Below are 57,671 nucleotides of genomic sequence, written 5' to 3' on the forward strand. Positions count from 1 at the left end.
TTTTTGTTATGGTTTGCCCGTTTTACCTGTCGTTGGCGAATATTTGATTATGGATCGCTTCCTTGCCGCAGGCTTAGCTTTTGTATTGAACTATGCGGCTTATTTCGCAGAAATTTTTCGTGGGGGTCTCCTTGCAGTGGACGGTGGGCAATATGAAGCTGCGAAAGTGTTAGGCTTAAGCAAGTTTCAAACGATGACACGCGTCATTATTCCGCAAATGTTTCGAGTAGTCATTCCTTCTGTTTCTAATGAATCTATTACGTTGATTAAGGATACTGCGTTACTATACGCGGTGTCTGTCCCAGATTTATTACATTATGCTTTAACTGCAGTAAATCGTGACTTTTCAATTGCTCCATTTTTTATAGCTGCTGTTATTTATCTATTGATGACACTAGTGTTAACGATTCTTTTTAAATGGTTGGAAAAGAAGTTTAAATTCCAGTAAGCTAACTGTAGGCAAGCAGTAGTAAGTTTTAGGTGAGCTTTAAGTAAATTGAAGATAGTAGACCGTTCCGGTTTAATTTAAATCTAGTGAATATATTGAGGGAATGAAGTGTTATGACATTAATAGACGTGAATAATTTACAGAAATCATTTGGTAAGCTTGAGGTGTTAAAAGGCATATCATTTGAGGTTCAGCCGAGTGAGGTCATTGCGATTATTGGTCCTTCTGGCTCTGGGAAAAGCACGATGCTGCGAAGCTTAGTCCACCTAGAGCAAGTAAACTGGGGAACGATCAGTATTGGTGATCAGGATTTGGTTAAGGACGGAAAATATAGTTCTAATGAAATTATAAAATCGATTACAGCTAGAATGGGTATGGTTTTTCAGCACTTTAATTTGTTTCCACATCTGACTGTACTGGGAAATCTGGAATTAGCTCCACGTATGCTAAAGCGTGCTAGTCAAGAAGAGATTCAGGCTCAAGCGATCTCAATGCTTGGTAAGGTAGGACTTTCAGATAAAAGAGATGTGTATCCTTCGAATCTATCTGGTGGACAAAAACAACGGGTAGCCATTGCAAGAGCATTAATGCTGAACCCAGAAATTTTACTGTTCGATGAGCCTACGTCAGCCCTAGATCCAGAGTTAACGGGTGAAGTGCTACAGGTGATGAAGCAGCTTGCTAGTGAAAATATGACGATGCTAATTGTGACGCATGAAATGGGATTTGCAAGAGAGGTTGCTGATCGCATTTTATTTATGGCGGATGGCGAAATTATTGAAGCGGGAACACCTGAGCAAATCTTTAATCATCCACAACATCAACGTACAAAAACTTTCTTAAATCGACTTCTGTAGTTATGTCGCAGTCGTTATAATAGTAGAGTATAAGTTAAATTTTGTTATCGCTTATCGGAAGGGGTTACAGCAATGACCAACCTTAACAATCAACCTGATTACAGCAATATGCCGATGCATCATGGCTTTACTTCTGCGATTGTAACATCCACTACTGCGAATCAGATTATGGTGTGTGATGGGCCTTTTACACATACTTATCGGACCTATGTTAAGCTCAGAGAAGAAGGAAACCTAAAGCTGAAATTTTGGCATAATAATGCCATTGATTCAACTTGGGATCAAGGACAAGTGACACGTGCAAGCGACCTAGGAGGGGAATGGACTATTATATCTGCTTATGTTGCAGATGGAGGTACAGAGCCAAATGGGGAAATTATAGCAGATTCATCAGTACAGCTTACATTTGAAGGGGAGTCCTCCAAAGAAGTGTTAGCTGGTGAGTATTTTTGTTCGGATGAAGCCTTGTTTCATTTGCCAGAGGATCATTATTTAGCCTTTACATGGACGATTTCTACTAAAAAAGCAGGCAGATCCTTTACATACAATGTGGAAGGGATGCTTGTGACTGGCTATGATGGCGAAGGTGATTTATCTTTAGTAGATTCTGCAAAGGGATTTACATTATCGGAAAACAAGCTTGTTTTTCCTAGTTTTTTGGGTTATGAAAAGCACGTGGATAAGCAGGTTGTTTTTCTAGGTGACTCCATTACTCAAGGTGTAAGAACAGAGCGCGATCAATATGAGTATTGGGTAGCTAGAATTGCCAACGCATGGGGAACTAACATTGGGGTATGGAATTTAGGATCTGGTTGGGGAAGAGCATATGATGTGGCAACAAACGGATCATGGCTGCATAAAGCGAAGCAAGGTGATGAACTGATCGTATGCCTAGGTGTGAATGATATTGACATTGGACAGCGAAGTGCAGAGCAATTACTAACAGATTTGAGTTATATCGTGTCAGAAGTTAAAACACACAATCCTGCAATCAAGGTTATTTTGTTTACCGTTCCTACCTTTAATTTTTCTGAGGAAAGAGAAGGTGTGTGGCGTCTAGTTAACAAAAAAATTTGTGAATGTCCACCTGTTGGTGTTGATGAAGTATTTGATATTGCACAAGTTTTATCACAACCTGTACCACTGGATCATTTGCAACAGCCACATTTTATGAGCTCAGAGTTTGACCCACATCCAAATGGGATAGCAGGTAAGGCAATCGCTGATGCTTTTTTGCAGTGGTATGAAAGCGAAAAATAAACAGCCAACAATCTAAAAATTATGAATTAAATCAGTAATTTTTTAAATCTATAATTTGTAACTCTGCTAAGCTATTGCGGCTAGGGCAGGGTTATTTTTATTGCGTGGGAAATTAAAATTTACAAATAGAGTCACATCAGAAAATTTATGTTGCACATTTACATATTTTATTATATATTATTTCCGAGTTAATCAATGTGTTTTATTGTATATAATTTAGGAGAAGTAAGGGGATGAGTACTAGAGATGAATAACAACTTATTAACAGCTCTACAAGATAACTGGATTACGTTGCTTATTTCTGCGGTTGTAATTGTGGGGTTAATTTACTTAGCTAAAAAGCGAGTTGGCTTTGGTACAAGAGTTATGATTGCGCTAGGAGCGGGCTTAGGTGCGGGCTTGTTGTTCAATTCCTTTGCGTGGGCGTTTGAAGGCGTAAGCACGATTGGTTCTATTTATGTAAATTTAATACGAATGATTGTTATTCCTTTAGTATTTGTTTTAGTCGTGAACAGTATTATTTCAATTACGAATATTGCGTTTCTAAGAAAGATCGGAATTAAAACGATTAGTTGGTTTCTAGCCACAACAGGGATTGCTGCTATTATTGGTTTAACTGTAGCGTTACTCATTAATCCTGCTGGCTCGTTTGAAGCGAGTACACCTCAAGGGTTTGAAGCGCGTGAAATACCAAGCTTTTTTCAGGTTATTTTAGATCAGCTTCCTAACAATCCAATTCAAGATGCAGCAAATGGCAAAGTGCTACCTATCCTCATATTTGGTTTATTTATTGCAGTTGCAATTGTAAAGGTAGGGGCGAAGAAGCCTGAGGCAGTAGAGCCTGTGAAGGCACTATTTGCTTCTCTGACAGAGGTTTTACATCAGGTGGTAAAATTCGTACTCCGCTTTACGCCATATGGTGTGTATGCTCTGATTGCGGCGATGGCAGCACGTTATGGTTGGGAGACGTTAGAGCCACTTATTTGGCTAATTATCGTTAGCTATATTGCACTCATTATCCATTTTGTATTTGTTTTTGGTGGATTAATTTCTGGCGTTGGCAAGCTAAATCCATTTCAATTTTTTAAAAAGGCTTATCCAACGATTGCCGTTGCTTTTTCTACAAGAAGCAGCTACGCTACACTTCCCGTTAATCTTGAGGTTTTAACGAAGCGAGTGGGTGTATCCTCTCGTATTGCTAGCTTTGTTGCACCACTAGGCGCAACGATGAATTTTAATGGCTGTGGAGGCATATGGCCTGCTATTGTAGCTGTATTTGTTTCCAACGTGTATGGCGTTCCGTTAAGTGTGACGGATTATGTTCTTATTGTTGTGGTAAGTGTCATTTCATCCATTGGGGTAGCTGGTGTACCTGGACCCGCTTCGATCTCTACGACCGTTGTTTTAACAGCGCTTGGTTTGCCACTTGAAGGGATTGCACTTGTTGTAGCTGTAGAGTCGTTGATTGACATGGGACGCACTGCGGTAAATGCAACGGGTACAACGGTGGTTGCGACATTGATTGCCAAGTCTGAAAATGAGTTGGATGAAGGGGTTTATCAGCGCAAGGATACAGAGCTGGAGTTAACGAGTGCGGTATAAGCAGATGGGTAAAATGAACTTTTAAATTGAAATAAAGAGTTAAATTGAAGAGTTATCTTTATGAGAATATAAAATAGAGATATTGAAAAGGTGTAATAAAGAAGAAGCTACTCCTGTTAGGGGTAGCTTCTGTAGGTTTCTAACGCTTTTTTAGAGTAGTTTAGGTTAATATACATGCTCAGTGTGTCAGTCTCATTAAACTACACTAAATTAAATTAGCTTAGATTAGATTTGGAATAGAAACCTCTGTATCCAAGTCTTCTTCGTAATCCACACCTTCCGTTTCAAAGCCAAACAATTGGAAAAATTCCTGTGTATAGCCTTTAAGGTCAGTAATGTCATAGATGTTATGTGAATTTACTTCTTCCCATAGCTTCGCGACCTCGGCTTGGACCTCGTCACGCATTTCAAGATCATCAATGCGGATTCTTCCTGCTTCATCGACTGGCGTAGTCCCTTGAGCATATAAATGCTGTGAGAATAGGCGGTACATTTGCTCTATGCAACCTTCGTGAATACCTTCTCGCTTCATCACCTTATACAATGCTGCAATGTAAAGGGGAACAACTGGAATGGCTGAGCTGGACTGAGTTACAAGAGCCTTACTGATCACAACATGTGCTCTACCGCCACCAGAGGATAATTCAGTATGGAGATGTCTAGCTGTTGCCTCTAAATGTTCCTTTGCTTGCCCAATCGTTCCTTCACGATAAATCGGTGTTGTAATTGCAGGGCCAATATAAGAAAACGCAATCGTGGTTGCATTTGCTGCTAATACGCCACCTTGCTTCAAGGCATCCATCCAAAGCTGCCAATCCTCACCGCCCATAACCGTAACGGTATCCTTTATTTCCTGCTCGGTTGCTGGCTCAAGCGTGACTTGCGACACTTCACCTGTATGGAAATTTACGGTTTTATTTTGATAGGGCTCCCCAATTGGCTTTAAGGCAGAATTAGAGGTCTCACCTGTTGCTGGATTGGTACGGCGTGCTGTAGCGACGCTATAGATGACTAGATCAATTTGCCCAAGCTCCTTCGCAATAAGCTCAACTGTTTTTTGCTTCGTCTCATCACTAAATGCATCCCCAGTTACACTGTATGATTTTAAGCCTTGTGCTTGTGCCATTTGTTCAAAGGCGGCCGAATTATACCAGCCTGCCGAAGCTGTTCTGCCAGAGGTTGGTGTACTTTGACGATATACGCCAACGGTATTTGCACCTGCACCAAAAGCAGCAACGATGCGTGAGGCAAGACCATAGCCTGCTGATGCACCGACGACAAGTACGTTTTTAGGCCCATTTACTGTAGGCTGTGACCGCACATATTTGATTTGCTCTTCTACCTGTTTGGCACAACCTTTTGGGTGTGCAGTTGTACAAATAAATCCACGTGTTCTAGGTTTAATAATCATCGTAAATTCCTTTCTATGTTACAGTGTGCTTTTTACCTTTGAGCCTTTATTTTAACGTTTTTTCTGCTCAATTAGAAGATGATGTAACTCATCATAGCTTTTCACTTCAAAATGAGGGCGGTGATTAGTCGCAGGCTGTACATTTCGATGATTAAACCATACCGATTTCCAACCTGCATCAAGAGCACCTATAACATCGTTACGCCAAGAGTCACCAATATAATAGCAATAAGCAGGTATTAGCTCTATTTTATTAGCAACATGATCAAAAATACCAATATCAGGTTTTGTATAACCAACATCCCCAGACACAAAGATTGCATCTAATGGAATAAATGCCTTGAGGTTTAGCGCCTCTATTTTTTTCATCTGATGGGACAGAGGACCATTCGTAATGATTCCAACAAAAATAGAATCGGATTGTAATGCTTCAATCAGTTCCTTAGCACCTGTAAACAGCTCAATCTCAAACTGCTTATTATAATAGGCTTGTTGCACAGCAGCAGCCTGCTCTTCCGATAAATCAAGCCCAAATTCCTTTAATGCTGATCTAAAACGCCCATGACGTAGCTGACTTAGCTCTGGTTCAGTGGTTGGTGTTCCACCAAACTGGTCAGAGAGCAGATCACTGTAATAGCGCATACGATGATAAGCTTTTTCATAGGGGAAATCTGCGGGAGTATGCAAAGTTTGCATAAGTGCCCCTTGAAACGGAGCAAGATGGTCATATAAAGTATCATCTAGATCAAAAAATACGGCTTGTATCATTTTATTTGGTTAGCACTCCTTTGGTTGAAGTCTTGAAGCCACATCTTGTCACTGTCTAGCTATTACAATAAGAGGGTATCCCCGTTTAAAAAAGAGGTAGCCCATTTATCTTTATTTCCTAAATATAATTTACCAAATTCATCAATGAGACCATGGAACTCCTGTGCCTGCTCTAATGTAAAATCTGTCTTGAGGTCAACGACAGCCTTGAGTTTTTTGTAATCGGAGCACTGCTGAATCCCCAATTGATTAAACAACTTTTGTGCATATTTATCGGCAATGAACTCCACTCTATCAAACACATATAGGAGTAGGACATCCGCTGTTTCATCCCCAATTCCGAACATCTGCAGCAGTTGTACCCGAAGCTGATCATTATAGGTATGATTAATTTTGTGCAAATCGAAATCGTATTGCTTTAACCAAGCATACATCTCAGCGATTGCTCTGCTCTTATTTTTATAAAAACCACTTGGCGTAATAGCATCTTGTAACACAGGGAATGGCAAAGTCGCGATGTGTTGTGGTGAAAACTGCGTTAATTGTTTTAAATTATGAAGTGAACGAACGACGTTGTTCCAATTCGTATTTTGAACTAAGATTGCTCCTAAAATAATTTCCCATTTACTATCCGCAGGCCACCAGCCTTGGGGCCCCATCAGGGTAAGCATTTTATCAAAAAGCTGCTTTAGCGTTAATTGCAAAGGATCACTCATTTCTTATATATCAATTTCATTTAGGTTAAGCTGAATACCGTATAAAGCATCCTCCCGAAGCTCTGGTTCTATTTTTTCAATATGCTCAGCCAAATAACTCAATGGTTTTGTAGCATACTCAGTGAGTAGCTGTAAAATATCCTCTTTTACTTCCTTACTATGACGCTCGAATAAATGTTTTTCTAAAATTAAAGTGATTTCATCATGATTAGGTAAGTGATAACCGTAATAAGGATCTAATAACTTGTCTAAGCAAAATAATATGTTACGCTTTTCGGCATTGTTTTGTGATTTCAAAAAAGAATCAATTTGATCAGTGCCAGAGGTAGCTATTTGCTGATGATGTGAAGTGTAGGTAATATAGGTTACGCCTTGATTTAAAATCAAATCAATTTGCTGTACAATTTTTTCCTCATTGGCAGGTATACTGGCGGAGGCATAAGGTGCTAGGTGGTCATGATGACCTACCATGATTGCCTGTTTTGCATGCTGAAACATTGTTATATCATTAATATCATTACCAAAAGCAATATAGCTTTGTTCAAGGATACCTATTTTTTGTAATGCATACCACTTATTTATCCCTGAAGGACTAATATCAATCAGATTTTCATCAGTATACGTATGAACCATAATATCATGCTCTGCTAACTTTTGTTTGAGAGCCTCACTATCATTTGCACTTAAAATAAGTATTTTTACAATATTTTTTAATTGTTGGAGCTCTCTTTTTTTTGCTAATTTATGTGTGTCCAAATTATTCAGAATGGGGTGATTTAACGGACCAGTGTATGCGTAATCCCAGTCTGAATCAATTAAATATGTTGCTTGATGTTCAGCTAGTAATTGCTCTAAAAAGTGACGTAATTCAGGTTGAAATGTCCCAGCATGTAGCGTTGCTCCTTTTTTAAATATCAGAGCCCCATTTCCTCCAATAAGAGTGTGCTGGTGAAATCTAGAATGAAGGACAGGCAACATATCACGCACAGGTCTTGCAGAAGCGAATATAACCTCATGCCCATGCTCCTTTAATTGCTCAAGCTTAGTTAGAATCAACTCGGAGACTGGCTGTCCTTTAAAGCAAATGGTCCCGTCTAAATCAAACACAAAAATCATAATAAATTCCACCTCAACTCTACGATACAATAATATGTCTTAATTATGGCTCAATTTTTAAATCAGAGCTATATTTTAATATGACTAGGATTAATCATACTATTCCGATATAATATATTTATTACTTGATGTCAGGAGTGAAGTGTAATGAGCCAAGAACAACGGATACGGCTATCTCAATGGGATGCGTTATTGTTGGAATCTTTACGTGCTTTAGGATGGTCAAATGAACAATTAATAGAACAAATCACGAATGGTGATTTCCCAGAGGATCATAGTAAATATGAATTTAAATATGAACCACTACAGCAGCTTGCAGAGCAGCAACCTGAACAGTTGAGACAAGCTATTCAGCAAGGCTATCAAATTAAATTCAATACTGTAGGTGGAATTCGTTCTTGGGTGGATGTGGCTTTACATAAAACCGTAGAGCTGATTGAGGTGGATGGCTTGTTTAATATTAAAGCTTCCTTGACTTCAGAAGAGCAACAACGCTTAGCCAGTGTATTGTCTTATGGATGGGTGATTCAGCCAATAGCTGAGCGGGAAGAGATAGTAGGAGAGGAAGGAGCGGAAGAAGTATCCTCTTTATATCTAATTAAGCCACTTTCCCAAGTTAGCTAAGTCAGATATATGCTCACTTCAATCTCTAGATCATCGGAATGATCCCCATAAATTACTGTGATCTTTTAACTAATTTGCGAGTAATAATCTGATTAAGCACTTCAGATAAAATTAAACCAATCGCAATCGAACCAGACATCAAAAAAGCGCCAGCAGCTAATTGAACTGCTTCGTTATAGTTATTTTCCACAAATCTGCGCATGGCATCGTAAGCAAGCCCGCCTGGAACAAGGGGGATAATCCCTGCTACACTAAAAATAATGACGGGTTTTTTCTGATAACGTGCACAGATTTGACCTACAATACCAACAATAAAGGAGGATGCCACAATGGAAAACATGGCATCCATTTCTGTTTTTAATAAAATATAGGCAGCCCAGCTTAACATACCCGATAAGCCACATAATAAAAGGCTTTTTTTAGGTGCATTAAACAAAACCGCAAATGCGGCTGAGGCGATAAAGCTGGTGATCAACTGTACAATAAATGTCATTTCTTAATCGTAACCTCTCTATTTAAAAAATAGTAAAGCCCACGGCGATGCCAGCTCCGATCGCAAAAGCAGTCAAAAATGCCTCTGCCCCACGAGATAAACCTGATACAAGATGTCCTGCCATTAAGTCTCTTACTGCATTCGTAATTAATAAGCCAGGAACTAAAGGCATGACTGAGCCGATAATAATTTTATCCAGTTCTTTGCCGATTCCAATGTGAACAAGTAGCATAGCTAACAAGCCTAGCAGAAAAGAAGCAGTAAATTCAGCAAAAAACTTCACCTTAACGAGTTTGTGAAAAGCAATAAACGTTGCAAAAGCCAATCCTCCACTTAATACACTAGGTAAGAAGTCGATATACCCACCTTGAAACATAAGCGTGAAGCAACCGCTTGAAATGGCTGCACCAGCGACTTGGATAGAAACGGGATAAGCATGCTTGGCTGCTTCAATTTCCATTAGCATATGGTGAGCTGTAAGCGATGACACGACCCCACTACTTAATTTGCGGGAAACGTCATTGACGGCTGCTACCTTTTGTAGATCTGTTGTGCGTTCTGCAATGCGAATAAGCTTTGCTACGCCAGTTTCTTCTAATTGAAACATAATTCCTGTTGGTGTAACGTAGGTTTGGCAATTGGCAATGCCCATTGCATTAGCCATACGTGCCATTGTATCTTCAACCCTGTAGGTTTCAGCTCCACTTTGTAGCATAATTTTACCCGCAAGCAGACATAACTGTGCGGGATCCTCGATTGTGGAAGCGTGAGCCGTATCCTGACTCATGATTCTCATCCTTTACAATAATTAATTTTCAAAACACATTATAACATGATCCATGACGATCTTATACATAATAAGCACTCACGATCTTATTTGCTTTTTTGATTTTTCTATAATTATTTACTCTAATATATCTTTTTTGTGATATGCTAAAAAAAATTGCACAATGTGAGGGACATAAATGTTTCAAAGCTTTATAAACAACTTTACGATGTTAACTGCATTTTTATTTTTTGGAAACTTAATTCGTACGAAATATTTGGTCTCACAACATAGGTCCAAGAAAATGAGTCGATATGTGATTGGTGTTTTTTTAGGTTTTCTTGGCGTTATCCTCATGCATTTTTCCTTCCCGATTCATGATAGGTGGATCACCGATTTTAGGCAACTTCCGATTTTGGTTTCAGCATGTTTAACTGGGTTTCCAGGTGCAATCGTTACATCAATCATTATTTTTGTTTACCGCCTATTTTTTTTCACAAATGGATTACTCGTTTCCCTTGCAGCCTTCATTAATATTATGGTTGCTTTAGTTGTTGGAGTTCTGATGCTTCATCGCTCACGCTTCGAATTGTGGAGATGGCTCGCTGCATTATCTGCTTCTGTGCTGTCTACAAGTATTGTGTTTTCATTGATTTCTAAGGATTTCACCATAGAAATTATCATCATTTATGAAAGTGTATTTTCGCTTTCTGGCTTATTTACGCGTTCTATGTTGCAATATTTAAAACGTTCTGATGATCATTTATGGTTAATGCAAGAGCATGCGGAACGAGACTTTTTGACGGGATTGTACAATTCAAGAGCGTTTGATGGTCAGATGCAAAAAACGATTACAAACGCAATTGAAGAGAAAAGTTACTTTAGTGTGCTGTTACTGGATATTGATCATTTCAAACGTGTTAACGATACGTATGGACATCCAGCAGGGGATAAAGTGCTTACGTCATTAGCTAACATTTTAAAGAAGCAGTTTAACATTGATCATCTCATCGCTCGTAAGGGTGGAGAAGAATTTGTAGTGATTGTGAATCGCTATACAAGTACAGAAGCGAATGACATTGGGGAGCAGTTACGACAGGCAGTGGAAAACTATAATTTTGTTTTATCTGATGGACAACTGATTCATATTACCATTTCTATTGGGATTGCTTGTTATCCACAAATTAGTTCCGATAAACTGATAGATATGGCGGATCAAGCATTATATTTAGCAAAACAATCAGGCAGAAATTGTGTTCGGATGTTTTCAGACTTATATGTAAGGGAGAAGGTGATGCTGTGACTTTACAACAATTAAAGTATGCTATTGAAATTGCAAATTGTGGTTCAATGAACGAGGCAGCCAAACGTTTGTTTATTTCGCAGCCTAGTCTTTCCAACGCAATTAAAGAATTAGAAAACGAGCTAGGTATCGTTATTTTTGAACGTAGCAATCGAGGAATTATTACATCTGAGGCAGGGATTGAATTTCTTGGTTATGCAAGACAAGTGATTGAACAGATGGAATTTATGGAAAGCCGATATAAAGGGGAGCAATTTAGAGGGGTTCAGTTCTCTATGTCCACACAACATTACCCATTTGTCGTTGATGCTTATGTGCGTTTGCTCCAAAGCTATGACGCAGAGGAATACAACCTCGTTTTGCGGGAAACACGTACCCTTGATATCATCGAGGATGTACGTTCCTTACGTAGTGATATTGGTGTGTTGTATATTAATGAACAAAATGCCAAAGTGATGAACAAGCTTTTTAGTGACCATCACCTGAAATTTACACCATTATTAAATGCAAGTCCTCATATTTATGTATGCTCACAACATCCTTTGGCTGATAAGGAAGAACTAACGATGGAGGATGTCGCTCCTTATCCGTATTTGTCTTTTGAGCAAGGAGAGCAACATTCCCTTAATTTTATTGAGGAAATTGTACGTACGGTTCAACCCGCTAGAAGTATAAAGGTGAGTGATCGTGCGACATTACGGGATATTTTACTTGGTACACAAGGATATACGATTGGGACAGGCCTGCTAACGTCGGATTTAACGGGTTCAGAGTTGAGATCGATCCCACTTTTAATTGAACAAGCTGCAACGATTGGCTGGATTGCCCACAAAGATATTCAACTTGGTGACATTGCCAAGCGTTATATTGATATTTTGAATGATATTGTAACAGAAGTACAATTTAATTATAATTATTGGTTGCTGTAATAATGGGAGGTAATTATGAACGACTTTAGTCAAGCGAAGCCTAGAAGTATCCCGCCCTTTAGATATGATATTGTAGGTAGCTTTTTGCGACCGATCGAGCTTAAGCATGCACGCAGGTTATTTGAAGAAGGACAGCTAAGTGAAGCTCAGTTAACAGAAGTAGAAGATGAACACATCTCAGCCTTAATTAAGAAGCAAAAGGAAATGGGACTGTTGGCAGTTACTGATGGTGAATTTCGCCGATCGTGGTGGCATCTCGATTTCTTCTGGGGAATTGGAGGAACACAAAAGGTAGAAATGAAGCAAACGGTTAGTGTAGCAGGGATGCAAACAAAACCTCAAAGCTTTGAAATTGTAGACAAATTGACCTATAAGACACATCCGATGGTGGCTCATTTTAAACAGCTACGCCAGCTTGCAGGAGACTATCCTGTAAAATTTGCGATACCTTCCCCAAGCCTTTTTCATTTTGTTAGCTTACAGCATGGCAATAAGGTTTATGATAGCGCCGAGCAATTTAAAGCCGATATTGTTGCAGTATATCAAGCTGCCATCCAGGATTTTTACGATGCAGGGTGTAGATATTTACAATTAGATGATACAGCATGGGGGAATTTGTGTAGCAGCAGACATCGGATCCACTTAAAGGCTCAGGGCTATGATCCAGATCAATTAGTGAAGGATTATGTTCAAATGTTAAATGAGAGCATTGCTAATCGTCCTGACGATATGGTCATTACGCTTCACGTCTGTCGTGGTAATTTGCATTCAACTTGGTTTGCTTCTGGTGGTTATGAGCCTGTCGCAGAACAGTTATTTGGACAAGTTAAGGTCGATGGCTTTTTCCTTGAATATGATAACGAACGTTCGGGTGGCTTTGAGCCGCTAAAATATATTAAAGACCAACAGGTCGTCTTAGGGCTTGTTACAACTAAGCATGGTGGCTTGGAAAGTAAAGAAATGTTAAAGGCGCGTATCGCAGAAGCAGCTAACTACGTAGATATTAATCAGCTTTGTCTAAGCCCACAATGTGGTTTTGCTTCGTCAGAAGAAGGAAATATTTTAACAGAGGAAGAGCAATGGGACAAAATTAAGTTAGTGGTAGAGACGGCAAAAGAGGTGTGGGGGGAATAATCAACTCGCCTCATTAAATTACAACTAAATCCAATACAAATTTAATATAGGCTGTTGTTGCGATATGTAGCGACGGCCTATTTGTTTATATTTTGTCTCATTTCTAATGATTTTCAGTACAAAAATAAATAATTTTGTTGTCGCACCTGCCTTTCGCGTTTATGCTAGTATAGTAACCTATTCGTATATTTCCAACATTACATATTCTTTCTAGCAAAATTAATCAATAAATCACGTTAACATAATATATAGCAGGCATACACTGCATCTAAGGTTTGAAATTAATTAAAGGTGATTTGGACAGTGATATTGAAGTTTACACGATCCTAATATTTTATTGGCAGGGGTGCTGAAGTAATGAAAGCTTTTTATAAAGCTTCGATTGTGATTGTGGTTGTATTAACCATTATTTTTTATTGGGACTTATTAAAGAATACAAGTTCTGCTCCAGTAGAACATCATGTTATAGATCAAATAGAAATGACTTGGGTAGATAAATTTGATGTAAACATTAGCAAGGCACAACTAGAGGGTTTACCTGATTGGGAGCAATATAGTACAAAAAAGGCTCAGTTCAACAAACCTTATGGAGATTCCTCACAATGGATTCGCATTAAAATCCCAGATATTGATGTCAACTCTATGGCTATACTTTTTGAGAAAATATACGGCTATCATGTTGTAATAAAATACGAAGATAAAATACTATACGAGGCAAATAGAGATTTCAATTATGAAATTGTTAAAGTGTTAGTGCCGCTGGCCAACAATGGGAATGATGACTATTTTTATTTAGGATTACAGTCCAAAAATAGAATTGGAATCCAAGATCAGATCATCGTGGGTGACTACTTTCAATTGGAACATGTGTATATTAATAGTAGCAATGCAGATTATATTTTAGGTTCAGCACTTATCTTTATTTCTATTATTATGTTGTGTTGTTCATTTTTCTTGAATACGGTTCATAAAAAGAGCTGGATTTCATTATGTGCACTAATATTTTGTAGTGGTATTATTATGATCACATATAATCCTTTTCTGTACACAATGTATGAGAAATATGGCAAGCTATATGTTGCATTATTTGATATGTCATTATATATTTTATTACCTGCGTTTACTATTTTCTTTGAAAGCACATTTGGACAAGGTTATAAATCAATTACAAAAAAATTGCGACAATTTCAAGTTTTTTATTTTACGCTTTGTATATTTTTAATGATAATAAATGAACTGTCTAATTATAAAATATATCCAATTTACAGAATCATATCAGCAAATTTAGTTGGTTATATTATGATTGTTCAATTTATTATTTTAATAAGCTCAGTTGTTGTGTATGTATTACAAAGAAATAAAGATGCGATTATATTTGCGATAGGATTTATGATTCTTGCTATTTTAGGTGTAGGAGAATTAATATGGTTTTATTTTAGATCAGGGTATTATGATTTATTTTTATGGAAGTGGGGAGTATTAAGCTTTTTGACCTCACTGATCATTATTTTGGGAAGACAGTTTGCTGAAAACCATCGTCGAGTTGTTGAATATTCTAGACAACTTGAACTGTTTAATAATGAACTACAGCGTTCAGAGAAGATGGAGATCATTAGTGAGTTAGCAGCATCTGTTGCACACGAAGTACGTAATCCTTTACAGGTTACAAGAGGGTTTCTTCAATTGGTTGCTGAGAAGCAAGAGAATTCCGATAAAGTGTATTTAAATATGGCTTTAGATGAATTGGATCGTGCATCTGGGATTATTACAGATTTCCTTACCTTTGCAAAACCAGAGGTTGGGAAAAATACGACCTTAAATATTTTAGATGAATTTATTCATATTGAAGGGATTCTCATTCCAATGGCGAATCTGCAAGGCGGTAATATTACAGTAAACATTCCGAGGAATTTATACATTATTGGTAATTCCTCTAAATTCAAACAAGCGTTTGTGAATATAATAAAAAATAGTATTGAATCATTACATGATGAAGGCGATATTCAGCTTTGGGCGTACGAAAATAAAAATCGTATTTTTATTCATATCAAAGATAATGGAGAAGGTATGAGTGAGGATGTATTAGCTAGATTGGGAGAGCCCTATTTCTCAAACAAAACAAAAGGGACCGGATTAGGATTAATGGTCACGATGCGGATTATTGAAGTGATGAGTGGAACTATTCAGTTCAAAAGTAAATTGGGGGTAGGTACTGAAGTAATTATCAGTTTCCCCTCTACAGTACCTACCTAAATATTTAACCTAAACGCCCCATACTGCTTGGGGCTTTACTTCTGATTTCATAACCTCAGAGGGATTTTGGGGTAAAACAAAATATACTTCATCTGAATTTTCTTCAACGGCTTTCACAGTGATGTGGTCTGGTAAAATAACACCTAAAACTTCCTGTAAAACTTTTTTTGGATTTTCTAATAGCCTTGCTTTGAAACTCGGATCTTGCCATGCCCTTTGAATAACTTCGTTGTGTAGTAGGGTACCTGTTGTCATAAAAATCACCCTTTCTATAACTTATAAGTTAATATTGACAAGGAAAGTATATCACATTTTGTAGCACGTTTCTAGCAATTTTATCTATTTTTAGCAATCAAATATGATAAACCACCACTTTGTAACAATAAACGATCTTTTGCGATTTGTGATCCTGCTTCAGTAAGGTTTTCAAATAAAAACTTATGAAATAAAATGAGATCTGGTGCATATTGCTGAATGGTTATGATCTGTTTATGATGGCTAACCGCAATCTCTGCATATTTCACAAGAATGTCTTGGACAAATAACGCTTGTTTAATTTCTTCTACATTAGGTCTCCGACTTTGAGGGATATTAAGCTCTGCTTGTATCATCGAAAGCAAGCAATTGTAACTACCCTCTTTCAAATCTTTTTCCCAATCCTCATAATCATCTAGCATTTGTAGTGTTAGCAATACCAAATCAACTGCGTCTTCGATCTGCACAATCAATGTGCTATTTGTACAGTGCGTTACAAACATTGAGCCTACAATCGCTACTTTTACAGGGGATGCCTTGTGAGCAAGTAGAATCGGATCGGTCTGGAAATAATCATGCTCGCTTTCCTCTGTAACTGCTTCGGCCCATTCGACTATGTATTGTTTGTAGTAAGACCAAAATGGCGAATCATAGGGGAAATACTTACTATAAATTGTGTGAAACTCCAAGTAAATTAAATCGGCTAACGGTAATTGGTATTTAGAAGGCTTTATAGGCTGGTCCATAATTTCGTCAATTAAATGGTAATACATCATGCCAAAAATGTTAGCCACTGCAAAGTCACGTGTAGCTGTCATATTCACATTAAAATAATTTTGTAGCCAATAAGGAAGTAAGTAACAAATGTAATTTTTTGAACGTTTGTGTTTAAGTGCATGGAATTTATCCAAGTATTCTAAGGCCTGTTTGTTAAAGCTTGGTGGTAGGGTACTCAAGATTTGTGCTGCTTGGTTGAAGGCGAGATCTAGTTCTTTTTCATAATTGGACAACCAAATCATAGTAAAAATCTCCTGCTTTCGTTTGGTTTTAGTCCGACTTTGTACGTAGATATATCTAGGAGTAACGAATTATTTTATCGGCTAATTTTATTATAGATGATTTAAACATGAAAAAAAGTAATAAAATAGGAACAATATTAAAATTTTCAAAACATTTAGTGATGCTGGGTAGGAGGCCATGTAGTTATAATTCCATTTAGGCAAAGTACAATTTCTAGGTTATAGCCGCCCACCACAGTTGCATAATGCTAAAACATTTGATTAATGCCGATTAAAACTAATAATAAACCAGAGATTACAGTTGCTACGTTGCCAAAACGCTCTGCGATATATTTTGCACCTAATGCTGCACATGCCCACAGCAAAACATAACTAATGACGCCAACCGCTAGTGAGGTACACCAAATGTTTAACGAGGTGATTCCTGCATTAAAGCCACCAGCTAACGCATTCATCGCAAGTGCTGTTCCTAACAAGATGGACTCAGGTAAGCTAATCGATTGAGATTGATCCTTATCTGCTTTTTCTGGGTTACTGATAAAATGAGTAAAATTGTTGGTGTTGTTATGACGTGATCGGATTTGATTTGCAAGTGGTTGTAATAAAACCCACACCCCAACGGAAACAATAACAACAGTTCCAATAAGGTGGCTAATCCAGACTGGAATATGAGTGGAAATCCAATTTCCAAATAATCCTGAAACGAGCGTAGCTAAAAAAGAAATGAAGGAAATAGTGAGGTTAGAATACCAAGGAATACGAATATTCCGAACGCCGTAGGCAATGCCTACACCTGCATTATCAAGATTTGATGCAAGCCCAATCACGATAATAATCCATAGATTGTAAGAATCCATGCCATTCGCTCCTTTATTGCTTGATGACATAGCATATGCCTAGATCATGGTTTTGGTTTCAACTTCTGATGTGGGATCGAAAAAGCTCAAATATTGTGGTAGAGTATATAAAGCAACATAGGTGATTTTCAAGATAGTACGGAGGGATATTTATGCAGGATGATTATTCGCGTAAATTAGAGGATCAAAAAAGTTTATTTAAACAACTTGGTATTAAAATGGATGCACTTAGCATTCATGAAAAAGATTTTGACGTAAAGATGCGTGGGTATGAAAAGGAGGAAGTGGATCGTTTTCTCGATGATATTATCGTTGATTATGAGCGCTTCTACGATATAATTACGGATTTATTAGACAAATATAAAGAAATCCAGCGTCGTCAAGCTTATGCAGAGGAAGAAAAGAAGGCATATCAACGCCAGCCAAAATATGAAGCGGTACAAGAAGGCGTAGATCGAAAAATTGTAGAAGATGGCTTGCGTCAACTGGAGCGGAGTTTAGAGCAATTTAAACTACAAATTCGTAAAGATTGATCGATTGATCTCATTAGAATTGATTTCATCAGATTTATGACGAATTTATAAAGGTTGATTCAATCACTGAAAAATTGGATAAGTTATAACTACAACAGAAGAACTGGCGCTTACGCTGGTTCTTTTTTTCAAATGGAGGATAATGCCACGCTTGCTTACCTTGCATACAAATTAGCAAAGATGCACAAACTTGCTGTAGCGTTAAGATGTTGTTATAAATGAATTCATGACAATTTCATCTAATATTCATTGCATGGTAGGGCAGAAAGTGGTATTATAAGTTTAACAAATTTAGATTTAGTCTAAATTTAAAGAGAGTAATCTAAAATTATAATATGAACTGGAGGATTTTAAAATGGCAAATCATATTGCAACACCAACTGAGCAGGCGCTTCATACCAAATTAAACTTGCAGGTAGCTAACTGGACAGTTCTATATACTAAACTTCATCATTATCATTGGTATGTGAAAGGGACAGGCTTCTTTACCCTTCATGAGAAATTTGAGCAATTATATAACGAAGCTACAGCATACTTGGATGAAATTGCAGAACGTCTATTGTCAATCGGCGGCTCTCCTGTATCTACTTTGAAGGAATCCTTAGACCTTGCAACGATTAAAGAAGCTAAAGGCGGAGAAAGTGCAGAAGAAATGGTAGCAAGTGTTGTTGCTGATTTCGAGAGCATTACAGATGAACTAAAACAAGGTATGGAAGCTGCGACGCAAGCAGATGATGAAGCAACAGCTGACTTGTTGTTAGGCATCGTGTCCGCACTAGACAAGCACAGATGGATGTTAAATGCTTATTTAGCTAAATAATTGGAATAGGTTTGATTAACTAAGTTAAATTTTTGAGATAGAAGGTTGGCGTCAATGAACATTGGCGTCAGCCTTTTTTTGATAAGGTAAGGTGTTCTAAGAGGGTTATACAGAATGCTAAGTGAAGTATTATAATAAAGGAATGAATGGAGAAATCTGAGGTAGATTGGAGCATTCAGACGAATATGAATAACTAGATAAGATCTTTCATAAAAAAATTTGATTATTTTTTCAACCAAAAAGAAATCTTAAATATTATTTATTTACATGATGTGTTTGATAAGGAGAGACTAGACATGTTCACTTTTTAGAAAAAAAGGATGGTAAGGTTATAGGCTTGTATATAAGAGGGATGAATCAGTTAATTTCGCAAAATAAAATTTATGATCTGGATGATTTTAACTTGCTAGATAGTTATGATAGCTCAAAATAAATGAACTATTAGGTTGTTTTTGCAGTAAGTGAGAGATTAGTAAGATACTTAAAGATAAGTATTGTAATGATTGTTATATAACTTATTAAAAAAGGAATGAGAGTAACTGGGAACAAATAAAAAAGGAACTTTAACAATAGGGGGGCGAAAATAATACATAAGATTAAAAATTATATTGGATTCGCTTTTGATTTAACAATAAGTCTATGTCTTTATATTTTGGGCTTAATTATTTTGTGGACATTAGATTTGAAGTATTACCCTTTGGTTGGTGTCAACCCTCAGGGATATGTATTTAGCTTTTTCATTAAGGATAGTCTTCTCTTGTTTTTAATACATTCTGCATGGTATCGCTATCGGGGTTGGTATCAGCCCAAAAGACTTATTTTAGAAGTAAAAACAAAAAGAAATTTAATTCTATTAACGGCGATAGTCGCTTTGTTACCGATAATAATGGGCTAGTTAATTATAAATCAATAAAATTAAAAAATAGCGCAACTCTCAGCTATAAAACCAGTCCTAATAGCTGAAGAATATGCGCTATTTTATATATTTACTTAATTAGATTGATAAGCCTCTAAACTCGAAACTCCTTCACTAACAAACGAAGCTTGTCCGCTAAGCCTGACAAGAAGTTGGCGGAAGCCTCGACCTCTTGGGTCGCGGCAAGCTGCTCCTCAGATGCGGCGGACATGCTATGTGTACCGTCTGAAGCATGATTAGCAAGGAGCACAATTTCATCAATGGCTTGGACAAGGGAGGTAGCATTCGTATGCACCTTAGTTACAGTTGATGTTAATTCCTCCATCGCGGTTGCTGTAGTTTTTGACGAATGCTCGATGCTTTGCAGAGAACCGCCTACATCACGTACAAGCTGTGTGCCGTGTGCAACCTCTTTGGCTGTCCATTCCATCGTTTCTCCGGTTTCTTCCATTTTACTTAAAATAAATTCAATTAAATGACGGATTTGGTTTGCTGATTCTTTAGAACGATCTGCCAGCTTACGTACAGAGGCAGCAACAACGGAGAAACCTCCACCATGCTCACCAGCTTGAGCGGCTTCAATTGCTGCATTAATCGCGAGCAACTGTGTTTCCGCAGCAATATCTGTAATCACATTTACTATATTATGAATTTCTTGGGAGTGACTGCTTAGCTCAACAATATTATGAGAAAGTGTCACTATTTTTTGCTCCATAATGTTCATTTGATCAATGCTTTGTTGCAGTGATGCAGAGCCTTCTTGCGCTGTGGTAGAAGCATATTGCGCACTTTCAGTAACATGTCTAGCATTCTCTACCATCGTATCTATATGCTGTGTCGTTTCATTTAAAGTATCCGTTCCATGCTGTAAATTCATGAGCTGTTTTTCTGCACCTGCGGCTAATTCTTCAGTTACCTGTACGGTTTGGTGAGCCGCTTTTCCTGTTTGTTCTGTCGTTGTGGACAACAAATGAGCAGAAGAGGATACTTGTTCTGATGTTTCACTAATTTTAAGTATGAGTTGTCTTAAGTTTTCGGTCATTACGCCAAAGTCTTTAGATAGTTGACCCACCTCATCATTACGGTTCAAACGTAAAGGCGTGATCGTTAAATCACCATGAGAAATTTGCTTAACTTGCTTGGATAGCTTCTCGATCGGTGAAGCCATATGATGAATAAAGAAATACAATGCAATTGCAGCTAGCAAAAATACAGCGGCACCTATAATGAAAGGTAAAGTAATGATTTCCCAAGTACGATCCCAAATAATAGAGGCATCAAAGTTAATTGCCATAAGCCCAACAATTTCTTGGCTAGAATCATTGTTTTTAAAAATTGGGGCATACCCTGTCAACAGCTTCACATTATCATAAGTGTATGTAGAGGTGTAATCAGGATGCTTCATATCCATAATCATTTTTTTTGCTTTTGAATCAAAATAAAAGTCATCCCCTGCTTTGTAACCACGTAGTTTGATATTCTTATCCGCAGCGACAATTTTACCGTCAAGCGATAAAATAAAAACCTCTTTGAATAAGGACTTATGAGCAACCGTCCAGTTTAATTGTTCTTCAACCTGCTTTAATTTATCTGTTTTACCACTAGCAAGCTCTTCAATATCTTTTGGATCCACTAATCCAGTTGTAATGTTCGCACAGCCTACCGTTTCGATCCCAACAGATTTTTCTACCTGCCGATACGCTGTTGAATAGCTGAATACACCAATTAAGCCCCCCACGAGTACTAGGATGCTAATTACTGTGATTGTAATTTTTTTTGCAAACCCCATATATTTATGCCCCCAAGTTTATAATCAAAAATAAGTTCCTTGTCCATTATAATTGAGTACTGTTTTAAGAGATTGAGATATTTGTCACAGTTTATTAAAGGAATGAAGTATTTTAACGATTTATTACGCATTTTCTTTCAAAATGTAACTTTTGTACGATTGACTTGAACTGTAATCTGTTTTAGCTTATGCTTAGTTAGAAAATATTTTTCCTTAATTTTATTGATAATTATAAAATAATTTTCATATATCTAAGCCGAGGTGCTAACTATGCTCCCAATCTTGAGTACATTACAGTCTAAAAAGTCGAGCCTTTCCTCCACTGAACAAAAAATAGCCCAATATATTTTAGAGTCACCTACTGAAATTGTCTTAATGGGAATCACTAGGCTCTCTGAGCTTTGTGGGGTAAGTCCGGCAACGATCACGCGTTTTTGCAAAGAGCTTCACTTTAAGGGTTTTCCTGATTTTAAGGTGAAGTTAGCAGCCGAGATTGCCAGCGGAGAACTGGAGAGCATGTCAGGTACTCCTGCTTATCAGGACATTATTGCGGGTAATAAAATTTCTACCATTGTAGAGGCGATGCAAAGTAATCATATTGCCTCCATTCGAGATACAACCTCATTACTTAATATTGAACGGTTAGAAGCCACAGTATCATTGTTGTGTGAAGCAAAACGGGTAGATCTCTATGGGATGGGCACCTCAGCGATTGTTGCTCAAGATTTTTATCAGAAACTCATTCGGATTGGGGTAAATTGTACTGCTTTTTCAGATTCACATATGCAAATTACTTCGGCATCCTCATTAGGAAAGGGAGATGTTGCCTTCGCTATTTCATATTCTGGAGAAACGCCAGAAACGATTGATGCTCTTCGTTGTGCCGCAGCAAGTGGCGCTAATACAGTGGCAATTATGTCTTATGGAAGTAGCACGCTAGCCTCGCTTGCGGATATTCCTTTGTTTTCTTCTTCATTAGAGCAAGGGATGCGCCGAGGGGATATGGCCTCTCGAATTGCGCAGCTACATATTATTGATATTTTGTTTACGGGGATGGTAAGCATGAGATTTAAGGATTACATTCCTAAATTAGAGCAATCCTATGTTAACGTACAGCACTATCGTCATAAAAAAGGAGGTTCCTCTAAATGAACATTATGAAATTTGAAAATGACCATGATTTTGCTAGGACGGGTTCTGGACTGATTGTGAGTTTATTGCAAAGTAAACCTAAAGCCGTTTTAGGCTTGGCTACAGGCAGTTCACCTTTAGGTGTATACGCTGAGCTAATTGAGATGTACCGTAAAAAATTAGTGAACTTTGCTAAAGCCACGACCTTTAATTTAGATGAATATGTAGGTCTGCCATCTGGTCATTCCCAGAGCTATCGTAGCTTTATGAACCAACATCTATTTGATCATATAAATATTGATATTAATAATACCTATGTACCTAATGGCAATGCGGAGAATCTACAGCAAGAGTGTGAAAGCTATGAGAAGCTGCTTGAGGATCTGGGTCCCGTTGATTTACAACTGCTTGGGATTGGCAGTAACGGACATATTGGCTTTAACGAGCCAGATATAAGCTTAACGAGCAAGACACATGTGGTAGATTTGCTTGAAGAGACTAGACAGGCTAATGCTCGTTTTTTTAACAGTATAGATGAAGTACCGAAGCAAGCAATCACCATGGGAATTGGAAGCATCATGAAGGCAAAACAAATTGTTTTACTCGTACGAGGAGAGGAAAAGGCGGAGGCGATCTATCGCGCTGTGGAGGGGCCAATTACAACTGAATGCCCCGCATCATTGCTACAAAGTCATCACAATGTGATGGTTTTGGTGGATAAAGGAGCAGGAAAATGGCTGAAATGATAAGTAAATTACTATTAGGTCAAGTATTGACACCACAAGGACTGATTTCCGAAGGGGTCATTGCATTTTCAGGGGAACATATTGCTTATGTAGGGGAATATAAAAACCTCCCAGCCCAATATCATAAATGGACAATTGAGGATCAACAAGATAATTTGCTCATTCCAGGTTTTGTTGACGTGCATGTTCATGGTGGTGCAGGATACGATTTTATGAATAGTAATAAAACGGCATTAGATGCTATTACAAAATTCCATAGTAAGCATGGCACAACCACGATGTTAGCAACAACCATGACTGCGCCCAAAAAAGCAATTGATTCCGTTTTAGCCCAAGTGAATAACTATATCCATGAGGGAATGAGTTATGCCCAAATTGCAGGTGTTCATTTAGAGGGACCATTTATTAGTCCAAAGTGGTGTGGCGCACAAAATCCACAGCATATCGTACCTCCAACAGTGACTTGGCTACAGGAATGGGAAGCTCGGTACCCTAATTTAATCAGACAAGTGACATTAGCACCTGAACGTGAAGGAGCAAAGGAAGCGATCCAGTGGTTACGCCACCATCATATTACAGCAGCACTTGGACATACAGATGCAACCTATGAGGAAGTCACTGCAGCTATAGATGTAGGTTTAAACCATGCCGTGCATACGTTTAATGCGATGACCCCGTTACACCATCGTCAACCAGGGGCAGTAGGTGCAATTTTAACCGATAAACGTATTTCTGCAGAAATTATTGCGGATGGAATTCATGTGCACCCAGCTATGGTCTCGTTACTTGCAGGCATTAAAAATGAAGCTAACCTGCTATTAATTACCGATGCCATGTCTGCAACAGGTTTAAGTGATGGAACATATATGCTTGGAGACCTTCCTGTTACAGTATTAGAGGGGAAAGCGACCCTTACCGATAATCCAAGCACATTAGCTGGCAGTACATTAACGATGATCGAAGGTTTTCGTTTCCTTGTGAAGCAAGCTAATCTATCCATCGAAGAAGCATCAAAAGTAGCAAGCCTAACGCCAGCCAGATCACTTGGATTAGATCACCTAATCGGATCGATAGAGGCAGGGAAAAGGGCGGATATTTTAATGCTGGATGATGAGCTAAATCTCTTAAACGTATGGGTTAAAGGTAGAGATTTAAAGGTTCAATCTTGAAATCAGTGCTTGACTGCTAACCCAAACTAGCGAAGAGACAGAGAGATTCTTAAGGTTGTCTCTTAAAATCATCTTCTATCTAAAAATATACTTCAATACAAGGAAGATGATTTTAACAACAATCGCAAGAACTCTCTGGAGCGTAGCTACCAGCCTCCAGTCGTTGTTAAGTAATAATTTCTAAATAGAGCCGATTTAAATAAACTAAATCTTTAATTCTTCAACTTTATCTTTAATTTATCTTCTATTTGAAAGCACAGATATACGATAGATTGGTTTTGATCGAAAATAAGTAAAGTAAAGGAGGGAGAAGTTAGCGAAACGGCGTTATACCTATTTATGAATGCGTTTACAATCACGAAGAGGAGAGTGGACAACATTTATAAGAAACAAAAGTCGCATAGAAAAGTGAGGGTTAAGCCTAAATATGTAACTAAATATGCAACCATTACAGTTGTAGTTACTATGCTAACAGCTCTTTTGGCGCCGACAGCCCTTGCTGGGGATACGTGGCCATTTAAAGGAGAAAGCGCTCATGGTGTGAACCAACCTAGTGTCCATGGCTATACTAGTAATCATATTGCAAATTGGAGCCCTCAAACTGATCCTGATGCAGAACTATTACGATCAAGAGTACCGTTACAGCAACGAATTTCGCCTTTTGCTGCAACACAAGCGAATCCATCCTTAACGCCATCCACGCAAATGATGATGGTTGCAGGAGATTACGGGAATGCATTTATTGAAAATGCACCGTATACGAATAAATTTGCCCAATACCATTTTAACTTCTGGCAATATATCGACTATTATTCTTATTGGCATGGTACAGCAACCGCGTATACCCCTCCACAATATTATGATGATGTAGCGCAAAAGGATTGGCAGCAAAAGTGGTTTGAGTTTGGGATGTTAAACATTCCTAACCCAACGTATACAGATGCGGCGCACAAAAATGGAGTGAAATCGCTAGCTGGCATTTTTTTCTCCAACAATGATCGAGGACAGCAGACTTATAAGCAGATGCTTGTAAAGGACGATCAAGGGAATTTCCCTGTGGCAGAGAAGTTGATCGAAATGGCAAACTACTTTGGATTTGACGGCTATTTTGTAAATCAAGAGGAAATGAATCCTAATGTCGCTGTTGCTGACATTCCTGATTACATCGCCTTTATGAAGACCTTGCAGCAAGGTGGCTTATATGTACAGTGGTATGATTCATTAACGACAAACAATGGCGCGAATACTTTTACTAGAACGTTTACTGATAACAACATCTCCTTTTTGGTAGATAAGCAAACAAAAGAAAAGGTGTCTAACTCGTACTTTTTTGATTACGGCGTAGGCAATAGTCATATTAATAGTGCAACCTCATATTTAAATCAGTTAAATGCACAATTAGGTACAAATTATAACCTGTATGATGTTGGTTTTGCAGGCTTAGAGGCGGGACGTGACCGTTTCTCAAGTGTAAATGGCACTGCGCTTAGCAATAAATTAAAAAATGGCATTCCACAGCTCAGCTTAAGTACACTTGGCGCTGATTTTGTTCATGCTGGACTCGATGAGGATATGAATCTACCGTGGCCAAGCTCACGCCGTACAGATAATGCTTATCAATGGATGACACATCTTAGAGAGCAATTATGGTGGTCAGGGCCAAATGTGAATCCTAAAAACACAACTAAGCCGTCTGTCAATTCGGTCCAAGATGTGTATGCAGATAACCGTTATTGGCCTGGTATGGCTTCTGTCATAACAGAGCGCTCCGTCATTGGTAATCGCAATTTCTATACCCATTTTAATACGGGACATGGTCTGTCCTTCTACAAAAATGGGATCGTTTCTAATTCGGATGAATGGTCAAATATGAGCTTGCAGGATGTGCCTGTGACGTGGCAATGGTGGCAGGATACGACTGGAAACCGATTAACGATTGATTTTGATTATGGTCCAAAGTATAACCTATCAGGTACGAATCGTTATAACTACAAACAAATTGGTGGCTACCAAGGCGGAAGTTCATTAGTTGTACAAGGAAATTTAAATGCTGAAAACTTCCTGCGATTATATAAAACAGAGCTTGATCTCAATCATAACTCAAAATTATCCATTGCCTTTAACAAGACTTCTGCTACAGATGGATCAGAAATGGCAGTTGGGCTTGTGTTTGCAGATCAACCTAATTCAGTGATCAAAGTGCCTGTCCCTAATAGTGGAGAACAAAGTAATGACTGGGTCACTAAGGAGCTAGATTTAAGTGCTTATGCGGGTAAAAAGTTAGCTGCATTTGGCCTTGTATTTAAGCCAGATCAAGCAGGCTCGGCTAATTATCAAATCAATATAGGTGAGCTTCGGATTTATGATGGTTCTGCCATTACACCTGCCGCACCTACTGGCTTACAAATTGCACAAGCTTTTACCGATACTAATGAAATGATCCTCAAATGGAACCTTAATTCTAACTACAATCAAGTGAAGCAATACAATATTTATGTAAATGATGTCTATGTGGGTGGAAAATATGATGATGTATTTTACATTAAAAAACTACCTTCCAAATCAGGCACGATTAAAGTGGTTGCTGTTGGCGCAGATGGCGTAGAAGGCACACCTGCCACAGTTAACTATGATTTGAATACGACTGTGTCTGATATAACCACAACGATGCAGGATAATGGTGATTTCACAGTGACTTGGGCAAATCAAGGTACGGCAACAGGTGATATAACGGTAAGCTTAAAAACGGTCAACTGGACCACATCACCATCACCTATTAATCAGCAACAAACGGCTTCTTCAGCAGAAAATACTGTTACTTTTACAAATCTACCAGTGAATGGAGACGACTTTATCGTAACGATAGCGAAGGGAACAGGCACACCAGTATCAGTTAGCGGAACCTTCCTAGATAAAATTGCTGAACCGTATGCAGAAGCATGGAGCTGGGAAGGCAACAAGCTAAATTTACCGATGTCAAATGCTAAAGATTGGCGCTACATGTATGTATATGAGGATGGTGTGCGGAAGTCATTCCCAGTCACTTATTTCTCAGGAAATGCCGCGAATCGTGACAAAATTATTCGTGGACGAACAACAAAAGCAAGCTTATCCTTCACGAGCCATGCTCAGGTCATGTACGTAGTGATGGAGGATTATGCAGGCAACTTGTCAGAGCGGGTGTATTTAAGAGGAAATGAATAGAGTAGAGATGTCGATTAAAATTGTACATTTTGAGGCTATATTTAGAAATTAGTACTTGACAATGATTGGAGGCTGGTAGCTACAATCCAGAGAGTTCTTGCGATTGTTGTTAAAATCATATTCCTTTTATTGAAGTCATTGTATTGGTAGAATTTGATTTTAAGAGACAACCTTAAGAATCTCTCTGTCTTTTCGCTAGTTTGGGTTAGTGGTCAAGCACTGATTCTAAGATTGAGCCCATTTCAAACCTACAGATTTAAATTGCCACCTACGGGTGGCTTTTTAGCATAAAATCTTAAAAGCGCATTCTCTATCTCAATAATAAATATATAGATGTAAAATTATTCTTTGTAAGCGGCATCAACACATATGATAAAATTAATAAAAAAAAGAATTTTGCAACAGCCAGATATAGCATGAGGGGGGAAACCATGCTTCCAGCTAAAATATATAGAAAATATTTTAAAAATAACGTGTTTATAAAAATTATATTTTTATTTTCTGTCGTTGCGGTGGTTACGATTATTACATTTTCCTATTTAATGTTTTATATGATGTCCCAATCTATTGTGCAGCGACAGCTAGAGGTCCAAAAACGTGTGGCGGAAAATGTAAGTAACTATATCGGGCAGAAATATGAGTCGGTGCAGTCGATGCTTCGGGATGTGTATCGCGATGGTGATTTGATGGGGAATACCTCTTATTTACTGGAGCATCCTTATGAGGATTATGTGAAATATCGGTTGGATCAATACTTTTCAGCAAACAAATCACCGATGGATACTGTTCAATATTTTAGAAATAAAGTGGAGGACGATGCTGATATACGTAGCTTGTTGTTGTATAGCGCGACAGAGCAGCAATTGTATGGATTTAATGCAAAACAACAATTTCAACGCTTCTCGACCAATGCGGCACATTCCTTTGTTCCTGATGCCATGTATCAAGAGGATAGCCCTGTATCTGGGACAAACATTTGGGTGCGCCGAAGTATTGGCTTAAGTGATGTACCTATGTTTGCTATACGTGCACCAATCAATAACAAAGCAACCTTACTTAATATAGGTCAACTGCTTGTTTATTTTGATTCAGAGCGGATTTGGGACAGCATGGGGAACGATAAGGATGATTTTAAAGGAACCATTGTCGCCTTAGCTGCAGATGGTGATGTACTATTTGATTCCTCAGGTCAATATTACGGGAAAAAGTATCCTTATGCTGAACAAGTACATGCTACCTCAACCGAAGGGGAAGAGACGCAGGGTATGTTTATTACAAGATTACTTCATAGTCAAGGTGGCTTTACTGTGCTTAGTGTTGTCCCGAAGCAGGAAATTAGCGTCATGTATCGTGGACTGAGAAATACGATTATATTGATTTGTGCGGTTTGTATTTTATTTGCGGTTTTTACAACCTCTTTATTTATAGGTAATTTTGCTAGACGGACTCATAGCATTATTAAGTTTACACGCAGAGTAAAAAATGGGGATTTAACAGCGCGGATTAGCGATGTCAAGGACGATGAGCTTGGGCAAATTTCTAAAAGCTTTAACGATATGCTAGAGGAACTAAATCTGTATATTGATCGGGTGTATAAAGCAGAAATAAAGCAAAAGCGCACAGAAATTGCTGCGCTAGAGGCTAAAATTAACCCTCACTTTTTATATAACACGTTGGAAGTGATTCGAATGCGCGCAATTTCCCAAGGAGCAGCGGATGTTGGGGAAATGATTTATAGCCTTTCGGTATTATTTAAAGGGTATGTGCACACGAAGCCTAAGCATACATTACAGGATGAGCTTGAGGCTTGCCGCTTATATTTAGAATTGTTTCGTATTCGTTATCGGGATCGGATCAGCTACAAACTAGAGTGTGTAGAGGAGTTAGAAGGCAAGGTTGTGATGAAAATGTCTCTCCAGCCTATTATTGAAAATTATATATTACATGGGATGCAAGCACAGCGTAATGATAATGAGATTATTATCAAGGTGGATAAAGAAGACAAAATGTTACGTGTTACTGTAACCGATAATGGGAAGGGAATCTCACCAGAAAGGCTAGAGCAGCTTCAAGCTATATTATCCCATTCAGATGAAAATACAAAATCGTTTGGACTACGGAGCATTCATGAACGGCTTAAGCTGTTATACGGTGAACCTTATGGTCTGGAGCTTTATAGCGAGCTTGGCGTTGGAACAAAGGTGATTGTACGTTTTCCTGACCTTGGAGAGGAGGAGCCGATAGATGTATAAAGTATTTATTGTGGATGATGAACCTTTTATTATTGAAGGATTATACGATATCGTGGATTGGGCACAAATAGGCTTAGAAATTGTAGGTCATGCGGGGGATGGGCAGGAAGCGCTAGAGATGTTGCGATCGCAACCTGTTCCTGTTGATCTATTAATTACGGACATTTCTATGCCTCGTATGAATGGTTTGGAATTAATTACAGAGATGCGAAAAAGTCATCCTCAAATGAAGGTTATTATTTTAAGTGGGTATGATGAATTTGATTATTTAAAGCAAGGAATGGCGTTAGGGATTGAAAATTATTTGCTTAAGCCTATCAATTTAGATGAATTTAAGTCCACGTTAATGACGATCGTAGAGAAGTTAGACTCCTCGCAAGCGGAATACAAGTTAAATGAGTTTAGCTTAGCCATTTTACGGGACAATGTAATGAATCGTTGGCTTCGAGGTGGGATTGCCCAACCTGAATTTGAGGAGCGTATCAATATATTAGGGATTACGATGGATAAGCCCTTAATCCTTGTTGCTTTGCTAAGACCCCAGCATTCACGTGCCGAAATGTTCCAGGCTGTTCAGAAGCAGGTTGAAGCTTGTAAGTTTGTTATTCCTTTTCAGGATATAGACGGAGATATTGTCCTTTTATATATGCTTAGTGAATATCAGCGGGGGAAGGAGCAGGTAGATGAAATTCATGGAAGTTTAAGGAAGCTGTTAACCTCGTATCATCCGTTACGTTTATCCGTGGGAAGTGTAGAGGAGACTCTAGAAGCAACTCAAAGCTATAATCATGCCAAGAGGGTCCAAGAATATTTCATGCTGTTCCCTGAACGTGAATGTATTTTGTTCGAAGAAGTGCAGAGCCATACGGAGTTAACGGCGCAAGCCTTGCCCATCTCATGGGAGGACGATCTTAAGCTCGTTGTTGCGCGGGACAAAGAAGGGTTACTTCAACGAATTAACCAAACCTTTGAACAGCTACGCCATTTAGATGGTGTCACACCTGAGTTATTACAGGATATTGCGATGGAATGGATGATTCGTCTAAAAATGCAATTAAAAGAAATTCGCCATGTGGAGGAGCCGATTTTGTTTCAAGAGGCGTTTGGTATTATCCGCTCGATTACTTCAATTAATGAATTAGTTGCAGTGATTCAGGAAGCCGCAGCAATGACCGTTGATGCTTTAAATAGAGATGTGAAAAGTCCTGTTGTGCAACAGGTATTAAGCTATATTACGGAACATTATAGTAGTGATCTCTCTCTTAAAACGTTAGGCGCAAAATATAAAATTCATCCTGTCTATTTAGGGCAATTGTTTCATAAAGAGGTGGGAGAGTCCTTTACGGAATACATTAATCGTTATCGGATTGAACGTGCCAAGGAGGAGCTGCGTACCTCTCCACTTAAGGTGTATGAAATTGCACGTAATGTTGGCTACTGGGAGACAGGTTATTTTTATAAGCAATTCAAAAAGTATGTGGGTGTGTCACCCACTGATTATAAAGGGCTAGTCTAGCGGTTTTATGTCTTAAAGTTAGCCCCCTGGACTAAGGTGTGTCTGAAAATTTGCCAGTACCCACTCCTGTTGAATTTTCAGACACACCCTAGCTTTAGGTTTCTTTATTTTTTGCAGTATATATTTAGTTCCTCACCTTTTTGAAAACGCTATCATGAATTAAAGTTGAATTAGACCTTGAACAACATGCTGGAGACATTAGTGACACAAATTTGGTGACACGAATCCTGTCCTACCAGCACAGCACATTTGAGGAAACTATGGGGGAGGTTAGACAGAAATGAGCAAAAAAAGAAGTCGTTTTTCTCTATTGTTAGCATCTATGATGGCTTTTGTTTTATTACTTAGCGCTTGTGGTGGAGACAAAGCAGCACCAAATGGGGGCACAAAGGGAGAAAATAAAGCGTCCTCAAGCTCTGAAAAACCAGTTGAGCTAATTTGGTACACAATTGGGACGCCTCAAAAGGATTTAGACCGAGTTACAGAGGAAATAAACAAGTATACACTAGAAAAAATTAATGCGACCGTTAAAATCAATATGATTGATTTTGGGGATTACACGCAAAAGATGCAAGTAAAAGTAGTGTCTGGAGAGCCAATGGACATTCTCTTCACTAGCTCATGGGCACTAGATTATGTGCAAAATGCGCGTAAGGGCGCGTTTATGGAGTTAGACAGCTTGCTTGATAAACAAGGTAAAGGGATTAAAGAAATGATTGATCCTGCATTCCTTGAAGGCTCTAAGGTAGATGGCCACAATTATGCGATTCCCGCTAACAAGGAGCTTCCTGCACAGGAGGTATGGCGCTTTAATAAGGAGTTGCTAGATAAATATAAGCTAGACATTAGTAACGTAAGATCATTAGAAAGCATTGAGCCTTTGTTAAAAACGATCAAAGAAAATGAACCAAACATTACGCCATATGCGATGGTAAAGGACTTCATGCCAGTATTACCATTTGACTATGTGATTGAAAAAATGCCGATGGCTGTTTATTTAGATACGAAAGACTATAAGGTTGTTAATATTCTTGAATCACCTGAATTGAAAGACACGCTAAAAACAATTCGCAAATACTACAAAGCAGGTTATGTTTCTCCTGAAGTGGATACAACAACCTCTGTTGATGATTTGTTCAAATCAGGAAAATGGTTTATGGACCGTGCTGCAACTCAGCCGATGGCAGACAATTTATGGACAGCAAGCTATGGCTATCCTGTAGTGTCTACGCCTGCAAGTGATGCGTACATTTATAACTGGTCTGTTATGGGATCTATGCAAGCGATTTCAGCTAACTCCGAATATCCAGAAAAAGCGATGGAATTTTTAAATCTACTTAATACGGATGCTTACCTTCGTAATCTCGTGGATTCTGGTATTGAAGGAGTTCACTATGAAAAAATTGGCGACAACAAAATGAAAAACCTAGAAGCATCAAAAAGCTATGATATGCCAACCTTCTCCCTTGGTAACATTATGATTACTTACTTAAATGAAAGTGATCCAGATAACAAATGGGAAGAGTTCAAAAAATTTAATGCTGCTGGGGTGAACGCGCCGTTGTTAGGCTTTAACTTTGACACCTCAAAGATTACGCAGGAAATTGCAGCGATTCAAAACGTTAGAGAGGAATTCTGGTCTTCACTGATGACAGGAACCGTAGATCCAGAGCAATACTTACCTAAAGCAAATGAGAAATTCAAGGCTGCGGGCTTAGACAAGGTAATTGCCGAAGCACAAGCACAAATCGATGCTTGGAGAGCCGCAAATAACAAGTAAGCAAATAATAAGTAACTCATAGCTAAAAAGAGAGAGTTTATTTAAAGGCTCGGGCAGGATGTAAAGTCCGCTCGAGCTTTTTAATACCTAAGCAATGCGAGTAAATGGATGCAGATGAGACGCAAGTGGGTTGCAGATGGGGAGGGATACTAGGTGAAAATGGTTTCTGGATTTTTAAAAAATGTTATGAAAAACAAAATCATGTTATTTATGGTGTTACCCGGCGCATTGTGGTTTTTATTTTTTTCCTATCTCCCAATGCTTGGGACGGTCATTGCTTTTAAAGAATACCGATTTAGCCGTCATGGCTTTTGGGCAAGTGTAATCAACAGTAAATGGGTTGGCCTCGATAATTTCAAATTTTTATTTACAACAAATGATGCCTATATCATTACGCGTAACACCTTACTATACAATGGCGCGTTTATTATTCTCGGACTAATCTTGTCTGTAGGGATGGCGATTGTTTTATCTGAAATTGTGAATAAGAAGCTCGCAAAAATTTATCAGACAGGCATGTTTTTGCCTTACTTTTTATCATGGGTAGTCGTTGGGTATTTTGCATTCAGCTTTCTTAGCTCAGAGCGCGGTATGCTGAACCAAATCCTTGGTTATTTTGGGGTCGAATCAATTCAATGGTATGGAGAAAAAGCATATTGGCCATTCATTCTGATCTTCGTGTATTTATGGAAAGCGGTCGGCTATAACAGTGTTGTTTATTTAGCGGCAATTATGGGGATCGACAAATCGCTATATGAAGCTGCCATGATTGATGGCGCAAGTAAATTCCAACAAATTCGTAACATCACATTGCCACTACTCAATCCGATCATTACGATTATGACTTTGCTAGCAATCGGGAAAATTTTCTATGCGGACTTTGGACTGTTTTATCAAGTACCAAGAAACTCTGGAACACTCTACAGTGTCACCAACGTTATTGATACTTATGTTTACCAAGGCCTGAAGTCAATGGGTGAAATCGGGATGAGTACCGCAGCAGGGCTATACCAATCTGTGGTTGGTTTTGTACTCGTCATGACGTCCAACTATATTGTACGCAAATACAATAAAGACAGCGCCTTGTTCTAAGCTTACGTGAAGGAGTGATTGGGATGGCAACACTTGCAGTTCCTCGTAAAAAACGAGATTTCCACAATTTATCTAAACCATGGAATGTAGTATTTAATTTTATTGCAGGTATATTTTCCTTTTTATGTGTATTTCCGTTTCTATTTGTTGTTATTATTTCATTTACGGATGAAAATGCACTAGCACGGGATGGATATCGACTTATTCCAGCAAAATGGAGTTTAGGTGCTTATCGTTATGTGTTTGAGTCAGGAGACCTTCTCCTACGCTCGTATGGCGTTACTATTTTTGTAACAGTTATAGGTACATTAATAAGTTTGTTGTTTATTGCACTTTATGCTTATGCCATTTCTCGAAAAAGCTTCCGCTACCGCAATTTCTTTGCTTTCTTTGCCTTTTTTACAATGCTGTTTAATGGAGGCTTAGTGCCAACCTATATTATCGTTACTCAGCTTCTAGGGCTTAAAGATACAATCTGGGCATTAATTATGCCGCTTGCGATGAATGCTTTTTACGTCATGATTTTACGTACCTTTTATAGCACAAGTGTTCCTGATGCAATTATCGAATCAGGCAAAATAGATGGTGCTGGTGAGTTTCGGATATTTTTAAAGCTTGTTTTGCCACTTTCCTTGCCAGGGCTAGCAACTATTGCGTTGTTTAGTACACTTGGCTACTGGAATGATTGGTTTAACGCCTTGTTATACATCGATACGCCTAGTCTTGTTCCACTCCAATCGATGCTGATGCGTATTGAAACTAGTATGCAGTTTATTTTGCAAAACTCTCAAAACAGCTCTTTAAGTCTAGAGGCACTTAGATCAATGCCACAGGATACATCACGTATGGCGATGGTCGTATTGGCAACAGGCCCAATAGTGTTTGCGTATCCATTTTTCCAACGTTACTTTATTCAGGGTCTTACAGTAGGTGCGGTGAAGGAATAAGTAGTGCGTGAACTTAAAGATAGTGTATGGGCTGAAAGTAATGTATAAGCTAAAACTAGGATATGAGCTAAAAAATTAGATTATTGGGCTAAGTCAATAGATGGCTAAAGTTAATAGATTTTGAGAAAAGTGTAATCTTCACGGAGGGAGCGGATAGGGGATATGACTGAAATGTTGTATAAAGATGCAGGTAAACCTGCCACAGAACGAGCGGAGCATTTGCTTAGCTTAATGACCTTGGAAGAAAAGGTGGGTCAATTAATTCAGTTATTTGGTTGGCAAACCTATCAATATAAAGAGGGTACTTTTACGATAACCAACGAATTTAAGGAAAAGGTGAAGCAAGGCGGAATCGGTTCCTTATATGGAATGCTGCGGGCTGATCCATGGACAGGAGTGACATTGGAAAATGGACTGTCACCTGAGGCAGGTGCAGCAGCAGTGAATGCGATTCAGCGTTATGTGCTTGAGCACTCGCGCTTAGGCATTCCGCTCTTGATCGGGGAGGAATGCTCGCATGGTCATATGGCGATTGGTGCAACGGTATTTCCTGTTCCATTATCGTTAGGTAGCTCTTGGAATGTGGACCTGTACCGTGAAGTGTGCGAAGCAGTTGCCTTAGAAACACGAAGCCAAGGTGGGACAGTGACTTATTCACCCGTGCTTGATGTAGTTCGTGACCCTCGGTGGGGGAGAACAGAGGAATGCTTTGGCGAGGACGCCTACTTAATTAGCCAATTTGCCGTTGCGGCAGTGGAAGGCTTGCAAGGCAATGATTTGAGCAATCAGCGCAATGTTGGCGCAACCTTAAAGCATTTTGCAGGTTATGGTGCATCAGAGGGTGGACGGAATGCTGCTCCTGTTCATATGGGGAAACGTGAACTGCTAGAGGTAGATTTATTACCATTTCGCAAGGCTGTAGAGGCTGGTGCAGTGTCTATCATGCCAGCTTATCATGAGATCGATGGCATTCCTTGTACCGTTCATCATGAATTGCTAGAAGATATTTTACGTAAGGATTGGGGCTTTGACGGGCTTGTTATTACAGATTGTGGTGCAATCGAAATGGTAGCTAGTGGTCACGATGTTGCTGAAGATGGATTATCCGCAGCAGTCCAAGCTATAAATGCAGGGATCGATATGGAAATGTCAGGTGAAATGTTTGGCAAATATTTAGTGCAGGCTGTTCAGCATCATAAACTAGAGATGGCGGTACTGGATCAGGCTGTTTTGCGAGTGCTGAACTTAAAATTTAAACTAGGCTTATTTGAAAATCCGTATGCTGATCCTGCTTTGGCTAAAGAAGTTATCGGCTCTAAGGCACATGCTGAATTAGCTCAAAAAATCGCAGCAGAGAGCATTATTTTGCTTAAAAATGAAAATCATATTTTACCTTTAGAACCGTCTAAGTTTGGCAAAATTGCAGTGATTGGTCCTAACGCGGCTACAGGCTACAATCAGCTAGGTGACTATACCTCTCCTCAGCCCGTTGGTAAAGTTGTCACTGTGCTAGATGGCATCACGAACAAGCTTGGCGCAGAGCGGGTGTTATATGCACCAGGTTGTCGGGTACGTGGAGATTCGCGTGAGGGCTTTAACACGGCGATCGAGTATGCGAGCGAAGCAGACATTATTGTGATGGCGGTTGGTGGCTCAAGTGCAAGAGATTTTGGAGAAGGTAGCATCGATTTGAAAACAGGGGCTTCGGTTGTAACGGGTCACGCTTGGAGTGATATGGATTGTGGCGAAGGCATTGATCGTCTCTCCCTTCATTTGTCAGGTGTTCAGTTGGAATTGATGCAGGAGCTACACAAGCTTGGTAAGCCAATGGTTGTTGTTTATATTAATGGTCGACCTGTGACAGAGCCATGGATAGATGAACATGCCAATGCTATTTTAGAGTCGTGGTATCCTGGGCAGGAAGGTGGCAATGCAATTGCAGATATTTTATTTGGTGAAGTAAACCCATCTGGTAAGCTGACGGTATCGATTCCGAAGCATGTTGGACAGTTGCCCGTCTATTACAATGGTAAGCGTTCACGTGGAAAAAGATATTTAGAGGACGATGTTCAGCCAAGATATCCCTTTGGTTTTGGGCTTAGCTATACGAGCTTTGAATATTCTCACTTACGTGTTGAGCCTGAAGTGATTGAACGGCATGAAACAGCAACAGTGAGTGTTGAGGTACAAAATATAGGTGACGTAGCTGGGGCAGAGGTTCTGCAAATGTACATTTCAGATGTGGCGAGTTCAGTGACTAGGCCACTCAAAGAATTGAAAGGGTTTACTAAAATTAAGCTAGAGCCAGGTGAAAAAAGAACGGTTCAATTTGAAATAGGGCAAGAGGAGCTTCAGTACATTGGACCTCATTATAAATATGTGGTAGAGCCAGGGGTTTTTAAAGTAATGGTAGGCACAAATGTCAACGATACGTTAAGTACGGAATTAATGGTTAAAAGTGCAGAATCGGAAGTTATAAAGATGGAATCAAAGCCTGATCATAAAAAACTTACTGATTAGGTGGAACTGGAAACGAAAGGGGGAAGTCAGATGGAACGATTAAAGCGATTTATAACTGAGCTTGAAGAGAAGCAGTGGCTAGTACGGCAGGAGTTACGAGATTGGAATATTACCCATACCGTATACCATCTACCAGGGCAATATGACGATGAAGCTCCTTATATAGATGGGAATAACTATGATTTATTTCCTAGTGTGCAAGGCACGACCTATTTTTTTCGTAATACAGTTACGTTGCCAAAGGCATGGGAAGGAGGGCATATCGGCTTAACCTTTAAGTCGGGTGGGGAAGGATTACTACGGATCAATGGACAGTCAAAGCAGGGGATAGATCGTAACCATACCTTTGTAACGTTGGCGCAAGGAAAATCCATAGCTTCTGAACAAGCCTTTCATCAACCGCTGGAATTAGAAATTGAATTATATGATCCGATTCCAGAGCCAGTTGATCCTCTTAATCATCAAGCTGTGATTCAGCCTCCTATTCGTCATATTCATAGCGAGCTTGTATTGGTAAATAGGGCGATGCAGAGCCTACAGTACACCATCATTGTTGTTCGTGATTCGGCGGTGCTATTACCTCAGCATGATATGCGTCGTGCACGGATGATTGAGGCGTTGTATCAGGCTATGGATATCTGGATGGGCTTAACTGATGCACAGATTCAGGAGGGAAGTGCTGTTGCGAACCTAGAGGATCAGCTACGTAGCTCAATTCAACGTATTAGTAGTAATGCTGAAGGGTTCATTCATATGATTGGGCAGTCACATATCGATATTGCTTGGTTATGGCCAATGAGAGAAACGGTGCGCAAAACAAGTCGTACATTTTCGTCCATGCATACGTTGATGGAGGAATATCCAGATTTTAATTATGCGCAAAGCCAACCGTTATTGTTTGAATTTTTAAAAAATAATGATCCTGTCCTCTATGAAAAGGTGCGTACGCGCATAGCAGAAGGTCGTTGGGAATTAGTGGGTGGGATGTGGGTTGAACCCGATCTTAACATTCCAAGTGGGGAGTCATTAATGAGGCAAATGTTGTATGGACAACATTTTTATCGTGAGGAGTTCCAGCGTACCTCAGAGATTGAATGGCTACCAGATACATTTGGGTATTGTGCTTCCTTACCACAAATTTTAAAGCATGGTGGGATAAAGTATTTTATGACCACGAAGCTAGGGTGGAATGATACGAATCGTTTTCCATACGACTTGTTTCATTGGGTAGGCATCGATGGGACAGCGATGTTGTCGTATTTAAATCATGGGGTTAATGAGCATACAACGCCTAAAGAAATAGACACACATTGGCAGTCCTACCGTGAAAAGAATGTGCACAATGAGCAAATGCTGTTATATGGACATGGAGATGGCGGAGGTGGAGTTACCCGCGAAATGCTGGAGTATATTGAACGCTCGGATTTAATGATCGGTCAACCTGCGAGTACTTATAGCACAGCTTCGGCCTTTTTCCATGGCATTTCAGAAGCTAAGCCACAGCTTCCCACATGGCAAGGCGATTTATATTTAGAGCTTCATCGTGGTACGTATACGACCCATGGCCGCAATAAACGTAGCAATCGCCAAGCAGAGGTGCTATATCGGGAGGCAGAAATGTGGCAGGTGATGGCATCGGCGAACATGGAGGAGCAGCTAGCCCAGCAACAACAGCATAGGCTCCAGCAAGGCTGGAAGCTGATTTTACAAAATCAGTTCCATGACATCATTCCAGGTTCAGCAATTACAGAGTCTTATGAAACCTCAACGCAGGAATATGAAGAAGTGATGAAGATTGGCTCATCTGTGTTGAATGCGGCAATGAAGCAAGTAGCAGTAGGAGCAGGAGCAGCAACAAGGGAAAGGGAACAGATCCCGAATCCTACTATACCCTCCATTCAGTCACAGGAAGTGTTACAACCTTATGTTGTGTTTAACAGCTTAGGCTGGGAACGAGATATGCTTGTAGACATTTCATTAGATCTCTTACTGCACAGTGTGGATCAACAACAAACAATTGTTGTTGATGACGAGCAGGGAATACGCTCAGACGCCTATGTTCAGGTTGTACAGTCTAATGAGAGTGATCGTGTTGAATCAAACCAATCTAATTACGATCAAACTATACGAGCAAAAGGAGACTCCAGCTCTATAGCAAAAGTATACGTACAAAATGTACCTGCATTTGGATACAAGACAATTTGGGTTGGAACGGCTGAATCGGTTGAAAGTATGGAAAATGTAACTAAATCTAAAGAGGAAGTTTTCAATAACGATCTTGATCGTATTTTATCTAAACAAGACACTCTAAGCTTTGGCGATAGCTGGGAAACAGAATATTATCACATTACTTTTAATAATCTTGGTGAGATTACAAGTTTATATGATAAAGTGGCTCAGCGCGAAATTGTAGTGAGTGGTGAACGTGCAAATCGTTTTTACTTTTTCCATGATAGACCTACGCTCTGGGACGCATGGGATATTGATGAGCGTTACGAGAAGCAACCTGCGGGAGAAGTTACATTACTAGATAAACAAGTCATTATGACAGGGAGTATCCAAGACGTATTACGTTTTCATTGGCGCATTGGCAACTCTGAAATCATACAGGATATGATCCTATATCATCATGATTCAAAAATAGATTTTAAAACGCATGTGAAATGGAATGAAGCCCACAAGCTACTTAAAGTAGGCTTTCCGATTGATGTTATTACAACCAAAGCTACTTATGAAATTCCATTTGGTGCGCTAGAGCGTCCAACCCATCGTAATACTTCTTGGGAGCAAGCCCAATATGAGGTGTGTGGGCATCGTTTTGTGGATGTGTCTGAGCATGATTATGGTGTGAGTTTACTAAATGACTGTAAATATGGATATGACGTTCAAGGGAGCACAATCCGTCTTTCCTTGCTTCGTGCGCCAAAGTGGCCAGATGCTACCGCTGATTTAGGAGAGCATGAATTTACTTACTCCTTGTATCCGCATAAGGGAGATTGGCGATCTGCCCATACATTACGAAAAGCGATGGAGCTAAACCAGCAAAGCTTTGTAAGTGCGGCGTATGGGATTGGAAATGAGAAAGGAACTACTGCTAAAGCTATCGACGTACCTGGTAGCGGTTCACTTGTAGATTTTAATAGTAACCATGTCATCGTCGATACAATAAAGCCAACAGAGGATGGAAAAGGTTGTGTGATAAGACTTTATGAGTCTGCGGGTGGCAGGGAGAAGGTAAGCCTTACGTGGAAGCAGCAAACATATGCAAGTGCGTGGCTGTCTAATGCACTGGAGGATGAGCTTGAAGAGCTTGAACCAGATAATAATCGGACACTTCATCTACAGTTTGCACCTTTTGAGATAAAAAGTATTCGATTGAACTGGGGAGGATGAAAAAGCAGTGGAGATATTTAGATTGCCTAAAATTACAATGCCTGTGTTGCCGTTGCCCTCTTCTGTCCAAAAGGTTTTAACAGAAGCAGAAAGCAAGCTGGCACACCGTCCCAAGCTATTGCAATTGTTCAAAAATTGCTTTCCAAACACGCTTGAAACGACAACAAAACGTCTAGATGATGGGACTACGTTTGTAATAACAGGGGATATTCCTGCATTATGGTTACGTGATTCCGTGGAGCAGGTCATTCATTATGTCCCATTAGCGAAAGATGATCCAGAGCTTCAAGCAATTATTAGTGGTCTTATCAAACGTCATATTTTTTACGTTCTAATAGATCCATATGCAAATGCATTTAATGAAACCGCAAACGATTGGCATTGGAACGCCAATGATGTTACAGACATGTCCCCATGGGTATGGGAAAGGAAGTTTGAGCTTGATTCGCTTTGCTTTGTCATTCGATTAGCCCATATGTATTGGCAAGAAACGGGACTTACTGATTTTTTAGATGCGGGATTCAAAACGGCTATACGTACCATTGTGGAAGTGTTTAAAACAGAGCAACGTCACCAAGAGTTATCTCCTTATCGCTTCCAGCGTAATAGTGGAGTAGAAGGGGACTCCTTACGTAATGAAGGACTTGGTATGCCTGTCAATTATACAGGGATGATCTGGTCTGGTTTTCGATCAAGTGATGATGCCTGTGATTTTCACTACAACGTACCTGCGAATATGTTTGCGGTGGTTGCGCTTAGACAGATGAAGGATTTTGCAGAATGGGTATTCCGGGACTTGGATTTATTGGCAGAGTTAAAGGAATTGGAGCATGAAGTGCAACGGGGAATTGAGTTATATGGAATTTATCGTCATCCACAGTTTGGACCTATTTATGCCTACGAAACAGATGGATACGGTAACTACTGCTTAATGGATGATGCAGGTACACCAGGTTTGATGTCGATTCCTTACCTTGGATATACATCGATAGATGATGAAATTTACCAAAATACACGACGTTTTGCACTAAGTAAGGAAAACCCATTTTATTATGAAGGTGCTGTTGCCAAAGGGATTGGTAGTCCCCATACACCAGCCCAATATATTTGGCACATGGCATTGTCGATGCAAGGACTAACTGCACAAAGTAAGGAAGAAAAGCTAGAAATGATCTCACTTTTAGAGCAAACTGACGGAGGAACAGGGTATATGCATGAAGGTTTTCATGCCGATGACCCTAAAATTTTTACACGAAGCTGGTTTGCATGGTCTAACAGTTTGTTTGCCCAGCTTGTGTATAAGGCAATGCAGGAAGAGATTTTATAGTGAAGTGGTTTAAAAAACGGATTGACTAAGGATACGGAAGGGGCTACGTCCAGAGGGTTCTTGCGATCGCTGTTAGGAAAATCATTTATTTAAAAATGGCTCTTGATTTAAATTAGCGGTTGAAGCCACTCTGTCCACCGTAGCCTTTTCCTTCATAATGTAGTTCACTACTAATTTTTATTTAGAGCCTTAAAATAACAAATAACAAATAGAAAAGGAAGCTCAATCTTAAAATTAGTTCTTGACTACTAACCCAAACTAGCGAAGAGACAGAGCGATTCTGAAGATTGTCTCTTAAAATCAAATTCCATCGATAAATAGGCTTCAATAAGAGGAATATGATTTTAACAACAATCGCAAGAACGCTCTGGATCGTAGCTACAAGACTCCTATCGTTGTCAAGCACTAATTTCTAAATAGAGCTGAAAAGGAGATAAAGTAATGACTAAAATTATCGGAGAAACGTTAGCACATATTCCTTGGCAGGAAAAACCAGAGGGCTTAAATGCGCCTGTATGGCGATATGATCAGAACCCTATTATTCAAAGAGATGCGACTTCTAATTCTAATAGTATATTTAACTCTGCTGTTATTCCTTTTGGAGAAGGTTTTGCGGGTGTATTCCGTTGTGATTCTAGATCAGTAAGCATGGATATTTTTGCTGGGTTTAGTGAGGATGGTATAAACTGGTCTATTAATGAAGAACCAATCGTATTCCAAGGAGATGAGGAGATCATCAAGCGGGAATATCGTTATGATCCTCGTGTATGTAAAATAGAAGACAAATATTATATTACGTGGTGTAACGGTTATCACGGCCCAACGATTGGCATTGCATATACGTATGATTTTCAAACGTTTCATCAGCTAGAAAATGCCTTTTTGCCATACAATCGTAATGGGGTGTTATTCCCAAGAAAAATTGGTAACCATTATGCGATGCTTAGCCGTCCAAGTGATACAGGACATACTCCTTTTGGCGACATTTTTTATAGTGAAAGTCCTGATCTTACGTTCTGGGGCAAACACCGTTATGTTATGGGAACGATTAATAGTGATGCCTCTGCATGGCAATCTAAAAAAATCGGTCCTGGTCCAGTTCCCATTGAAACGGATCAAGGCTGGTTATTGATCTACCATGGTGTCATTAATACATGTAATGGTTTTGTATACCGGATTGGCTGTGCACTTCTTGATTTAGACCAGCCTTGGAAGGTAAAGGCACGCTCCAGAAACTACATTTTGGGTCCACAGACGTTATATGAATGTGTGGGTGATGTACCAAACGTGACCTTCCCTTGTGCAACATTAACCGATGCAGCAACAGGACGAATCGCCATTTATTATGGCTGTGCAGACACGGTGACAGGACTCGCCTTCACGACAGTAGAAGAGCTATTAAGTTATATGGACAAATATCCGCTTGAGGTATAGGTAATAAAAAAAGAAACCGTTCTTTCATTAAGAAAGGGGACAATCCCACTTCCTAATACGAGAACGGTTTCTTATGTAGCTTATAGCTAAATAGCTTTAATTGGCACGTTGTTGTACAGTTGCGATCGGTACAGGAGCTTCGATGCTTATTGTAGATAAGCTTGTTAGCTCTAGTAAATCGATCACATTTTCAACGCAATGCTGTGGCTCGTAGTCGATTTGGCTTTTATGTTTACTTAAACATTGCTTAAACGTAGTATCTTCCCTTGCAACCTGCTCAAACCATTTATCTAGTTCATCGGAGTTTAAATCTTTAGCTAGTCCATGTTTGATGAAATAATCTCTATTTTTCTCTTCCATTCCGGGAATGGATTCATAAAATAACATCGGGATGCCTTTGGCTAAGCCTTCTGTACATGTCATGCCACCTGGCTTCGTAATTAGCAGATCGGAGGCGTCCATCCATTTACTAACTTCCTTTGTATATCCCATCACGATAATGTTCTCATGCTTAAGCAGTGGATGTTGACTTAGCTTTTCTGCCAGCTTTTCGTTACTGCCTACACAGCAAACAAGTTGGATTTTATCCTTCCAAGCACTTAGACGCTCAATAAAATCGTCCTTAAACAACAATCCCCAGCCTCCACCCATTACTAAGGCGGTTGGCATATCCTTTAGTCCTAATTCTGCACGCACTGCCTGCTTATTCCCTACTGTCCAAAAATCTGGATGAACAGGAATACCTGTTGCTTGGACTTTACTTGATGGAATGTTGCGGCCCACTAATATATCTTTGACCTCAGAGGTGGATACTAAATAACGATCAACTTCAGGGGTAATCCAAGCGCCATGTGCATCATAATCCGTTATTACAGTACATAAAGGAATCATCAGCCCTGACTTTTTTAATCGTGAGATGATGGCATTAGGAATGGGATGCGTACAAATAATAAGATGAGGTGCGATTCTTTGGATCACTTCTGCTGCATGTGCATAAAATAGTTTATTTAAGGCAGAAACAGATAATTTGCCTATCGGCTTTTCATATTTTTGGCGATATAACTTCCCAACAAAGTTAGGACTCGAATTGACTGTTACTCGGTAAGTACGAAGTATCCAAGGAGCTACAGTAGGATTCAAAAACGAACCAAGCTCAAGCACTCTGCAATGAACTTGTGGGCAAATTCTCTTAAGCCCCGCTGCAATAGCGTGTGCAGCCTGGGTATGTCCTGTTCCAAAACCTTCAGACAGGATGAGAATTCTTTTTTTTAACATAATTAACCAACTCCTAAGTCATTCCTAACTATATATACGTACTAGAAAGTAATTAGTTGAACACTTTAGAAAAACTTTAGATTTACAATGATTATACAGTCTATTACATATATGCAAGTAACAAGTTTTTAAATTCTATAAAATGATTATAGCAATTCAATGAACCGAACGGTTAACTATATTGTAAATTATATTTCCATCATGTGTAAGTGGCTTGGGGCGGGTCAAAAACTAGACCAAAGTCGGGTTAATTTAAAGGAATCCGCTTTCATGAAAAAAGTTGAAAATTTATGAAAAAAGGACTTGATAAAGAGAAATAGAAGTGCTAAAGTAGTGATTGACCAAATGACCGAAATAGTAAAACAGTCATTTTTGGTGTGAGAAGTACAATCTATACTGAAGGAGGTGCATATTAAATGGCTGTGTTAGATCGCCGTAAACAAGTGGTCGCAGCTGCGGAGAAATCATTTGCACTATTTGGCTACAAAGCAACAACGATGGATCAAGTAGCAAAAATTGCGAATGTAGCCAAGGGGACAATTTACAATTTTTTTGAGAACAAGGAACAACTGTTTGGTGAGATCCTTTGCTCTATCATTACAGATATGAAAACTCTCGCAGAGCAAAAAGTCCGTGAAGAGGACTCCTTCTTCGATAATGTATATCGTAGTATGGATGCGTTGCTGGAGTACAGACAGGAGCATGGACTACTTATCAAACTGTTCCAAGAAGTTAGCGAGTTCGGAACACCACAAGCAAAAGAAGGTTTACAACGAGTAGAGTCAGCGATTTTAGACTACTTGGAGCGGCAAGTTGCACGTGCAATGGAATTAAAGGAAATTCGTTCCTTTAATCCCAAAGTGATTTCATTTGTCATGTTCAAGTTATATGTAGCTCTAACTTCAGATTGGAACAAGTACAATGAACCATTGCATGAGGCTGAGATTAAAGAGTTTGTTAGTTTATTCCTCAAAAATGGATTGTCCCCAATATAAAGAGGTGGGCCTACGGGACCTACTGGAGTAAAACTGGCGGATACAGAGTTTAAGTCATAACGAGGAGAGAAGATTATGAAATCATTAGCGGTTTTTCTTAAGGACATGAAGGATACCTTTAAAAAACCTAAAGTGTTTATTCCAATCATTGTCGTGTTATTTATTCCTGTGCTTTATAGCGGAATGTTTTTGGATGCATTCTGGGACCCTTACGGTAAAATGGATCAACTTCCTGTAGCCGTAGTGAATGAGGATAAGGGAGCAACCTACAATGACAAAGCACTTACTGTAGGAGAAAACCTTGTCGATGAGCTGAAAAAGGGAAAGGACTTTGATTGGCAATTCGTCTCTCGGGACGAAGCCAAGAAGGGAATGGAAGATAATAAATATTATATGACAATTATTATTCCAGAGGATTTCTCTTCTAAAGCAACAACACTGACGGATGATGTTCCTCAGCCCGCTCAAATTATTTATGAGCCAAATGAAGGCTATAACTTCCTTGCAGGTCAAATTGGTGGTACTGCGGTGAAGCAGATTAGAGCAAAGGTTTCAGCTAAAGTAACGGAATCTTACGCCGAAGCGATGCTAGATAAGGTTGGAGAAGTTTCTGACGGCTTAGTCAAAGCAGGTGATGGTGCAACTAAGTTAAATGATGGTGCCGTCAAAATTGATGACGGTGTAAAGAAGCTTAAAGAAAATCTTGCGAAATTAGAAAATGGAACAAGCAAGCTAGCATCAGGAGTAGCACCATTGAAAGAAGGCGTTGGTAAGTTAAATAAAGGCGCAGGCGACCTTTCCAATGGCGTAGGTACTTTATCAAACGGTCTAAATCAATTAGCAGGTGCAGGTCAAAAGCTTCAAGCTGGAGCTGTTCAAGCGCAAGATGGTGTGCAAAAGCTTCAAGCAGGGTTGCAATCCGCTTCTGAAGGAGCAACCAAGCTAAATGCAGGTTTAGCAGCTTCTCAGGAAGGTAGCAACAAATTAGCAGCAGGCTTAGAGGCTTCTGTAGCAGGAAGTGAAAAAGTAAGTGCTGGTGCTAAATCAGTTGCACAAGGACTAGAGCAACTAACCAAAGCAAGTCCAGACCTTGCTAAAAACCCTGCAGTCCAAAAATTGCTTGCAGCAAGTCAGGCGGTAGCTGCGGGTAGTGAGCAAGTGACACAAGGGCAACAGCAATTGTTGCAAGGAAGCAAAAATCTGCAAGCTGCCCAAGGTCAATTGCATCAAGGTAGCGAGCAGCTTGCTCAAGGTCAACAAGCATTACTACAAGGAGCTACACAATTGTCAGAGGGACAAGGGAAATTGGTTGCGGGTTTAACGCAATTTAATAGTAAATTGTCTGAAGCTGCTGCAGGTAGCAATAAACTTGCTACTGGTGCGGGTACACTAAGTGGAGCCATTAACAAAATGTCTCAAGGTATGGGTACATTAACGAATGGTGTTACATCGATTGCAGATGGATCAAAACAACTTAATTCTGGGGCTGGAAAACTTAAAGATGCCACTGTGAAATTAACGGATGGAACTGATGAGCTTGCTACTAAATTAAATGATGCAGCAACCAAAACTTCAGAAGTGAAGAAATCAGATGCAATGGTATCGATGTTTGCAGAACCTGTTAAAGTAGAGGAACAAAAATACAATGAAGTTCCAAACTACGGAACTGGATTTTCTCCTTACTTCTTGTCACTTGGATTATTTGTCGGAGCGTTAATTGCAACTTTAGTAGTTCCAACACGTAGCTCCACAACCCAAGATGCAACAGCATGGAATCGTTTTGTAAGCAGAACACTGTCCTTCACATTAATGGGTGCTGTTCAAGCAGGTTTAGCTGCATTGTTTGTTGTTTCTATTTTAGGTTTACAAGTAAAAAGCGTGCCGATGTTATATCTGTTCAGCTTCATAACGAGTATTACGTTTATGTTTATTATCCAAGCGCTTGTGACTTGGCTTGAAAATCCAGGTCGCTTTATTGCGATTCTTATGTTGATTTTCCAATTAACAACAAGTGCGGGTACGTTCCCATTGGAGCTAATCCCAGATTGGTTAAAAGGCTTCAACAAGATTTTACCAATGACATACACTGTAACTGGATATAAATCCATCATTTCAAGTGGACAATTCAGTGTTGCATGGCACCAAGTAGGCGTGTTACTTATCTTTGCAGCAGTTGGCTTAGCGTTAACACTCACTTACTTCATTACGCACCATAAAAATGAAGAAGAAGATATGAGTGGCGAAGTAGTATTAAACGTTTAATCATACAGGGATCAGACGTGAAAATACGAAATAAGCTTTACGCAACAAAGTGAGTAACAAATTATTAACGATGGAATTTTAACTTTATAATTGGCTGTAGGGTCGTTTTGTAACAGGTTTACTGTTATGAAGCGACCCTTTTTATATTTGGTTGCTAATAATAGAGATGAGTGCCCCACACTATATAGATGTGGACTTGTAATTTTCTTGTAAAATTTGCTTTGCAATATAAAATATCTGCCCCATATGCTCTGAATAATGTGCTGCACATTGATGCAACATATCCAGATTTGTTCTTTCTCTACTTCTAACTAATTGTGTCTGTTCTAACTCTTCATCGGTTATATTTTTTACTGTATTAACAACTAGCTCGAATCTATCATGAATGATCTTTTCTAGTTCATACCTTTTTACATAAGTTTGTTTAAGCGCATTGTCACGATTGGTTTGAATATCTTGATGTAAAATGCCTTTCATAATTCTTTCTTGGATGTTACCCTCGACATGCCTGATCAACGTGGATATGCTATGACTTATATCGTCAGGTCTCCAGTTCACTTGTTCATCATCTAGTTGCTCTAGCGCTTTAAGTATACGCCTTCTAATCTCTTCAAACTTCTTTGTAAGCCACTCCCTGTTAAAATCATAATTCATTTATATTACCTCCGTTCTAAAGGTTTCATTATTTGCTAACTAAGTTATTTCATTGTTCACTACTAGGTTTATTTACTTATGATAATATGTAATAAATTTAACTTCGTAAGCTTATATAATCAAATTTAAATCATATAGATTGGAGCGATCCCATTGAAAACGTACATAACAAATCACAAGCAGGCAGTCATCCTATTACATGAAATTTACGGGGTTAACTCATTTATGGAAGATCAATATCAGCGGTGGCTTGACGCAGGATATGATGTGTATTGTCCTAACTTACTTCATCGTGCACCCTTTGCTTATGAGGAATCTGAGCGAGCTTATTCTTTTTTTGTTAATCAAGTTGGATTTGAAGTGTACCTTGATGTAATACAACTTTTAAAAAGCTTGAAGGAAAAATACGCTGATGTATTTATTGTAGGGTTTAGTGTGGGAGCAACCGTAGCTTGGCGGTGTTCTGAAAATGAGCTGTGTGGTGGAGTTGTTGCTTGTTATGGCTCTCGCATTCGGGATTACATCGATTTAACCCCAGCTTGCCCAACCCTTTTGCTGTTTGCAAAGGAGGATTCCTTTGACGTAAAGCCCACGATAAAGCAGCTTCAACATAAAGAGCAGGTAGAGGTCTATGATTTTGACGCAAGACATGGTTTTTTAGATCCTAACAATCAACATTATGATGCGGAGCAAGCAGAGAAAGTACAAAATAAAATCACTAAGTTTATGAGTCAATTTACCCACTTATGAAAAACTTGCCATCACTGTTACAAAAAATGATAGAAAGTTCATTTTAATTGTGCAAAAGAATGAGAAGATAGTGCAAAAACAGCGCAACCTTTTTCCGTTAGAATAAAAGAAAAGCTATAGCGGTCAATTTATGAAGAGAAAGGTTGCGCGAAAATGATGAAACATACTGCGATTCCACAACGACAGGGTTTATACGATCCTGCTTTTGAAAAAGATGCATGTGGCATGGGTTTTGTTGCCCATATTAAAGGTCGTGCATCACACGATATAGTGAGTCAGGCACTACGTATGCTTAGTAACATGGAGCATCGCGGGGGCCAAGGAAGTGAACCAAACTCTGGGGATGGAGCAGGTATTTTACTACAAATCCCACATGCCTTTTTTAGTGAGGTTGTGCAGGAGTATGGCTTCCAGCTGCCAGAGGCAGGGCAATATGGTGTAGGGATGTTATTTTTACCCCATGATGAAAAACTTCGGGCTCAGCAAGAGGCGCTACTATCTTCGATCATTACTGAAGAAGGGCAAGAGGTGCTTGGCTACCGTGATGTGCCTTATCAAGATGATATGCTTGGGAAAACGGCATCAGCAGCAAAACCATTTGTCCGCCAAGTGTTTATTGGACGTAGTTATGATATCGAAAGTGATCTTGAATTTGAACGCAAATTGTATGTCATTCGTCGTCGTGCAGAGCTTGCTATTCGTTATGGTGGTGTAGAAGGTATAGAGCAAGGCGATCAATTTTATGTACCAAGCATGTCAAGCAAAAAAATAGTATATAAAGGCATGCTCACTACGGAGCAGGTAGGACAATTTTATGTTGATTTACAAGACGAACGTTTGGAGTCGGCTATTGCTTTAGTGCATTCCCGTTTTAGTACAAATACTTTCCCAAGCTGGGAACGTGCGCACCCTTATCGCTTTATGATTCATAATGGGGAAATTAATACACTACGAGGTAATGTGAACTGGATGAATGCTCGCCAATCGTTGTTTAAGAGTGAAGTGTTTGGAGATGATTTAGAAAAATTAAAGCCAATTATTAATCCAGATGGTTCAGATACAGGAATGTTTGATAACACATTTGAATTTTTATATTTGAGTGGACGTTCACTGCCACATGTGGCGATGATGATGGTGCCTGAGCCTTGGATTAACTTAAACGATATGGACGATGATAAAAAGGCATTTTATGAATACCATAGTACCTTGATGGAGCCATGGGATGGTCCTGCTGCAATGGGCTTTACAGACGGTGTCCAGATTGGGGCTACACTAGATCGGAACGGCTTGCGCCCCTCTCGTTATTACGTGACGAAGGACGATATCATTGTATTGTCATCTGAGGTAGGGGTACTTGATATTCCAGCGGAAAATGTGTTGTATAAGGATCGTTTGCGTCCAGGGAAAATGTTGCTTGTCGATACGGCGCAAGGACGAATCATTTCAGATGAAGAGGTTAAGGCATCCATTGCTAAAGAAAACCCTTATCGACAGTGGCTTAATGAGCATTTGATTACACTTGAGGATTTGCCTGAAGCACCTGCTCGGGTTGCTTTACATCATGAGGACATTACGCAAGAGCAAATGGCGTTTGGTTATACGTATGAGGATTTGCGAAAAGTGCTAGAGCCGATGGCATTAACAGGTGGAGAAGGACTTGTATCGATGGGATATGATGCACCGTTAGCTGTATTATCCGAGCAAACCCAGCGCTTATACAATTACTTTAAGCAAATGTTCGCACAGGTAACTAATCCACCTATTGATGCAATCCGTGAGGAATTAGTCACCTCTACAATGACGCTCATTGGTGCAGAACGAGATTTGCTTAATCCTGTCCCTGAGAGTTGTCGGCAAATTATGCTGAATTCTCCGATCTTATCTAATGAGGATTTTGCAAAGCTTCGCCATATTCACCGTCCGGGCTTTAAGGCAATGAGTATGCCTATTTTGTTCAACGCTGCGGATGGTGCAACAGGTTTACGTGAGGCACTCACTGCACTGTGTGAATCTGCGGATCGTGTTATTGCCAAAGGACATAACGTGCTTATTTTAAGTGATCGTGATGTAGATGCGGAAAATGCGGCGATTCCTGCCCTACTTGCTGTTTCGACCTTGCATCATCATTTGGTGAAGCAGGAGACGCGCACAAAGGTAAGTATTTTGCTAGAGTCTGGCGAGCCTAGAGAGGTTCATCACTTTGCGCTATTGTTAGGTTATGGCGTGGATGTCGTTAATCCTTATTTAGCCTTTGAAAGCTTGCATCATATGATTAAGCAAGGGATGCTAACAGGCATAACCCCTGAAAAAGCTATTTATAACTTTATCAAGGCTGCGACCAAGGGAGTCGTAAAGACATTATCCAAAATGGGCATTTCAACGATCCAATCGTATCGTGGTGCACAAATTTTTGAAGCTGTGGGTTTAAATGAAGACTTTATAAATGAATACTTCGAGCTAACCCCTACGCGCATTGGTGGCATTGGATTAGATGAGGTAGCGAAGGAAGCGTTACAGCACCATCATCGTGCTTTCACTTCTCAGGATGGTCGAGATAAAGTGCTGGATTCCAGTGGAGATTATCAATGGCGGAGTGGGGGAGAAGAGCATTTATTTAATCCTCAAACGGTTCACTTACTTCAGCAGGCCGTACGCTCAGGGGATTATGCATTATATAAAAAATTTACGTCGTTGGCACAAGGGGAAGATAAAAAACATTTAACTTTGCGCTCTATGCTACAGTTGAAGCCAGTAGGTCCAAAGATTCCTTTGGAGGAAGTGGAATCGGCGGCTTCGATTATGCGACGCTTTAAGACTGGGGCGATGTCCTTTGGCTCCATTAGCAAGGAAGCACATGAAACGATTGCGATTGCGATGAACCGCATTGGTGGAAAAAGTAACTCTGGTGAAGGTGGCGAAGATCCAGCACGTTTCATTCCTGACGCAAATGGGGATTCTCGTCGTAGCGCAATTAAGCAGGTCGCTTCAGGTCGTTTTGGTGTTACTTCCAACTATCTTGTTAATGCTGATGAAATTCAAATTAAGATGGCACAAGGGGCAAAACCAGGGGAAGGAGGACAGCTACCAGGTAAAAAGGTATATCCTTGGGTCGCTGAGGTTCGTGGCTCCACGCCAGGGGTAGGTTTAATCTCTCCACCTCCACATCACGATATTTACTCAATTGAGGATTTAGCAGAGCTAATTTATGATCTGAAAAATGCAAACCGTCACGCTCGTATTAATGTGAAGCTAGTATCCGAAGCAGGAGTAGGAACGATTGCCGCTGGGGTGGCAAAAGGTCGCGCGGATGTCATTTTAGTAAGTGGCTATGATGGAGGAACAGGGGCATCTCCACAAAGCTCCATTCGTCATGCTGGGTTGCCATGGGAGCTTGGTCTAGCAGAAACACACCAGACTTTATTAATGAACCAGCTTCGTAATCGGGTTGTGTTAGAGACAGATGGTAAAATGCTCACAGGGCGTGACATTGCGGTAGCTGCATTGCTTGGTGCAGAGGAATATGGCTTCTCGACGGCGCCACTTGTTGCTGTTGGATGTATTATGATGCGGGTATGTCAATTGGATACGTGCCCAGTCGGGGTAGCTACTCAAAACCCTGAATTACGTAAAAACTTTACAGGCGACCCGCAGCATGTAGTTAATTTTATGAACTTTGTTGCCGAGGATTTGCGTGAATGGATGTCAGAGCTTGGCTTCCGCACTTTAAACGATATGATTGGGCGTACGGATTGTCTGGATTCACTTGAGGCTGTAGATCATTGGAAAAAGCGTGGGATCGATTTAGCGCCATTGCTTCATGTGCCAGATTTATCTGATGATACGGCGAATACCGTAAGATATTGTACACAGCAGCAAAATCATAACTTGGAAGAAACGTTGGATATGCGTAAGTTATTGTCGCTGGCAGCACCTGCTTTAGAGCATGGTGAGGCGGTGAAGGTAGAAAATATTGCAATCTGTAACGTCGATCGTGCAACGGGAACGTTGTTAGGCAGTGAGGTGACACGCAAATATGGTGCCGCTGGCTTGCCTGAGGATACGATTCAGTTTTCCTTTGAAGGTTCAGCAGGTCAAAGCTTTGGTGCATTTACACCTGCTGGCATGACGATGACGGTGATCGGTGATGCTAATGACTACACTGGTAAAGGCTTATCAGGTGGTAAGGTGATTGTGAAGCCATCGCCTGAGGCAACCTTTATTGCAGAGGAAAATATTATTTTAGGCAACACCTCCTTCTACGGGGCAACCTCTGGTGAAGCTTATATTCGAGGCATTGCGGGAGAACGGTTTGCCGTTCGTAACTCAGGTGCACAGATTGTTGTAGAAGGTGTTGGTGACCATGGCTGTGAATATATGACAGGTGGTGTCGTAACAGTCCTTGGCGGTACAGGGCGTAACTTTGGTGCAGGGATGTCAGGTGGCATAGCCTTTGTTCTGGATGAACAAGGTGACTTAGAACAACGCTGCAACAAGGAAATGATCTTGCTGGAGGACGTGGCAGAGGAAGCAGATCGCCAGCTTCTACACAGCTTGATAACACGTCATACGCAGTATACAAGTAGTACTGTAGGTCAACGTATTTTGAATGATTGGAATCAATATGTGAGCAAATTTGTAAAAATCATTCCTAGCGATTACAAAGAAATGCTAGCACGGATTAAGCATATGGAAAGCGAAGGCTTGCAGGGCAAGGATGCGGTGTTGGCGGCGTTTGAGGCAAGCACGAAGGCGTTGGTGAAGGCTTAAGGCCTGATTAAGGTATCTATCGATGAAGATGAAGAATTAAATGCTTGGAGTATAAAGTATAAATAAGTTTGTTTTACTAAATATGCTTCTCTTACGTAGTTAGGATATGGTCTACAGTTTAGGCCTAACTACGAAGGGGGAGCTTTTTTTATTGTCTTCGTCTTGGAAGGTGTGCTTTTTATTGTACACCGATTCCTGTATTTCTCAATTTATCCTGATTGAAGGAGGTGAAAAGGGAGATTTTGTCGAAATATTTTAGGTGGATGGGAATGGTGTCCTAGGAGAAAAGGAGGAAGAGTATAGGAGGGGCAATAAAAAAACTATAGAGATGGCATCAATGAAACTAGAGTAGGATCAAACATCTTAGTGTAACAGCATACATAGTTTGAGATTCAAAGGATATAAAGGATTTAAAAGATTTTAAGGATTTACAGGATTTACAGAAGAGTTAAAGGAGTAATAAGAAAAGAGAATTTCGTTTTAAAGAGCTTTATGAAATTTTTGAGAAGATATTAGATATTAATCAAAACTTTTGAGTTCTTAACTATAAATCTAATTTTAAAGGAGAAGAGAAATGAATAAAAAGGCGATTAGTATTATTTTAGGGATGGCGTTGGTAGCTGCAAGTGGAGGAGCACTTTGGGGTAATGGGAATGAAGTGAAAGCGCTAGATAGTGAGAAAGCAGGTACTTCTGCGACATCAACAACAACGGTGGAGAAAAATGATACAGCAACTAAAACTAGTTTAGATACCTCGGTGGAGAAGAGAAGCAATAATGGAGAACTGACAGACAAGGATCGTACTAGTGGAGAAAAGAGTGGGGAAAAAGATAACGTCGATCAGGAGAGTACTAGCCAAATGTCTGACGTAACGACTCAGCAAGTGACTTCATTTTCAGATGTGAAGGATACACATTGGGCGAAAAAAAGCATTACGGCTGCAATTGAAAAAGGTTATGTAAGTGGCTACCCAGGTGGTGTATTTAAGCCTGAGCAAGCAATTAAACGTGATGAGTTTATGAAGATGGTGGTTACGGCAATGAAGCTACCTGTTGAAACAGAGGGAGCATCTACGTGGTATGAGCCTTTTGTAAAAGTAGCAAAAGAAAACAAGTTATATGTGAGTAGTGACTTTTCAGATAGTGATCTAGGTTGGAATAAAGTCATCAGCCGTAAGGAAATGGCTCGCATTGCTGTACGTGCAGGACTTGGAGAAGAAGCAAAAGAGGATAGTAAATGGATGTATTTAGCGACTAAAGCAGGCTTAGTTACAGGGCTAGGTAAAGGAGAGCTTGGCGAAACAAAGACAACGACCCGTGCGCAATCTGTGACGATTATTGAGCGTATTTTGGCTGTGAAAAATGGGGAGAAGTTGTCTGTAGATAAATATGCAGTAGGTAGTGCAGAGTTAGCTTGGCATGGGACAAATATATTTACGGTGATGCCTGAGATTATGGTGACGAAGGAAGAAGATTATAAGGGGAAGACGATTGAGGAGTTGTGGAGACAGGATAAAATGACAGTGGAAACTAGGGATGGGAAGTATAAAGGGGTACTCGATGCTTTAATTGCGATTGATTTGGAGGATCCGAATGATCCGAATTTGAAGCTGGTACCACCGGTGAAAGAACTTTATTGGGATAATGGGTGGGGAGCAATAGATGGAGTTCCTCTTGTTAAAAATCAAGTGAATAAGTGGAGAAGTAGTTATCTTCTTTACTATAAGGGAAGAGAAATTTCAATTAAAGATAACAATGTATATTACTCGAATTCTTTTGGCCCACAATACACATTGGGTGGTTTCGAACCAACAGATAGACAGCAATTTTTTAATGGAGTTCTAAATACTTCTGCTACTGTTTATCATAAAAAGTTAAATGACCTACCAGTACTAATTGTTCCTAAGAGCGGATGGAAGGGAACGGAAAAAATAAAAATAGAAATCCATGCACCTAATCGTAGTGCTGCTGGGTATCATTCTAATGTTTTATTAGAGCTAGATGGTCCTAAATAAATGGGGAATAAAATTAAACTAAGATATAGGAGAGCGAAAAAAGATTGAAATATATTAATAAAATTAGCGCTTTCATGGTTTTTATTCTTTTTTTATCATCCCTGAATTTAATTGAATTAACGATAACTGATGCAGCTGAAGAAGTAGAGCAGTCTTTTCCAGTTAAAAAAATATCTGATTTTTTGGTAAGTGGAAAAGTAATCATAGATAAGAAAACCTTAGTAGATAAACAATATGATGGTAAACTGTCTGATTTACCAGATACCTTTAAAAAGGAGTATCAAAATGGAGTGTTTACTGCGTTTCCAACCATGAAGGTAGAACTCAATGAAGATGCAGGGCAAGGCAATATTATTACCAAGATTGAGTTTTTAGAGGGAACTAAATTGGTAAAGACTCAATATGTAGGACAACAAAAATTTAATAACAAGGTATCTCTGACGGGAGAGGAAGTATTAGTAGTTTCTAAAGATAACATTACACCTTCTGGGGCCAGTATTGCTTTTCAACGTAGTGGTACAAAATGGGTAATGAGTAAATCGTCTAGTTGGTATAACCCACTTCCTGATAAAGC

The 57,671-nt window shown here is 39.5% G+C and carries 41 protein-coding genes and 1 pseudogene (2 of these 42 cut by a window edge); 30 read left to right on the plus strand and 12 right to left on the minus strand.

Going from position 1 to position 57,671, the window contains the following annotated elements; translation table 11 throughout:
• The 4 genes from ABE099_RS16890 to ABE099_RS16905 all read left to right on the plus strand — a co-directional run.
• Window positions 1-448, plus strand: partial view of an amino acid ABC transporter permease gene (locus ABE099_RS16890; protein WP_210087543.1) — the 3' portion only. It extends 212 nt beyond the left edge of the window; only the last 448 of its 660 coding nucleotides appear in the window; the start codon falls outside the window, past its left edge; its stop codon occupies window positions 446-448.
• A 113-nt stretch (window positions 449-561) separates the two neighbouring features.
• Window positions 562-1,305 carry an amino acid ABC transporter ATP-binding protein gene (locus tag ABE099_RS16895; RefSeq protein WP_430032251.1) on the plus strand — a complete coding sequence of 248 codons (744 nt, stop codon included), beginning with the start codon at window positions 562-564 and terminating at the stop codon, window positions 1,303-1,305.
• A 72-nt stretch (window positions 1,306-1,377) separates the two neighbouring features.
• Window positions 1,378-2,565 carry an SGNH/GDSL hydrolase family protein gene (locus tag ABE099_RS16900; RefSeq protein ID WP_430032252.1) on the plus strand — a complete coding sequence of 396 codons (1,188 nt, stop codon included), beginning with the start codon at window positions 1,378-1,380 and terminating at the stop codon, window positions 2,563-2,565.
• 246 nt (window positions 2,566-2,811) lie between these two features.
• The gene (locus ABE099_RS16905; RefSeq protein ID WP_430032253.1) at window positions 2,812-4,167 is read left to right on the plus strand and encodes a dicarboxylate/amino acid:cation symporter; all 1,356 of its coding nucleotides are present in this window, start codon (window positions 2,812-2,814) and stop codon (window positions 4,165-4,167) included.
• A gap of 220 nt (window positions 4,168-4,387) precedes the next feature.
• Here the strand turns inward: ABE099_RS16905 and fabV are convergent, their stop codons facing one another.
• The 4 genes and pseudogenes from fabV to ABE099_RS16925 form a co-directional block, all read right to left on the minus strand.
• Window positions 4,388-5,578: an enoyl-ACP reductase FabV gene (gene fabV, locus ABE099_RS16910; protein WP_430032254.1), complete on the minus strand. Its 1,191-nt coding sequence runs from the start codon at window positions 5,576-5,578 to the stop codon at window positions 4,388-4,390.
• 51 nt (window positions 5,579-5,629) lie between these two features.
• Window positions 5,630-6,346 (minus strand): HAD family hydrolase, encoded by a 717-nt coding sequence (locus ABE099_RS16915; protein ID WP_430032255.1) that lies wholly within the window; start codon window positions 6,344-6,346, stop codon window positions 5,630-5,632.
• Window positions 6,347-6,408: 62 nt separating this feature from the next.
• Window positions 6,409-7,062, minus strand: coding sequence for an endonuclease III domain-containing protein (locus ABE099_RS16920; RefSeq protein WP_430032256.1), 654 nt, complete (start codon window positions 7,060-7,062; stop codon window positions 6,409-6,411).
• A gap of 387 nt (window positions 7,063-7,449) precedes the next feature.
• A pseudogene (locus ABE099_RS16925) lies at window positions 7,450-8,178 on the minus strand (HAD-IIB family hydrolase); the annotation flags it as partial.
• A gap of 147 nt (window positions 8,179-8,325) precedes the next feature.
• Between ABE099_RS16925 and ABE099_RS16930 the strand changes: the two are divergent.
• Window positions 8,326-8,802, plus strand: coding sequence for a hypothetical protein (locus ABE099_RS16930; RefSeq protein WP_430032257.1), 477 nt, complete (start codon window positions 8,326-8,328; stop codon window positions 8,800-8,802).
• A gap of 52 nt (window positions 8,803-8,854) precedes the next feature.
• Here ABE099_RS16930 and ABE099_RS16935 read toward each other — a convergent pair whose 3' ends face one another.
• Both ABE099_RS16935 and ABE099_RS16940 read right to left on the minus strand, forming a co-directional pair.
• Window positions 8,855-9,295 (minus strand): threonine/serine exporter family protein, encoded by a 441-nt coding sequence (locus tag ABE099_RS16935; protein ID WP_430032258.1) that lies wholly within the window; start codon window positions 9,293-9,295, stop codon window positions 8,855-8,857.
• Window positions 9,296-9,317: 22 nt separating this feature from the next.
• The gene (locus ABE099_RS16940; protein WP_430032259.1) at window positions 9,318-10,082 is read right to left on the minus strand and encodes a threonine/serine exporter family protein; all 765 of its coding nucleotides are present in this window, start codon (window positions 10,080-10,082) and stop codon (window positions 9,318-9,320) included.
• A 178-nt stretch (window positions 10,083-10,260) separates the two neighbouring features.
• Between ABE099_RS16940 and ABE099_RS16945 the strand changes: the two genes are divergently transcribed.
• The 4 genes from ABE099_RS16945 to ABE099_RS16960 all read left to right on the plus strand — a co-directional run bounded on the left by ABE099_RS16945 (window position 10,261) and on the right by ABE099_RS16960 (window position 15,680).
• Window positions 10,261-11,364: a GGDEF domain-containing protein gene (locus tag ABE099_RS16945; protein ID WP_430032260.1), complete on the plus strand. Its 1,104-nt coding sequence runs from the start codon at window positions 10,261-10,263 to the stop codon at window positions 11,362-11,364.
• On the plus strand, window positions 11,361-12,293 hold the full coding sequence (locus ABE099_RS16950; RefSeq protein ID WP_430032261.1) for a LysR family transcriptional regulator: 933 nt from the start codon (window positions 11,361-11,363) through the stop codon (window positions 12,291-12,293). The genes ABE099_RS16945 and ABE099_RS16950 overlap by 4 nt, the downstream gene beginning before the upstream one ends.
• 15 nt (window positions 12,294-12,308) lie before the next feature.
• Window positions 12,309-13,427, plus strand: a complete 1,119-nt coding sequence (locus tag ABE099_RS16955) for a 5-methyltetrahydropteroyltriglutamate--homocysteine S-methyltransferase (protein WP_430032262.1) — start codon at window positions 12,309-12,311, stop codon at window positions 13,425-13,427.
• Between the two features lie 357 nt (window positions 13,428-13,784).
• Window positions 13,785-15,680: an ATP-binding protein gene (locus ABE099_RS16960; protein ID WP_430032263.1), complete on the plus strand. Its 1,896-nt coding sequence runs from the start codon at window positions 13,785-13,787 to the stop codon at window positions 15,678-15,680.
• A gap of 9 nt (window positions 15,681-15,689) precedes the next feature.
• Here the strand turns inward: ABE099_RS16960 and ABE099_RS16965 are convergent, their stop codons facing one another.
• From ABE099_RS16965 to ytaF, 3 genes are all read right to left on the minus strand, one after another.
• Window positions 15,690-15,935, minus strand: a complete 246-nt coding sequence (locus ABE099_RS16965) for an NHLP leader peptide family RiPP precursor (protein ID WP_430032264.1) — start codon at window positions 15,933-15,935, stop codon at window positions 15,690-15,692.
• 80 nt (window positions 15,936-16,015) lie between these two features.
• Window positions 16,016-16,954 (minus strand): hypothetical protein, encoded by a 939-nt coding sequence (locus ABE099_RS16970; protein WP_430032265.1) that lies wholly within the window; start codon window positions 16,952-16,954, stop codon window positions 16,016-16,018.
• Between the two features lie 248 nt (window positions 16,955-17,202).
• The gene (gene ytaF, locus ABE099_RS16975; protein WP_430032266.1) at window positions 17,203-17,841 is read right to left on the minus strand and encodes a sporulation membrane protein YtaF; all 639 of its coding nucleotides are present in this window, start codon (window positions 17,839-17,841) and stop codon (window positions 17,203-17,205) included.
• A 122-nt stretch (window positions 17,842-17,963) separates the two neighbouring features.
• Between ytaF and ABE099_RS16980 the strand changes: the two genes are divergently transcribed.
• Together ABE099_RS16980 and ABE099_RS16985 are read left to right on the plus strand one after the other, a co-directional pair.
• Window positions 17,964-18,344 (plus strand): DivIVA domain-containing protein, encoded by a 381-nt coding sequence (locus tag ABE099_RS16980; protein WP_210087280.1) that lies wholly within the window; start codon window positions 17,964-17,966, stop codon window positions 18,342-18,344.
• Between the two features lie 355 nt (window positions 18,345-18,699).
• Entirely contained in the window at window positions 18,700-19,164 is a 465-nt protein-coding gene (locus ABE099_RS16985) for a Dps family protein (protein WP_430032267.1), read from the plus strand.
• Between the two features lie 1,010 nt (window positions 19,165-20,174).
• Here ABE099_RS16985 and ABE099_RS16990 read toward each other — a convergent pair.
• Window positions 20,175-21,869 (minus strand): methyl-accepting chemotaxis protein, encoded by a 1,695-nt coding sequence (locus ABE099_RS16990; protein WP_430032268.1) that lies wholly within the window; start codon window positions 21,867-21,869, stop codon window positions 20,175-20,177.
• A 270-nt stretch (window positions 21,870-22,139) separates the two neighbouring features.
• Between ABE099_RS16990 and ABE099_RS16995 the strand changes: the two genes are divergently transcribed.
• The 13 genes from ABE099_RS16995 to ABE099_RS17055 all read left to right on the plus strand — a co-directional run bounded on the left by ABE099_RS16995 (window position 22,140) and on the right by ABE099_RS17055 (window position 44,380).
• A complete protein-coding gene (locus ABE099_RS16995) occupies window positions 22,140-23,021 on the plus strand; it encodes a MurR/RpiR family transcriptional regulator (RefSeq protein ID WP_430032269.1) in 882 nt (293 codons plus the stop codon).
• The gene (gene nagB, locus ABE099_RS17000; protein ID WP_430032270.1) at window positions 23,018-23,746 is read left to right on the plus strand and encodes a glucosamine-6-phosphate deaminase; all 729 of its coding nucleotides are present in this window, start codon (window positions 23,018-23,020) and stop codon (window positions 23,744-23,746) included. The genes ABE099_RS16995 and nagB overlap by 4 nt, the downstream gene beginning before the upstream one ends.
• Window positions 23,734-24,915: an N-acetylglucosamine-6-phosphate deacetylase gene (gene nagA / locus ABE099_RS17005; RefSeq protein WP_430032271.1), complete on the plus strand. Its 1,182-nt coding sequence runs from the start codon at window positions 23,734-23,736 to the stop codon at window positions 24,913-24,915. The genes nagB and nagA overlap by 13 nt, the downstream gene beginning before the upstream one ends.
• 339 nt (window positions 24,916-25,254) lie before the next feature.
• On the plus strand, window positions 25,255-28,119 hold the full coding sequence (locus ABE099_RS17010) for an endo-beta-N-acetylglucosaminidase (protein ID WP_430032272.1): 2,865 nt from the start codon (window positions 25,255-25,257) through the stop codon (window positions 28,117-28,119).
• A 431-nt stretch (window positions 28,120-28,550) separates the two neighbouring features.
• On the plus strand, window positions 28,551-30,371 hold the full coding sequence (locus ABE099_RS17015) for a sensor histidine kinase (RefSeq protein ID WP_430032273.1): 1,821 nt from the start codon (window positions 28,551-28,553) through the stop codon (window positions 30,369-30,371).
• Window positions 30,364-31,887, plus strand: a complete 1,524-nt coding sequence (locus ABE099_RS17020; protein WP_430032274.1) for a response regulator — start codon at window positions 30,364-30,366, stop codon at window positions 31,885-31,887. Before ABE099_RS17015 ends, ABE099_RS17020 begins: the two co-directional genes overlap by 8 nt.
• Before the next feature lie 280 nt (window positions 31,888-32,167).
• Complete coding sequence (locus ABE099_RS17025) at window positions 32,168-33,667, plus strand: ABC transporter substrate-binding protein (protein ID WP_430032275.1); 1,500 nt, start codon at window positions 32,168-32,170, stop codon at window positions 33,665-33,667.
• A 159-nt stretch (window positions 33,668-33,826) separates the two neighbouring features.
• Window positions 33,827-34,759, plus strand: a complete 933-nt coding sequence (locus ABE099_RS17030) for an ABC transporter permease (protein WP_430032290.1) — start codon at window positions 33,827-33,829, stop codon at window positions 34,757-34,759.
• Window positions 34,760-34,782: 23 nt separating this feature from the next.
• Window positions 34,783-35,706 carry a carbohydrate ABC transporter permease gene (locus ABE099_RS17035; protein ID WP_210087272.1) on the plus strand — a complete coding sequence of 308 codons (924 nt, stop codon included), beginning with the start codon at window positions 34,783-34,785 and terminating at the stop codon, window positions 35,704-35,706.
• 171 nt (window positions 35,707-35,877) lie between these two features.
• Window positions 35,878-38,226, plus strand: a complete 2,349-nt coding sequence (locus ABE099_RS17040) for a glycoside hydrolase family 3 N-terminal domain-containing protein (RefSeq protein WP_430032291.1) — start codon at window positions 35,878-35,880, stop codon at window positions 38,224-38,226.
• Between the two features lie 30 nt (window positions 38,227-38,256).
• Window positions 38,257-41,619, plus strand: a complete 3,363-nt coding sequence (locus ABE099_RS17045) for an alpha-mannosidase (protein ID WP_430032276.1) — start codon at window positions 38,257-38,259, stop codon at window positions 41,617-41,619.
• Window positions 41,620-41,626: 7 nt separating this feature from the next.
• Complete coding sequence (locus ABE099_RS17050; RefSeq protein ID WP_430032277.1) at window positions 41,627-42,946, plus strand: glycoside hydrolase family 125 protein; 1,320 nt, start codon at window positions 41,627-41,629, stop codon at window positions 42,944-42,946.
• Between the two features lie 441 nt (window positions 42,947-43,387).
• On the plus strand, window positions 43,388-44,380 hold the full coding sequence (locus ABE099_RS17055) for a glycoside hydrolase family 130 protein (protein WP_430032278.1): 993 nt from the start codon (window positions 43,388-43,390) through the stop codon (window positions 44,378-44,380).
• Between the two features lie 96 nt (window positions 44,381-44,476).
• On the opposite strand, the gene ABE099_RS17060 is transcribed toward ABE099_RS17055, so the two are convergent.
• Complete coding sequence (locus tag ABE099_RS17060) at window positions 44,477-45,655, minus strand: MGDG synthase family glycosyltransferase (RefSeq protein WP_430032279.1); 1,179 nt, start codon at window positions 45,653-45,655, stop codon at window positions 44,477-44,479.
• Between the two features lie 416 nt (window positions 45,656-46,071).
• Between ABE099_RS17060 and ABE099_RS17065 the strand changes: the two genes are divergently transcribed.
• Together ABE099_RS17065 and ABE099_RS17070 are read left to right on the plus strand one after the other, a co-directional pair.
• A complete protein-coding gene (locus tag ABE099_RS17065) occupies window positions 46,072-46,650 on the plus strand; it encodes a TetR/AcrR family transcriptional regulator (protein ID WP_430032280.1) in 579 nt (192 codons plus the stop codon).
• Window positions 46,651-46,725: 75 nt separating this feature from the next.
• On the plus strand, window positions 46,726-48,912 hold the full coding sequence (locus ABE099_RS17070; RefSeq protein ID WP_430032281.1) for a YhgE/Pip family protein: 2,187 nt from the start codon (window positions 46,726-46,728) through the stop codon (window positions 48,910-48,912).
• A gap of 180 nt (window positions 48,913-49,092) precedes the next feature.
• Here the strand turns inward: ABE099_RS17070 and ABE099_RS17075 are convergent, their stop codons facing one another.
• Window positions 49,093-49,566 carry a DUF1572 family protein gene (locus tag ABE099_RS17075; RefSeq protein ID WP_430032282.1) on the minus strand — a complete coding sequence of 158 codons (474 nt, stop codon included), beginning with the start codon at window positions 49,564-49,566 and terminating at the stop codon, window positions 49,093-49,095.
• A 153-nt stretch (window positions 49,567-49,719) separates the two neighbouring features.
• Between ABE099_RS17075 and ABE099_RS17080 the strand changes: the two genes are divergently transcribed.
• The 4 genes from ABE099_RS17080 to ABE099_RS17095 form a co-directional block, all read left to right on the plus strand.
• Window positions 49,720-50,316, plus strand: coding sequence for a dienelactone hydrolase family protein (locus ABE099_RS17080; protein WP_430032283.1), 597 nt, complete (start codon window positions 49,720-49,722; stop codon window positions 50,314-50,316).
• 156 nt (window positions 50,317-50,472) lie between these two features.
• Entirely contained in the window at window positions 50,473-55,083 is a 4,611-nt protein-coding gene (gene gltB, locus ABE099_RS17085; RefSeq protein WP_430032292.1) for a glutamate synthase large subunit, read from the plus strand.
• A 574-nt stretch (window positions 55,084-55,657) separates the two neighbouring features.
• Window positions 55,658-57,097, plus strand: a complete 1,440-nt coding sequence (locus tag ABE099_RS17090) for an S-layer homology domain-containing protein (RefSeq protein WP_430032284.1) — start codon at window positions 55,658-55,660, stop codon at window positions 57,095-57,097.
• Window positions 57,098-57,141: 44 nt separating this feature from the next.
• Window positions 57,142-57,671, plus strand: part of the annotated coding region (locus ABE099_RS17095) for a DUF5704 domain-containing protein (RefSeq protein WP_430032285.1) (this coding region is incomplete at its 3' end). Its footprint extends 2,048 nt past the window's final position; 530 of its 2,578 annotated nt are in view.

Source organism: Paenibacillus turicensis, assembly GCF_050461185.1.
Lineage (GTDB): Bacteria > Bacillota > Bacilli > Paenibacillales > Paenibacillaceae > Fontibacillus > Fontibacillus turicensis_A.

Bases quoted from the DNA above. Each gene is read 5' to 3' on its own strand.
- ytaF (WP_430032266.1), bottom strand. From the start codon at position 17,841: ATGTCATCAAGCAATAAAGGAGCGAATGGCATGGATTCTTACAATCTA.
- ABE099_RS17010 (WP_430032272.1), top strand. From the start codon at position 25,255: ATGAATGCGTTTACAATCACGAAGAGGAGAGTGGACAACATTTATAAG.
- ABE099_RS16900 (WP_430032252.1), top strand. From the start codon at position 1,378: ATGACCAACCTTAACAATCAACCTGATTACAGCAATATGCCGATGCAT.
- ABE099_RS16895 (WP_430032251.1), top strand. From the start codon at position 562: ATGACATTAATAGACGTGAATAATTTACAGAAATCATTTGGTAAGCTT.
- ABE099_RS17030 (WP_430032290.1), top strand. From the start codon at position 33,827: ATGGTTTCTGGATTTTTAAAAAATGTTATGAAAAACAAAATCATGTTA.
- ABE099_RS17060 (WP_430032279.1), bottom strand. From the start codon at position 45,655: ATGTTAAAAAAAAGAATTCTCATCCTGTCTGAAGGTTTTGGAACAGGA.
- ABE099_RS16935 (WP_430032258.1), bottom strand. From the start codon at position 9,295: ATGACATTTATTGTACAGTTGATCACCAGCTTTATCGCCTCAGCCGCA.
- ABE099_RS16905 (WP_430032253.1), top strand. From the start codon at position 2,812: ATGAATAACAACTTATTAACAGCTCTACAAGATAACTGGATTACGTTG.
- ABE099_RS17065 (WP_430032280.1), top strand. From the start codon at position 46,072: ATGGCTGTGTTAGATCGCCGTAAACAAGTGGTCGCAGCTGCGGAGAAA.
- ABE099_RS16995 (WP_430032269.1), top strand. From the start codon at position 22,140: ATGCTCCCAATCTTGAGTACATTACAGTCTAAAAAGTCGAGCCTTTCC.
- ABE099_RS16985 (WP_430032267.1), top strand. From the start codon at position 18,700: ATGGCAAATCATATTGCAACACCAACTGAGCAGGCGCTTCATACCAAA.
- ABE099_RS16965 (WP_430032264.1), bottom strand. From the start codon at position 15,935: ATGACAACAGGTACCCTACTACACAACGAAGTTATTCAAAGGGCATGG.
- nagA (WP_430032271.1), top strand. From the start codon at position 23,734: ATGGCTGAAATGATAAGTAAATTACTATTAGGTCAAGTATTGACACCA.
- ABE099_RS16920 (WP_430032256.1), bottom strand. From the start codon at position 7,062: ATGAGTGATCCTTTGCAATTAACGCTAAAGCAGCTTTTTGATAAAATG.
- gltB (WP_430032292.1), top strand. From the start codon at position 50,473: ATGAAACATACTGCGATTCCACAACGACAGGGTTTATACGATCCTGCT.
- ABE099_RS17055 (WP_430032278.1), top strand. From the start codon at position 43,388: ATGACTAAAATTATCGGAGAAACGTTAGCACATATTCCTTGGCAGGAA.
- ABE099_RS16960 (WP_430032263.1), top strand. From the start codon at position 13,785: ATGAAAGCTTTTTATAAAGCTTCGATTGTGATTGTGGTTGTATTAACC.
- ABE099_RS16915 (WP_430032255.1), bottom strand. From the start codon at position 6,346: ATGATACAAGCCGTATTTTTTGATCTAGATGATACTTTATATGACCAT.
- ABE099_RS17070 (WP_430032281.1), top strand. From the start codon at position 46,726: ATGAAATCATTAGCGGTTTTTCTTAAGGACATGAAGGATACCTTTAAA.
- ABE099_RS17075 (WP_430032282.1), bottom strand. From the start codon at position 49,566: ATGAATTATGATTTTAACAGGGAGTGGCTTACAAAGAAGTTTGAAGAG.
- ABE099_RS17025 (WP_430032275.1), top strand. From the start codon at position 32,168: ATGAGCAAAAAAAGAAGTCGTTTTTCTCTATTGTTAGCATCTATGATG.
- ABE099_RS17015 (WP_430032273.1), top strand. From the start codon at position 28,551: ATGCTTCCAGCTAAAATATATAGAAAATATTTTAAAAATAACGTGTTT.
- ABE099_RS16945 (WP_430032260.1), top strand. From the start codon at position 10,261: ATGTTTCAAAGCTTTATAAACAACTTTACGATGTTAACTGCATTTTTA.
- ABE099_RS17090 (WP_430032284.1), top strand. From the start codon at position 55,658: ATGAATAAAAAGGCGATTAGTATTATTTTAGGGATGGCGTTGGTAGCT.
- ABE099_RS16955 (WP_430032262.1), top strand. From the start codon at position 12,309: ATGAACGACTTTAGTCAAGCGAAGCCTAGAAGTATCCCGCCCTTTAGA.
- ABE099_RS16970 (WP_430032265.1), bottom strand. From the start codon at position 16,954: ATGATTTGGTTGTCCAATTATGAAAAAGAACTAGATCTCGCCTTCAAC.
- ABE099_RS17045 (WP_430032276.1), top strand. From the start codon at position 38,257: ATGGAACGATTAAAGCGATTTATAACTGAGCTTGAAGAGAAGCAGTGG.
- nagB (WP_430032270.1), top strand. From the start codon at position 23,018: ATGAACATTATGAAATTTGAAAATGACCATGATTTTGCTAGGACGGGT.
- ABE099_RS17040 (WP_430032291.1), top strand. From the start codon at position 35,878: ATGTTGTATAAAGATGCAGGTAAACCTGCCACAGAACGAGCGGAGCAT.
- ABE099_RS16930 (WP_430032257.1), top strand. From the start codon at position 8,326: ATGAGCCAAGAACAACGGATACGGCTATCTCAATGGGATGCGTTATTG.
- ABE099_RS16940 (WP_430032259.1), bottom strand. From the start codon at position 10,082: ATGAGTCAGGATACGGCTCACGCTTCCACAATCGAGGATCCCGCACAG.
- ABE099_RS16990 (WP_430032268.1), bottom strand. From the start codon at position 21,869: ATGGGGTTTGCAAAAAAAATTACAATCACAGTAATTAGCATCCTAGTA.
- fabV (WP_430032254.1), bottom strand. From the start codon at position 5,578: ATGATTATTAAACCTAGAACACGTGGATTTATTTGTACAACTGCACAC.
- ABE099_RS16980 (WP_210087280.1), top strand. From the start codon at position 17,964: ATGCAGGATGATTATTCGCGTAAATTAGAGGATCAAAAAAGTTTATTT.
- ABE099_RS17035 (WP_210087272.1), top strand. From the start codon at position 34,783: ATGGCAACACTTGCAGTTCCTCGTAAAAAACGAGATTTCCACAATTTA.
- ABE099_RS17020 (WP_430032274.1), top strand. From the start codon at position 30,364: ATGTATAAAGTATTTATTGTGGATGATGAACCTTTTATTATTGAAGGA.